Annotated in this window: 54 protein-coding genes and 1 pseudogene (2 of these 55 cut by a window edge); 17 read left to right on the top strand and 38 right to left on the bottom strand. The window is 30.2% G+C overall.

The window, feature by feature from the left end; translation table 11 throughout:
* The 10 genes from uvrB to fakB1 form a co-directional block, all read right to left on the bottom strand.
* Positions 1-674 carry the 5' portion of an excinuclease ABC subunit UvrB gene (gene uvrB, locus HMPREF2578_RS06830; RefSeq protein WP_019834949.1) on the bottom strand. The gene continues 1,312 nt to the left of window position 1, outside the view, so the window shows 674 of its 1,986 coding nt (coding positions 1-674); the start codon lies at positions 672-674; its stop codon lies beyond the left edge, outside the window.
* Between the two features lie 267 nt (positions 675-941).
* The gene (locus HMPREF2578_RS06825) at positions 942-1,169 is read right to left on the bottom strand and encodes a CsbA family protein (RefSeq protein WP_054105326.1); all 228 of its coding nucleotides are present in this window, start codon (positions 1,167-1,169) and stop codon (positions 942-944) included.
* Positions 1,170-1,174: 5 nt separating this feature from the next.
* Complete coding sequence (locus tag HMPREF2578_RS06820; protein WP_017175923.1) at positions 1,175-1,822, bottom strand: YfbR-like 5'-deoxynucleotidase; 648 nt, start codon at positions 1,820-1,822, stop codon at positions 1,175-1,177.
* 208 nt (positions 1,823-2,030) lie between these two features.
* On the bottom strand, positions 2,031-2,915 hold the full coding sequence (locus HMPREF2578_RS06815) for a COG3942 and LysM peptidoglycan-binding domain-containing protein (protein WP_049415410.1): 885 nt from the start codon (positions 2,913-2,915) through the stop codon (positions 2,031-2,033).
* A 220-nt stretch (positions 2,916-3,135) separates the two neighbouring features.
* Positions 3,136-4,249, bottom strand: a protein-coding gene (gene prfB / locus HMPREF2578_RS06810; RefSeq protein WP_100442621.1) for a peptide chain release factor 2 whose coding sequence is annotated in 2 segments (ribosomal slippage) — positions 3,136-4,176 and positions 4,178-4,249 — 1,113 coding nt in all. Because the reading frame shifts where the segments join, the coding sequence is not laid out codon by codon here.
* 114 nt (positions 4,250-4,363) lie between these two features.
* Positions 4,364-6,901, bottom strand: a complete 2,538-nt coding sequence (gene secA, locus HMPREF2578_RS06805) for a preprotein translocase subunit SecA (protein WP_017175926.1) — start codon at positions 6,899-6,901, stop codon at positions 4,364-4,366.
* A 461-nt stretch (positions 6,902-7,362) separates the two neighbouring features.
* Positions 7,363-7,938, bottom strand: coding sequence for a ribosome hibernation-promoting factor, HPF/YfiA family (gene hpf, locus HMPREF2578_RS06800; protein ID WP_017175927.1), 576 nt, complete (start codon positions 7,936-7,938; stop codon positions 7,363-7,365).
* Positions 7,939-7,999: 61 nt separating this feature from the next.
* A complete protein-coding gene (locus tag HMPREF2578_RS06795; RefSeq protein WP_017175928.1) occupies positions 8,000-8,677 on the bottom strand; it encodes a ComF family protein in 678 nt (225 codons plus the stop codon).
* Positions 8,670-9,752 (bottom strand): DEAD/DEAH box helicase family protein, encoded by a 1,083-nt coding sequence (locus HMPREF2578_RS06790; protein ID WP_070508332.1) that lies wholly within the window; start codon positions 9,750-9,752, stop codon positions 8,670-8,672. Before HMPREF2578_RS06790 ends, HMPREF2578_RS06795 begins: the two co-directional genes overlap by 8 nt.
* A 306-nt stretch (positions 9,753-10,058) precedes the next feature.
* Entirely contained in the window at positions 10,059-10,925 is an 867-nt protein-coding gene (gene fakB1 / locus HMPREF2578_RS06785) for a fatty acid kinase binding subunit FakB1 (protein WP_017175930.1), read from the bottom strand.
* A 140-nt stretch (positions 10,926-11,065) separates the two neighbouring features.
* Between fakB1 and HMPREF2578_RS06780 the strand changes: the two genes are divergently transcribed.
* Complete coding sequence (locus HMPREF2578_RS06780; RefSeq protein ID WP_017175931.1) at positions 11,066-11,707, top strand: YigZ family protein; 642 nt, start codon at positions 11,066-11,068, stop codon at positions 11,705-11,707.
* 64 nt (positions 11,708-11,771) lie between these two features.
* Here the strand turns inward: HMPREF2578_RS06780 and HMPREF2578_RS06775 are convergent, their stop codons facing one another.
* Entirely contained in the window at positions 11,772-12,845 is a 1,074-nt protein-coding gene (locus HMPREF2578_RS06775; RefSeq protein WP_049418643.1) for a glycosyltransferase family 4 protein, read from the bottom strand.
* 372 nt (positions 12,846-13,217) lie between these two features.
* Here HMPREF2578_RS06775 and HMPREF2578_RS06770 point away from each other — a divergent pair, with 372 nt between their 5' ends.
* From HMPREF2578_RS06770 to pepT, 4 genes are all read left to right on the top strand, one after another.
* Positions 13,218-14,288 (top strand): GGDEF domain-containing protein GdpS, encoded by a 1,071-nt coding sequence (locus HMPREF2578_RS06770; protein ID WP_017175933.1) that lies wholly within the window; start codon positions 13,218-13,220, stop codon positions 14,286-14,288.
* Positions 14,289-14,495: 207 nt separating this feature from the next.
* Positions 14,496-15,257 (top strand): threonine/serine exporter family protein, encoded by a 762-nt coding sequence (locus tag HMPREF2578_RS06765; RefSeq protein WP_002448186.1) that lies wholly within the window; start codon positions 14,496-14,498, stop codon positions 15,255-15,257.
* 16 nt (positions 15,258-15,273) lie between these two features.
* On the top strand, positions 15,274-15,768 hold the full coding sequence (locus tag HMPREF2578_RS06760) for a threonine/serine exporter family protein (RefSeq protein WP_002448047.1): 495 nt from the start codon (positions 15,274-15,276) through the stop codon (positions 15,766-15,768).
* 14 nt (positions 15,769-15,782) lie between these two features.
* Positions 15,783-17,012, top strand: coding sequence for a peptidase T (gene pepT, locus HMPREF2578_RS06755; RefSeq protein WP_017175934.1), 1,230 nt, complete (start codon positions 15,783-15,785; stop codon positions 17,010-17,012).
* Between the two features lie 45 nt (positions 17,013-17,057).
* On the opposite strand, the gene HMPREF2578_RS06750 is transcribed toward pepT, so the two are convergent.
* The 3 genes from HMPREF2578_RS06750 to HMPREF2578_RS06740 all read right to left on the bottom strand — a co-directional run bounded on the left by HMPREF2578_RS06750 (position 17,058) and on the right by HMPREF2578_RS06740 (position 19,699).
* On the bottom strand, positions 17,058-18,182 hold the full coding sequence (locus tag HMPREF2578_RS06750) for a glycerate kinase (RefSeq protein ID WP_017175935.1): 1,125 nt from the start codon (positions 18,180-18,182) through the stop codon (positions 17,058-17,060).
* Between the two features lie 203 nt (positions 18,183-18,385).
* A complete protein-coding gene (gene ytxJ / locus HMPREF2578_RS06745; protein WP_002449093.1) occupies positions 18,386-18,706 on the bottom strand; it encodes a bacillithiol system redox-active protein YtxJ in 321 nt (106 codons plus the stop codon).
* A gap of 114 nt (positions 18,707-18,820) precedes the next feature.
* Entirely contained in the window at positions 18,821-19,699 is an 879-nt protein-coding gene (locus tag HMPREF2578_RS06740) for an EMYY motif lipoprotein (RefSeq protein ID WP_070508331.1), read from the bottom strand.
* Between the two features lie 107 nt (positions 19,700-19,806).
* Between HMPREF2578_RS06740 and HMPREF2578_RS06735 the strand changes: the two genes are divergently transcribed.
* The 3 genes from HMPREF2578_RS06735 to HMPREF2578_RS06725 all read left to right on the top strand — a co-directional run bounded on the left by HMPREF2578_RS06735 (position 19,807) and on the right by HMPREF2578_RS06725 (position 21,684).
* Positions 19,807-20,322 carry a GrpB family protein gene (locus HMPREF2578_RS06735; protein ID WP_070508330.1) on the top strand — a complete coding sequence of 172 codons (516 nt, stop codon included), beginning with the start codon at positions 19,807-19,809 and terminating at the stop codon, positions 20,320-20,322.
* A 93-nt stretch (positions 20,323-20,415) separates the two neighbouring features.
* Positions 20,416-21,342 carry a UDP-N-acetylmuramate dehydrogenase gene (gene murB / locus HMPREF2578_RS06730; RefSeq protein ID WP_049419783.1) on the top strand — a complete coding sequence of 309 codons (927 nt, stop codon included), beginning with the start codon at positions 20,416-20,418 and terminating at the stop codon, positions 21,340-21,342.
* Between the two features lie 27 nt (positions 21,343-21,369).
* Positions 21,370-21,684 carry a CHY zinc finger protein gene (locus HMPREF2578_RS06725; RefSeq protein ID WP_017175939.1) on the top strand — a complete coding sequence of 105 codons (315 nt, stop codon included), beginning with the start codon at positions 21,370-21,372 and terminating at the stop codon, positions 21,682-21,684.
* A 242-nt stretch (positions 21,685-21,926) separates the two neighbouring features.
* Here the strand turns inward: HMPREF2578_RS06725 and HMPREF2578_RS06720 are convergent, their stop codons facing one another.
* The 7 genes from HMPREF2578_RS06720 to nrdI all read right to left on the bottom strand — a co-directional run bounded on the left by HMPREF2578_RS06720 (position 21,927) and on the right by nrdI (position 29,485).
* Entirely contained in the window at positions 21,927-22,961 is a 1,035-nt protein-coding gene (locus tag HMPREF2578_RS06720; protein ID WP_070508329.1) for a ferrated catecholamine ABC transporter substrate-binding lipoprotein SstD, read from the bottom strand.
* Between the two features lie 106 nt (positions 22,962-23,067).
* The gene (locus HMPREF2578_RS06715; RefSeq protein ID WP_017175941.1) at positions 23,068-23,838 is read right to left on the bottom strand and encodes an iron ABC transporter ATP-binding protein; all 771 of its coding nucleotides are present in this window, start codon (positions 23,836-23,838) and stop codon (positions 23,068-23,070) included.
* Positions 23,835-24,794, bottom strand: coding sequence for an iron chelate uptake ABC transporter family permease subunit (locus HMPREF2578_RS06710; protein WP_002449066.1), 960 nt, complete (start codon positions 24,792-24,794; stop codon positions 23,835-23,837). The genes HMPREF2578_RS06715 and HMPREF2578_RS06710 overlap by 4 nt, the downstream gene beginning before the upstream one ends.
* The gene (locus HMPREF2578_RS06705; protein ID WP_002449086.1) at positions 24,784-25,752 is read right to left on the bottom strand and encodes an ABC transporter permease; all 969 of its coding nucleotides are present in this window, start codon (positions 25,750-25,752) and stop codon (positions 24,784-24,786) included. The genes HMPREF2578_RS06710 and HMPREF2578_RS06705 overlap by 11 nt, the downstream gene beginning before the upstream one ends.
* Before the next feature lie 184 nt (positions 25,753-25,936).
* Positions 25,937-26,905 carry a class 1b ribonucleoside-diphosphate reductase subunit beta gene (nrdF, locus tag HMPREF2578_RS06700; protein ID WP_002455627.1) on the bottom strand — a complete coding sequence of 323 codons (969 nt, stop codon included), beginning with the start codon at positions 26,903-26,905 and terminating at the stop codon, positions 25,937-25,939.
* Between the two features lie 113 nt (positions 26,906-27,018).
* Positions 27,019-29,124, bottom strand: coding sequence for a class 1b ribonucleoside-diphosphate reductase subunit alpha (gene nrdE, locus HMPREF2578_RS06695; protein ID WP_070508328.1), 2,106 nt, complete (start codon positions 29,122-29,124; stop codon positions 27,019-27,021).
* Positions 29,087-29,485, bottom strand: a complete 399-nt coding sequence (nrdI, locus tag HMPREF2578_RS06690; protein WP_002449085.1) for a class Ib ribonucleoside-diphosphate reductase assembly flavoprotein NrdI — start codon at positions 29,483-29,485, stop codon at positions 29,087-29,089. Before nrdI ends, nrdE begins: the two co-directional genes overlap by 38 nt.
* Positions 29,486-30,222: 737 nt before the next feature.
* On the opposite strand from nrdI, the gene HMPREF2578_RS06685 reads away from it, so the two are divergent.
* From HMPREF2578_RS06685 to HMPREF2578_RS06670, 4 genes are all read left to right on the top strand, one after another.
* Entirely contained in the window at positions 30,223-31,089 is an 867-nt protein-coding gene (locus tag HMPREF2578_RS06685; protein ID WP_070508327.1) for a DMT family transporter, read from the top strand.
* A gap of 10 nt (positions 31,090-31,099) precedes the next feature.
* Positions 31,100-31,600: a preQ(1) synthase gene (queF, locus tag HMPREF2578_RS06680; RefSeq protein WP_002449091.1), complete on the top strand. Its 501-nt coding sequence runs from the start codon at positions 31,100-31,102 to the stop codon at positions 31,598-31,600.
* Between the two features lie 300 nt (positions 31,601-31,900).
* Positions 31,901-33,406, top strand: a complete 1,506-nt coding sequence (locus HMPREF2578_RS06675) for an S-Cys-Gly-3M3SH uptake peptide MFS transporter (protein ID WP_017175947.1) — start codon at positions 31,901-31,903, stop codon at positions 33,404-33,406.
* A 129-nt stretch (positions 33,407-33,535) separates the two neighbouring features.
* Positions 33,536-34,459 carry a diacylglycerol/lipid kinase family protein gene (locus HMPREF2578_RS06670; protein ID WP_017175948.1) on the top strand — a complete coding sequence of 308 codons (924 nt, stop codon included), beginning with the start codon at positions 33,536-33,538 and terminating at the stop codon, positions 34,457-34,459.
* A gap of 62 nt (positions 34,460-34,521) precedes the next feature.
* On the opposite strand, the gene HMPREF2578_RS06665 is transcribed toward HMPREF2578_RS06670, so the two are convergent.
* From HMPREF2578_RS06665 to HMPREF2578_RS06640, 6 genes are all read right to left on the bottom strand, one after another.
* The gene (locus HMPREF2578_RS06665; RefSeq protein WP_017175949.1) at positions 34,522-35,058 is read right to left on the bottom strand and encodes a 5' nucleotidase, NT5C type; all 537 of its coding nucleotides are present in this window, start codon (positions 35,056-35,058) and stop codon (positions 34,522-34,524) included.
* 94 nt (positions 35,059-35,152) lie between these two features.
* Positions 35,153-36,208: a histidinol-phosphate transaminase gene (gene hisC / locus HMPREF2578_RS06660; protein WP_019834936.1), complete on the bottom strand. Its 1,056-nt coding sequence runs from the start codon at positions 36,206-36,208 to the stop codon at positions 35,153-35,155.
* Positions 36,209-36,343: 135 nt separating this feature from the next.
* A complete protein-coding gene (locus tag HMPREF2578_RS06655; RefSeq protein WP_070508326.1) occupies positions 36,344-37,858 on the bottom strand; it encodes an ABC transporter permease/substrate-binding protein in 1,515 nt (504 codons plus the stop codon).
* A gap of 3 nt (positions 37,859-37,861) precedes the next feature.
* Entirely contained in the window at positions 37,862-38,818 is a 957-nt protein-coding gene (locus HMPREF2578_RS06650; protein WP_019834934.1) for an ABC transporter ATP-binding protein, read from the bottom strand.
* Between the two features lie 189 nt (positions 38,819-39,007).
* Entirely contained in the window at positions 39,008-40,786 is a 1,779-nt protein-coding gene (recQ, locus tag HMPREF2578_RS06645; protein ID WP_019834933.1) for a DNA helicase RecQ, read from the bottom strand.
* A 13-nt stretch (positions 40,787-40,799) separates the two neighbouring features.
* Complete coding sequence (locus HMPREF2578_RS06640) at positions 40,800-42,680, bottom strand: ABC-F family ATP-binding cassette domain-containing protein (RefSeq protein WP_070508325.1); 1,881 nt, start codon at positions 42,678-42,680, stop codon at positions 40,800-40,802.
* Positions 42,681-42,790: 110 nt separating this feature from the next.
* Between HMPREF2578_RS06640 and HMPREF2578_RS06635 the strand changes: the two genes are divergently transcribed.
* The gene (locus HMPREF2578_RS06635) at positions 42,791-43,609 is read left to right on the top strand and encodes a ZIP family metal transporter (protein ID WP_019834932.1); all 819 of its coding nucleotides are present in this window, start codon (positions 42,791-42,793) and stop codon (positions 43,607-43,609) included.
* A gap of 287 nt (positions 43,610-43,896) precedes the next feature.
* Here HMPREF2578_RS06635 and ltaS read toward each other — a convergent pair whose 3' ends face one another.
* From ltaS to HMPREF2578_RS06605, 7 genes are all read right to left on the bottom strand, one after another.
* A complete protein-coding gene (gene ltaS, locus HMPREF2578_RS06630) occupies positions 43,897-45,834 on the bottom strand; it encodes a polyglycerol-phosphate lipoteichoic acid synthase LtaS (protein ID WP_019834931.1) in 1,938 nt (645 codons plus the stop codon).
* A gap of 406 nt (positions 45,835-46,240) precedes the next feature.
* The gene (locus tag HMPREF2578_RS06625) at positions 46,241-47,245 is read right to left on the bottom strand and encodes a 5-oxoprolinase subunit C family protein (protein ID WP_019834930.1); all 1,005 of its coding nucleotides are present in this window, start codon (positions 47,243-47,245) and stop codon (positions 46,241-46,243) included.
* The gene (locus HMPREF2578_RS06620) at positions 47,245-47,949 is read right to left on the bottom strand and encodes a 5-oxoprolinase subunit B family protein (RefSeq protein ID WP_019834929.1); all 705 of its coding nucleotides are present in this window, start codon (positions 47,947-47,949) and stop codon (positions 47,245-47,247) included. The genes HMPREF2578_RS06625 and HMPREF2578_RS06620 overlap by 1 nt, the downstream gene beginning before the upstream one ends.
* Before the next feature lie 41 nt (positions 47,950-47,990).
* Positions 47,991-48,197: a hypothetical protein gene (locus HMPREF2578_RS10865; protein WP_049379636.1), complete on the bottom strand. Its 207-nt coding sequence runs from the start codon at positions 48,195-48,197 to the stop codon at positions 47,991-47,993.
* Positions 48,198-48,250: 53 nt separating this feature from the next.
* Positions 48,251-48,859 (bottom strand): aminotransferase class IV, encoded by a 609-nt coding sequence (locus tag HMPREF2578_RS06615; protein WP_019834928.1) that lies wholly within the window; start codon positions 48,857-48,859, stop codon positions 48,251-48,253.
* Positions 48,860-50,002: a chorismate-binding protein gene (locus HMPREF2578_RS06610; protein WP_019834927.1), complete on the bottom strand. Its 1,143-nt coding sequence runs from the start codon at positions 50,000-50,002 to the stop codon at positions 48,860-48,862. It abuts the gene before it with no gap.
* Positions 49,986-50,579: an anthranilate synthase component II gene (locus tag HMPREF2578_RS06605; RefSeq protein WP_017175960.1), complete on the bottom strand. Its 594-nt coding sequence runs from the start codon at positions 50,577-50,579 to the stop codon at positions 49,986-49,988. The genes HMPREF2578_RS06610 and HMPREF2578_RS06605 overlap by 17 nt, the downstream gene beginning before the upstream one ends.
* Positions 50,580-50,909: 330 nt before the next feature.
* On the opposite strand from HMPREF2578_RS06605, the gene queC reads away from it, so the two are divergent.
* From queC to HMPREF2578_RS06585, 4 genes are all read left to right on the top strand, one after another.
* Complete coding sequence (gene queC / locus HMPREF2578_RS06600; protein WP_017175961.1) at positions 50,910-51,587, top strand: 7-cyano-7-deazaguanine synthase QueC; 678 nt, start codon at positions 50,910-50,912, stop codon at positions 51,585-51,587.
* Positions 51,584-52,003, top strand: coding sequence for a 6-carboxytetrahydropterin synthase QueD (gene queD, locus HMPREF2578_RS06595; RefSeq protein WP_017175962.1), 420 nt, complete (start codon positions 51,584-51,586; stop codon positions 52,001-52,003). The genes queC and queD overlap by 4 nt, the downstream gene beginning before the upstream one ends.
* Complete coding sequence (gene queE / locus HMPREF2578_RS06590; RefSeq protein ID WP_017175963.1) at positions 52,003-52,719, top strand: 7-carboxy-7-deazaguanine synthase QueE; 717 nt, start codon at positions 52,003-52,005, stop codon at positions 52,717-52,719. The genes queD and queE overlap by 1 nt, the downstream gene beginning before the upstream one ends.
* 108 nt (positions 52,720-52,827) lie before the next feature.
* On the top strand, positions 52,828-53,436 hold the full coding sequence (locus HMPREF2578_RS06585; RefSeq protein ID WP_017175964.1) for a hypothetical protein: 609 nt from the start codon (positions 52,828-52,830) through the stop codon (positions 53,434-53,436).
* A gap of 92 nt (positions 53,437-53,528) precedes the next feature.
* Here HMPREF2578_RS06585 and HMPREF2578_RS06580 read toward each other — a convergent pair.
* The 4 genes and pseudogenes from HMPREF2578_RS06580 to HMPREF2578_RS06565 all read right to left on the bottom strand — a co-directional run.
* Positions 53,529-54,464, bottom strand: a pseudogene (locus HMPREF2578_RS06580) (glycosyltransferase family 2 protein); the annotation flags it as partial.
* A gap of 127 nt (positions 54,465-54,591) precedes the next feature.
* Entirely contained in the window at positions 54,592-55,431 is an 840-nt protein-coding gene (locus HMPREF2578_RS06575; RefSeq protein WP_017175966.1) for an aldo/keto reductase, read from the bottom strand.
* Positions 55,432-55,543: 112 nt separating this feature from the next.
* Positions 55,544-56,914, bottom strand: a complete 1,371-nt coding sequence (locus HMPREF2578_RS06570; RefSeq protein WP_048680802.1) for a hemolysin family protein — start codon at positions 56,912-56,914, stop codon at positions 55,544-55,546.
* 722 nt (positions 56,915-57,636) lie between these two features.
* Positions 57,637-57,671: the final stretch of a PTS fructose transporter subunit IIABC gene (locus HMPREF2578_RS06565; protein ID WP_019834924.1), read on the bottom strand. The gene runs 1,936 nt beyond the window's last position; the window shows 35 of its 1,971 coding nt (coding positions 1,937-1,971); its start codon lies off the right edge, out of view; it ends in the stop codon at positions 57,637-57,639.

Here is a 57,671-nt window from a genome sequence, read left to right as displayed (position 1 = left end):
CTATCAACTTCATCGCCAAAGAATTCTACTCGGATACACATTTCTTCCCTTGAAGCAGGAAAGATTTCTACAACATCTCCTCTTACTCTAAATGTACCACGTTGAAAATCGATGTCGTTTCTTGAATATTGAACATCGACTAATTTTCGAAGAAGCTCACTTCTATCCATTTCCATCCCTACTCGAACGCTAACAACTAAATCTTTGTATTCTTCTGGATTACCTAAACCATAAATACAACTTACACTTGCAATAATAATCACATCATCACGTTCGAATAAAGCACTTGTAGCTGAATGTCGTAACTGATCGATTTCATCGTTAATTGAGGCGTCTTTTTCGATAAATGTATCCGTTGATGGCACATATGCTTCAGGTTGATAATAGTCGTAGTAACTTACGAAATATTCTACCCTATTTTCAGGAAAGAACTCTTTAAATTCACTATACAATTGACCTGCTAACGTTTTATTATGCGCTATAATTAATGTAGGTTTTCCAACTTCTTTAATTACATTACTCATGGTAAATGTTTTACCAGTACCCGTTGCACCAAGTAATGTTTGATGACGTTTACCAGCTTTAACACCTTCAACAATTTTTTTTATGGCTTGAGGCTGGTCCCCTTGTGGTTCAAATTCAGAATTTAATTTAAAAGGATGATGTTCTACCATTCTTTCAAGCGCCTCCTCAGTTTATTTTATTAAATGTTTATTTCAGTAAAAATAATATTATTTATACTTATCTTAACAAAAAAGCGAATAAAAAAACAAACGTTTGTTCGCTTACGTTTGCCATCACTTTTTATACATATATAAAAGATGAGACACAAATATAAATTCACTTCTATATTTATGACTCATCTTAATATGTTGACGTATTTTTATTAGATATGTATTAATAATATAAAACAAATGGTATCGTACTGCAATTTTTTTAGCTTAGTCTTGATGTTTGTGTAATTCTAAATTATCAATAATCACATAACCAGCTAGGATAGATACTACATCTAAAAATATAATCCATTCATTATGAAAAAATCCTTTATACACTGAAGCGGCAATTAATATCAATGTTACAATGACGCCTACCCATTTACTTCTGGTAATTACACTGAATAAAATAACTAAGATACATGGAAAGAAGGCAGCTAAAGTATACCATATCATTATATTCACTCATTTCGTCTTCGTCGTTCTAAGATTGACATTGTTGTTTCACGTAGTTCAGCACGAGGAATAAAGTTTTCCGTAAGCATTTCCGGTATAACGTGATCGATAAAATCTTGTACTGAACTTAAATGATCAAACTGCATTATTGTTTCTAGGCTATGTTCATAGATTTCAAAAAACAGATCTTCCGGATTACGTTTTTGAATTTCACCAAACGTTTCATATAATAAATCAATTTTATCAGCTACTGATAAAATTTGGCCTTCTAAAGAATCATCTTTTCCCTCTTGAAGTCTTTTACGATAAATATCTTGGTATGGCTTCGGAATTTCTTCATTAATGAACGTATCTACCATTTCTTCTTCGACTTGGGAAAATAACATTTTTAATTCTCTGCTTGCATATTTAACTGGTGTCTTAATATCCCCTGTAAATACTTCTGCAAAATCATGGTTAAGGGCTTTTTCATACAAACTTTTCCAATCAATTGAATTACCATGATATTCTTCAACTGTTGCTAAGTATTGAGCTATTTTAGTCACTTTAAATGAATGTGCTGCAACATTATGCTCAAAATATTTGAATTTTCCTGGCAATCTTATTAATTTTTCAAGATCAGATAAACGTTTAAAGTATTGATGAACCCCCATAATACGGTTATACCTCCTTATATTATTAAATAGAAATTATACTTGTATTTATTATATCAATCAATCGTTTAGTAAAAATTTTTAATTGTGATAATTTCGTAACTTTTATTTCTTCTTTTAAATAATACATTGCATTATTAATAACTAAAAAACATCAACAAAACATAAGCTTTGTTGATGTTTTAACATTATAAATCCTTTGAAAAATTTAATGTATAAAATTATAACTAGACGAATTATAAATTGTTCTATTTGTAACATCATTGAAATGACCATTCCAATTCATTTCTGAAACGTAAAACGAACCATCATTATTCACACGTTCTACGATACCTACGTGACCATAGTAACCTGCTGATGTTTGGAAAACCGCTCCTACTTCAGGACGATGATCGACCACTAAACCAGCATTTCTAGCTGAGCTTGCCCAATTATTTGCATTTCCCCAATAGCTCCCTACTGAACGTCCTAATTGTTGTCTACGATCAAATGCATAATATGTACAGTTACCAAAATAATAATGATTACCTTGGTTATTTAAAGCGCTATTATTATAATATACTGGTGCACTGACTGTTTCTGTATTGTCATTACTACTAGTAACATATGATGGAGACGCTACATACGGCGCAGTTTCAGCGCTATTATAACTTAATGGTACAGTTTCACTTGAATAAGGCGTAGCATATACACTACTATCACTTATCAAGTGACTTTCTAATGTTGCTGAACCTTTGTCACTTACTGCGATTAAATCACCAGGATGAATTAACGGTTTTACTCCTGGATTAAATGCATATAATTCATCTAATGTTAAATGATGAGCTTTCGCAATTTTGTTTAATGTATCACCAGATTTAACTTCAACAATATCTTTATCAGGTACAACTATTGAAACATCTTTTTCAACTTCATCATTACCTATATGATTTAATTTTTTTATCTCATCTGCAGTTGTAGAAAATTGTTGTGCCACTGCTTCTACATTTGTTTTTTCTTTAACAATGTGTGTTTGTTGTGCATGTGCTAACGTATTTAAACCTGTAATTGCTGCAATTGAAGCAAATGTTACAGTTATTGATTTTTTTAACATGTTGTCATTCCTTTGCTGTAGTGTATTCTTGTTCATTAATACTTTAGCATAAACAACATTAAAAAAGAGGAATGTTAAAACCTTGTAATATAAAGGTTAAATAACACTCCTAAATTAGTTTAAATTGATTAAATTAGTAATATTACAAGTCACGAATTACATTTTAAAGTTAGATTTATTTAGATTTTAAAATTTTATTTTTTATTAATAAACAACTCAATCAATCATTTTGTGACATCGTTTGTCGTAAATAAGCTTCTATAAATGGCGCAATATCTCCATCCATTACTGCATCTACCTTAGCAGTTTCTTCATTTGTACGATGATCTTTTACCATAGAATATGGATGGAATACATACGAACGAATTTGACTACCCCATCCTATTTCTTTTTGTTCACCACGAATTTCTGCCATTTCACGTTCTTGCTCTTCTAACTTCAATTGATATAATTTAGATTTCAACATTTTCATTGCAGCTTCACGGTTCTTGATTTGAGAACGTTCATTTTGGTTATTCACTACAATTCCAGTTGGATGGTGAGTAATACGGATTGCAGACTCTGTTTTATTGATATGTTGTCCACCTGCACCTGATGCTCTAAATGTATCTACTGTAATGTCATCAGGATTAATTTCTATTTCTATTTCATCATTATCAAATTCTGGTATAACATCACAAGAAGCAAATGACGTATGGCGTCTTCCAGATGAATCAAAAGGTGAAATTCTTACAAGTCGATGTACTCCTTTTTCTGCTTTTAAGTAACCGTAGGCATTATGACCTTTAATCAATAATGTGACGCTTTTTACTCCCGCTTCATCACCTGGTAAATAATCGATGGTTTCTACTTTAAAACCTTGTTGTTCACCATATCTTTGGTACATTCTTAATAACATGCTAGCCCAGTCTTGAGATTCGGTCCCTCCAGCACCAGGATGCAACTCTAAAATAGCATTATTTGCATCATGTGGGCCATCTAATAATAATTGTAATTCAAACTGATCGATTTGTTCTCTGAATGTTACAATATCTTGTTCTAAATCTTCTTTGATTTCATCATCATATTCCTCTTGAAGTAATTCCCATGTTGCATCCATATCTTCTAATTTATGGTTGAGTTCATAGTAACCATTAACTATCGATTTTAATGCATTATTTTTATCAATAACATCTTGAGCTTTATTTTGGTTATCCCAAAAGTCCGGTTCTGTCATCATTTCTTCATATTCTTGAATATTTGTTTCTTTATTTTCTAAGTCAAAGAGACCCCCTAATTTGTTCTAAATCATTATTATATTCATCAATATTACGTTTGATTTCTGATAATTCCACTATATATGTCTCCTTTATTTATAAATTCTTTAAATAAAATACGAGATCGTGACAAAAGCTTTTAAATGATAAGCAATATACGTCTCGATCTCGCCTAATTATAATTACTTGATATTAATCTTCTTTACCATGGCAATTTTTATATTTTTTACCACTACCACAAGGACAAGGATCATTACGTCCAATTTTTTCACCTTTTACAATAGGCTGTTTTTTTGCTTTTTCTTTGCCATCTTCAGCAGATACGTGTTGTGCCTTACCAAAATCTGTTGTTTTTTCACGTTCAACTTGTTCGTCTACTTGAATAACAGATTTTAATATATATTTAGACGTATCTTCTTCAATAGCTTGCATCATTAAGTCAAATAACTCGTGTCCTTCATTTTGGTAATCACGAAGTGGATTTTGTTGTGCATATGAACGTAAGTGTATACCTTGGCGTAACTGATCCATTGTATCAATATGGTCAGTCCAATGAGTATCAATAGAACGTAATAAAATCATACGTTCAAATTCAGGCATTTGATCTCCAATTTTTTCTTTTTGGATTTCATAACCTTTTTCAATTTTAGCCCATACCACTTCAAAAATATCTTCAGAATCTTTACCTTTAATTTCTTCTTCAGTTAATTCTCCTTCTTGAATAAACACATCATTAACATAATCTATAAATGGTCCATAATCAGGATTATCATCTTCATCGTTAATATAGTAGTTAATAGCTCTCTGTAAAGTAGTACGCATCATCGCCATAACAATTTCTGAACTATCTTCTGAATCTATAATGCTATTACGTTCATTATAAATAATTTCACGTTGTTTACGTAATACTTCATCATATTCGAGAATTCGTTTACGTGCATCAAAGTTATTTCCTTCAACACGTTTTTGAGCTGACTCAACTGCACGTGAAACCATTTTAGATTCTATTGGCGTTGAATCATCCATACCTAAACGATTCATCATTTTTTGAAGTCTTTCAGAACCAAAACGAACCATTAATTCATCTTGTAATGATAAGTAGAAACGACTATCCCCTTTATCTCCTTGACGACCTGAACGACCACGTAATTGATCATCAATACGACGAGATTCATGTCGTTCAGTACCTATTACGGCAAGGCCACCTATTTCTTCTACGCCTTCACCTAATTTAATGTCTGTTCCACGTCCAGCCATATTAGTAGCAATAGTAACTGCACCTTTTTGTCCTGCATTTGCTACAATTTCAGCTTCTCTTTCATGATTCTTCGCATTTAATACATCATGACGTATACCGCGTTTTTTCAATAAATTTGAAATGTATTCACTTGTTTCTACTGCAACAGTACCTAATAAAACTGGTTGTCCTTGTTTATGTTTTTCAACTACATCGTCTACAACTGCATCAAATTTTCCTTTTTGACTAATATAAATTAAATCAGACTTATCTTGACGTTGAACAGGTTTGTTCGTTGGAATTTGAGTTACTGTCATATTATAGATATTACGGAACTCTTCTTCTTCAGTTTTAGCAGTACCAGTCATTCCAGCTAATTTATTATACATACGGAAGTAGTTTTGGAAAGTAATTGAAGCCATTGTTTTAGATTCATTTTGAATTTTCACGCCTTCTTTAGCTTCAATAGCTTGATGCAATCCTTCAGAAAAACGACGTCCCGGCATTGTACGACCAGTGAATTGATCTACAATTAATACTTCTCCATCTACGACCATATAATCGACATCGCGTTGTAAAGTAACATGTGCTCTTAAAGCAGTATTAATATGACTAATAATATCTACATTTTGAACATCATATAAATTATCGATTTTAAACATTCGTTCTGCTTTATCTGCACCTTGTTCTGTTAAATGAACAGCTTTTGTTTTTTCATCATATTTATAATCTTCATCTGCTTTTAACATCTTAGCAAAAACATTCGCTTGAGTATAAAGAGACGTTGACTTTTCAGCTTCACCTGAAATAATTAACGGTGTTCTTGCTTCATCTATTAAAATAGAGTCAACCTCATCAATAATCGCAAAATGTAATGGTCTCATTACACGTTCTTCCGCATAATTCACCATATTATCTCTTAAGTAATCGAAGCCTAATTCATTATTTGTACTATAAGTAATGTCTTTTGCGTATGCTTCTCGTTTTTCTTCTGTAGATTTACTATTTAGATTTAAACCAACTGTTAAACCTAAAAACTCATATAATTCAGCCATTTCTTCACTTTGAACACTAGATAAGTATTCATTGACTGTAATAACATGAACACCTCGACCTGCTAAAGCATTTAAATACGTTGGCATTGTCGCAGTTAATGTTTTACCTTCACCAGTTCTCATTTCTGCAATATCACCTTTATGAATAGCAATACCACCCATAACCTGAACTTTATAAGGTGACATGTTAAATACACGTTTTGCACCTTCACGTACTAATGCAAATGCTTGCGGCAAAATTTTATCTAAATAGTCATTTTGTTTTTTTACATCTTCAATTGCTTGTGCTTCTTCTTGAAATTGTTTCGTTTTATTTCTGATTTCTTCGTCAGTTAAAATCGCTATTTTTTCCTCTAAAGCAAGTACTTCATCAGCTTTTTTACTTAAACGTTTCACTTCTTTCTTATTGCCGTCAACAATTTTTGATAAAAATCCCATTATGTTCGCTCCTTTAGCTAAAAAAACTGTTTGGCCTACAACAATTTATAATATCATTTATAAGTTCAAATTTATACTTAAATACTCATATAAATGATATGCTTAATTGTGTACAATAATTACTTTTATATTTATACTTTCTTTCTATTTTAAAAAACTTACTATCCCTTTAATTTTTAATTACCTCATTACATTAGCATAGCATGATTATACCGTCCATGAATAAGTGTAAAAGTAGCTAGTCGATAGTAGCTTCATACTTATTCTTCACATTGTACGATACATATAATATTTATTATTCTCTTCTAAATAATAAAAGTACCTGGGACATCAACTTGTCTCAGGTACCTTTAAACAAGGAAGTAGTCATTGACTGAATTGAACACGTGCTTATGTCATGTATTTTCAATTCTAGTCATAGCTCCTCATACTTAACTTTCGCAAAGAACGTCTACATTCAACTATTCAGTTGTTTCAATCAGACCATATTTACCATCTTTACGTCGATACACAATACTTGTACCATCTGTTTCACGATCTGTAAAAATGTAAAAATCATGCCCTAATAAATCCATTTGTAATACTGCTTCTTCAGAATCCATTGGTTTTAAACTAAACTGTTTAGAACGAATAATTTCTATTTCATTCTCATTTGATGATTCTGAAGTATCTTCCACATCCTCATTCACTACTGTTTGTTGCTCAGCAATAAATGGTTCTTGTTCTCCATTATCTCTATTCTTACGATTCACACGCGTTTTGTATTTACGAACTTGACGTTCTAATTTGCTTGTAACTAAATCAATTCCTGCGTATAAATCGTCGTGTCGTTCTTCAGCTCTCAATGTAACATTTTTCAAAGGAATTGTTACCTCGATTTTAGTAGCTGAATTTTGATACGTTTTAACTTTTACATGTGCAACTGCATTTGGCACATTATTAAAATAACGTTCAAGTTTACCAATTTTTTCCTCAATATAGTTGCGGATAGCATCTGTAATAGTGAGGTTATCTCCATGAATTTCAAATCTAATCATAGTTATCTCTCCTTTAACCTCTAATATTGGTAATTCTTACTATTATAATATCATGTTTAAGTCATCTTGAAAACGCAAACACTTTGAATTTTCTGACTTTTTTATTACATAATACACTTCCAGCATAATGAACTGTCAAACCTGTAGTATAGATATCATCAATCAGTAAAATATTTTTATTTGTAATATCTATATTTTCTTTAAGATAGAACGGATTGTCAGCTTTAAATCGTTCTTTTTTTCCAAGTCTTGATTGCTTAGGTCGTGAACGTGTGCCTAATAATTCTATATAGCTTATACCCATTTTGTCCAAAACAGTGGTTACTGGATTAAACGTTCGATGTTCATCTCTTTTATAAGGAGATGGAATAGGGACAATATAATCGTATGACGTTTTAGGCAATGTTAACTTTGAAGCTAAAACCTCAGCTAAATAATAATCTTTCATAAATTTGTAATGATGAATCGTTTCTTTCATTATTCCATCATATTTATAATCACAATACAGTTGTGACATTAGCGTAAATTGCTGATTGAGACATTTACAGTCTAAACATTCATCACCTGTATTTATTTTATAATTAAGACATCTTGTACATCTTTTTTCATCATTGATATCAAGCTTAATGGCTTGCCATTGTTTTTTGCATGTTTCACAAAATTGTTGTGGTGGTTTATAAAAATTAAATATAGATAACTCTTCGTGAATAGAAGTAGCACACTGAATACATTTATTCATCGATCCACCCTCTTTGAATCCCTAATTTATTCATTCTTGTAATATCTTTTTTAGCCATCAACATTGATATACTCACACCTTCATGAAGAAATAATACCATTCCTGTGGGAGCTTCTTGTTTACGTCCAACTCTTCCAGCAATTTGTACTAATGCAGCCTTTTCAAATGTATCTGCATTAATTACGATAACGTCTAATTGAGCCATAGTAAATCCACGTTCTAAAATTGTTGTTGTAAAAACAATTCGATGTTTTCCTTCACGAAGTGCTTTCACTTTTTCAAAACGTAAAGCATCTTCACTTGAAATACATATCAAATCTGAAAATATTTTTTTATAGTATTCGGATATCTTAATCATCTTTTCTATATTATTAAAAAATACTAACGTAAATCTTTTATGTTCAATCTGATTTAATAACATATACTTTAAAAAACTTTGAGTACGATTCATATTTAATTTAAAATATTTAAATTTTGGAACTGGTAATGGGTGTCTATGAAAGCGAGCAGGTAACTGTATAATGCGATGTTTTGGTATTTGACGCAGTAAATGTCTAGGTGGCGTTGCAGTCATATAAATCAATGTAGATAGCGGTTTAGCCGCTTGTTTAATAGCATTTTGTAGATGATGATCCATAGGCAGCGGAAATGCATCAATTTCATCGACAAAAATAACTTCAAAGTGATTTTTAAATCGATATAGTTGATGGATAGTACAAATTACAAAATGTCCGTTATATTGTTGTTTACTTGATTGATGCAATACGTCAATATTTTCTTTCAAAAAAACTTCTTTAATACGCTGGCTAATCTCTACTACTACATCTACTCTTGGAGAGATGATTGCTACATTAAATCCTCTTTCACGTGATAAGCTAATACCCTCATATATCATCTCTGTTTTTCCTGCACCAGTTACCGCATATAATAGTAAGTCTTCACAGTTTTCTATAGCAGATAAGATTTTTTCAGATGCATAACATTGCTGTTCAGATAATTTAAAAGATAATGTATATAATCCCTCTGATTTAACATTTTTACTTTTAATGATTTTATATTCAGTAATATTATCCATTCTTCCTAAATGTATACATTGTCGACAATATATTACTTCTTTATTAAGAATAGAGGAAAAATATTGATAGAAATGAGCACTATCTTCATTACCACATTGAATACACCGATATCCTTTTGAACTCTTTACGATACCTAACGTTTTCTCACTGATTATTTCATCTTTTAATTCTATTTCTGAAGATACTAATCTTCCATAATATTTAATATTTCATCACTTCCTTATTAAAATAAAAAAAGTCTAATCGAAAAGGAGATGGGTACCTTAACCCTCCATGTTCTCACTTTTAACGATTAGACCTTCATCTTATTCGATTACAATTTTTCTTGGGAAATATCCAACTCCGATTCCACCTGAACCTAAATGAGATGCAATGACTGGTCCATATTCACAATATTGAATATTAATGTTTGAATATTTCTCTTTTAATTTAGCACAAAAATCTTTACCCTCTTTTATTTTATCGCCATTAATCACAAACACTGTTACATCATTAATATTTTTCGCAATATCAAGTGCATGTTGTTCTATAGAATTATAAGCTCGCTTACGTGTACGTACTTTTTCTAAAGGATGAATTTTTCCATCTTCTTCAAACTTAAGCACTGGCTTCATTTGTAAAAGTGTTCCAATCCATGCTTGGGCACCAGTAATACGACCACTTTTTTGTAAATTTTTTAAATCATCAACAAATAAGTATGCACCTGTATCTTTACGAATAGACGTTAATTCCTCAATAATTTCGTTAGGGGTTGCTCCGTCTTCAATCAATTTTAATGTATAAATCACATAGCTGCCTTCAATCATAGAAGCTAATCTTGTATCAAATGTGTGGACTTGAATGCCATCTACCATTTCACCTGCTTGTGTTGCTGATTGATAACTACCACTAATCCCACTTGATAAATTAAAGACGATAACATCTGTATAACCTTTATCTCTTAATTCCTCATAGTTCTTTATCCATTCACCAATAGCTGGTTGACTTGTTGTAGGAATTGTTTTAGATGCGGCCATTTTTTTATAAAAAGATTCTTTTGAAAGATCTGGATGTTCAGTAAATGTTTCTCCATCATCAAATGTTACACTCAGTGGTGCAACTGGTATCTGATATTTTTCAATAATATGTTTTGGCAGATTCGCAGTAGAGTCTGTCATTACTGCAATTTTCATAATCGTCCTCCTCAATTAAACTCAACAGTATTATAAATTATTTTAATAAAAAAGGAAATTCATAATCAATTATTTATCTAAAAGAAAACAAACGTGTATAATAAAATTCATATTAATCATATCGTGGAGGTATTTATCAATTGAGTGATCATGTTATTACTATAAAAAAAGAACATATTATTGAAAATACAATTAATAAATCTCGATTTATTGCTCATATCAAACCTGTTTTCTCAGAAGAAGAGGCTAAGATGTTTATAGAAGAAGTAAAACAAACTCATAAAGAAGCAACACATAATTGTTCTGCGTATACTGTTGGCAATCAAATGAATATACAAAAAGCCAACGATGATGGAGAACCAACAGGAACAGCAGGTATTCCTATGCTTGAAATATTAAAAAAACTGGATATTCACAATGCTTGTGTAGTAGTTACTCGGTATTTTGGTGGCATTAAACTTGGCGGTGGCGGATTAATTCGTGCATATAGTGGTGCAGTACGAGATGTGATTTACGATATCGGCCGTGTAGAATTAAGAAATGCTATTCCCACTACTGTTACCATTAATTATGACTTAACAGGTAAATTTGAGTATGAACTTGCTTCAACCTCTTTTTTTCTAAGAGACAAAGTTTACACTGATAAAGTGAGTTATAAGATTGATGTTGTAGAAACAGAATACGACTCATTTATCGAATTTTTAAACCGTAATACAGCAAGTCAATATGATTTAGAAAAAGATACACCTAAGCAATTACCTTTTGATATTGAAACAAATTAATTAAATTACAAAAGCCAGCAAACGCTTAAGATTGCTGGCTTTTGTAAATAAATGAATAAAAGTATTATTTATGGTTTGTCTTATGGCGAGATGCATCGTCATTTTTTTTAGAAATTAAATTAAGAATAGGACGATAACTATCATCTATTAAACCAGTAAATTCAACGATGAGTTCAATTGTGATGACGATTAAGATAAACATTAGTAATACACCTAATGGTTGAGATAAATACAATATAATACTCGATAAACTAAACATAATCGCAATAGAGTATATCAGTAATACTGTTTGACGATGTGTATATCCTAATGCAAGAAGTTTATGATGTAAATGTGATTTATCTGCTTGCATAATGTGTTGACCATTTCTCACTCTTCTAATCATTGCAAATAAGGTATCAATAAATGGTACCGCTAAAATAACAATTGGGAAGAATAAAGAAATAAATGTGATATTTTTAAAACCTAGTAAGGATAAAAAGCCAATAATAAATCCAATCATTAATGCTCCACTATCGCCTAGAAAGATTGTAGCGGGATGGAAATTAAAGAATAAGAAGCCAAGTAATGCGCCAATCAACAAGCTACAAATCATAATGATAAATACATTTCCTTGTAATATAGCTATGAAACCAATGGTAGTTAAACCAATAACTGACACACCTGATGCCAAACCATCTAAACCATCTATTAAATTTATTGCATTTGTTATTGCTACAATCCATATAATTGTAATCGGTATACTTAAAATACCAAAATGAATGGTTGGACCAATTGGAAAAGAAATAAAATCTATGGTAATCCCGTAAAAAACGACAACTGATGCTGCTATAATTTGTCCAATTAATTTTAAAATTGGCTTCAAATCATAAATATCATCAATGATGCCTACAAAATACATAATAATTAAACCAATTACCAAAGGTTTGACTGCTCTCTCTATGGGATGACCTAACCATAAACCAATAAGAAATGAAAGTAGTATGACAGTACCTCCCATGACTGATACTGGTTTTGTATGTACTTTTCTATAGTTAGGTCGATCTACTAAATTAAATTTAAAAGAAACCTTTATTATAATAGGTGTTATTATTAAACTGATTACCAATGTTACAACAATAAGTAATAAAGTATACATCAGTTCACCTTCAATATATTCCTGTTATTTTTTCATCTATACTATTTAAACAATTATTATTAATTTTTTAAATTAGACTATAGTAGTATATATACTTTTTCAATTTTATATATTATTAGTCTATTTATTTTCTTCGTAATAATCTATTCATTAAATAGACCACTTTTAATCATGTATCATAAACTAATTAAAATTAATTGTAAATTTTTTGTAAAGATACGTATTTTTTATATCATATCATTTTGTTATAAATTTGAACATGAAAGTCTATCTGAAATTCATAATATATATTTTATAACAAACAACTTAATGACAAATAGTAAGTTTTCACTTACAATTACTAATGGTTAATTTAAAGGAGTCGATCCCAATATGATTGAAGCAATTATTTACAATATTGCCGTTATGGTAGCTGGAATTTATTTATTCCATCGATTACAATATTCAGAAAATAAAATCATGATATTTTCTAAAGGTTATGTCACAATTTTAATGACTTTGGTGGCATTACTATTAACAGCTTACCCTATTCCTTTTCATCATCAATATCTTATTCGCCTAACTTTCGTCCCGTTACTATTCCTTGGTCGCTATACAAACGTCGGTTACACTTTTATTGCCTCACTTATCATAAGTCTAGTGGATATATTTTTATTCGGAAATTCATTTTTTTATGGCGTCGTTCTTATTATAATAGGTATTATTGTTAGTTTAATTGGGCCGTTTCTTAAAAAAAATGATATTATTGCTTTAATTATTTTAAATGCTATCAGTATTGTTATTATTTTTGTTTTATCTATCTTCACAACTTTATATGATTTAACTGAATTAATTATGCTTATACCTATTTCATTCGTACTAACGATTACTTCTGCTATTACCTTTGTTGATATCTGGCATTTCTTTTCGCTTGTTACACGGTACGAAAACGAGGATAAGTACGATTATTTAACAGGTTTAGGTAATGTAAAAGAATTTGATAGACATTTAAATAAGATTTCTCAAAAAGCCGAAATAGAACATACTAGTCTCGCACTTTTACTCGTTGACATTGACGGATTTAAAGATGTTAATGATACATATACTCATAAAGCAGGAGACGCTGTACTAAAACAAATGTCTCAATTGCTTAAAAATTATGTACCACATCAATTTAAAATCTTCCGTAATGGCGGTGAAGAATTTTCTATCGTTATCTTCGATTATTCTTTAGATCAAAGTGTGAAACTTGCTGAAAATATTAGGATGGCAGTCGAAAAATCTTCGTTCCATTTACCTAATAAGGAAGTTATAAAATTATCTGTATCTATTGGCGTTGGTTATTTATCTCAAGATGAATATAAATCTCAACGTAAAGTATTTAAAGACGCCGATGATATGGTCCATGTAGCTAAAAAAGAAGGTCGTAATCAAGTAATGTTTAATCCTATAATTAAATTATAGACGTTACGATTTAATTTGAGATGGAACGTGGAATTCGAAATGAATTCTGTTGCATCTCTTTTTTATACTCATTTAACATCTATATTATTTATTTGTTATTCTACTTTTAAAATGACTGATTTAGTAATAAAGTATTAATACAAGCGAAGAATATTATAGATATACACGAAAATCATTATATATTTTAATTATTGTGGAGGTGCTTTTATGAATAATTCAATCACTATTATCGATGAAAATAAGGTGATTGATGTTGTGTTAATAGCTGGTCGTATTCTCTTAGAATCTGGAGCTGAAACTTACCGTGTTGAAGACACTATGAATCGAATTGCTCACAGTTATGGTTTAAATGATACATATAGCTTTGTCACATCGACCGCTATCATTTTCTCACTTAATGATCGAACAAATACAAGGCTTATAAGAATTAGAGATCGTACTACAGATTTAGAAAAAATTGCTCTTACAAATAGTCTTTCTAGAAAGATTGCTAAAAATGAGTTAACTATTGATGAAGCTAAATCAGAACTGATTCATCTAAGTAAAGCTTCATTACAATATTCTTTTTTATTGAATTTTTTTGCTGCGGCAATTGCATGTGGCTTTTTCTTACTCATGTTTGGCGGTGTTGTTTCTGATTGCTGGATTGCTATTTTAGCTGGCGGTGCTGCGTTCTTAACTTTTAGCTTTGTCCAGCGTTTCATTCAAATTAAATTCTTTTCTGAATTTGTAGCATCAGCAGTAGTTATTACAATTGCTGTTACATTTACTAAACTAGGCATTGCTACAAATCAAAATATTATAACAATTTCTAGTGTTATGCCCTTAGTACCTGGAATTTTAATTTGTAACGCTATTAGAGATTTAATGGCTGGCGAGCTACTTGCTGGAATGTCTCGTGGTGTAGAAGCTGCACTAACATCATTCGCTATTGGTGCAGGCGTAGCGATTGTTTTATTAATTCTTTAAGAAAGGCTGTTTATGTATGTTATTTTATTTATTTCATTTTGTTATAAGTTTTATTTCGACAGTACTTTTTTCTATTATATTTAACGCTCCTAAACGACTTTTACTTGCTTGTGGATTTGTCGGCGCCTTAGCTTGGACAATTTATCAATATACCGTAGATATGGATTTAGGAAAAGTTGGCGCTGCGTTTTTAGGTAGTTTAATTCTTGGTTTATTAAGTCATGTGATGAGTCGACGCTATAAAAGACCCGTGATTATCTTCATTGTGCCAGGTATAATCCCTCTTGTTCCTGGTGGTACAGCATATGAAGCAACACGATTTTTAGTATCTAATGACTATACTCATGCTGTGAATACATTTCTAGAGGTCACATTAATTTCTGGTTCAATTGCTTTTGGAATATTAGTAGCAGAAATTCTCTATTATATTTACACACGTATTAAGCAATTTTATGGTAAAATCAAAGGAAAAACGTACAGAAAATCTTACAATATGAACAATAGAGTCTAAGGGGATGTTTCGTCATGAAAGTACAGATTATAGATAGATTATCAAGATATGTGAAAATAGATACACAATCAAATCCCGAATCGAAATCGACGCCTTCTACTGAGAAACAATGGGATTTATTACATTTATTACAAAAAGAACTGCAAAACTTTGGATTAGAAACAGAATTGGATAATAATGGTTATCTTTTTGCTACTTTAGAAAGTAACATAGAAAAAGAAGTTCCTACGGTAGGTTTCTTAGCACATGTAGATACATCACCAGATTTTAATGCGACAAATGTTAATCCTCAGATTATAGAAGATTATGATGGTCAACCTATTAAATTAGGTCAAACAAATCGAGTATTAAGTCAAGATGTATTTCCAGAACTTAAAAAATTAGAAGGTCACACTCTAATGATTACAGATGGTACATCTTTACTAGGTGCCGATGATAAAGCAGGTGTTGTAGAAATTATGGAAGCAGTAAAATACTTGCAGACCCATCCAGAAATTAAACATGGTCGCATACGTATAGCTTTTACACCTGATGAAGAAATAGGTCGTGGTCCTCACAAATTTAATGTGAAACGCTTTAATGCCGATTTCGCCTATACTATGGATGGCAGTGAGTTTGGAGAATTACAATTCGAAAGTTTTAATGCAGCAGAAGCAACAATCACTACACATGGTGTAAACGTTCATCCTGGTTCTGCAAAAAACGTTATGGTTAATGCTATTGGATTAGCACATCAATTCCATAGTCTACTACCTGCTAATGAAGTACCAGAACGTACAGAAGGTTATGAAGGATTCTATCATTTAATGAAAATAGAAGGAACAGTTGAAAAAGCTTCTTTACAATATATTATAAGAGATCATGATAGAAAATCTTTTGAACTTAAAAAGAAAAAACTTTTAGAAATTCGTGATGATATTAATATTCATTATGAAGGTTATCCAGTAAAAGTAGATATCGAAGACCAATACTATAATATGGCTGAACAAATTAAGCCACATCCGTATATTATTGATATTCCTAAAAAAGTATTTGCAGATTTAGAGATAAAACCAAATACTGCGCCTATACGCGGTGGTACTGATGGTTCTCAGCTTTCATTTAAAGGTTTACCTACACCTAATATTTTTACAGGATGTGGAAACTTCCATGGCCCATTTGAATATGCTTCTATCGATGTAATGGAAAAAGCAGTACAAGTGATTATCGGTATTGCTCAAGAAGTAACACAATATGAAAAATAATAAATAAAAAAAGTTTAGTTCATTCTTTGAACTAAACTTTTTTATTTATTTTATTCCATTAGCTGTAGTTTTTAATAATCGCAAAGCTTGAACTGTATAATGTCTAATTTGAAGACCCATTTTAAAATCTGTGTATGTTTTCGGCATTTCAATAAATGTGTTAAACATGGCTGTTACGCGATGATGATTAAATATATCAAACTTATCATTAGTCGCACAAATTGCAATAGATGGTTTGTGATATTTTTCTGTAAGTTCCGCAATAGTCAATGTGGTTGTTTCAAGCATATGATCTTCTTCTTTTAAACCCTCTCCAAAGATAATTAAATCTGCCTGAGATACTAACTCATCTAAATGTGTAATTTGATTTACTAGTTCATGACTCGTTAAAATTTCTGTGTTGTATAATGCTTTCAACACCGCAGCAATACCGCCACCGGCTCCGCCACGTTCAATTGGCCCTAAAGCAATATGTAATTCATTTTTCATAATCTCATTTAAGTACCACATTAAATTATCAATTTCCACTGCTTTTTTGTGTGGAATTTGATGGTTATAGCTTAATTTCATAATTTCACTATTTTTTCCATACAACTTACTAGAAAAATCCGTCATCACTTGTAGTCTGACATTTTCCAATGTACTAGGCAGTCCAGAAATGTCAATATGACGAATGAACTTAATCATTTGTGCGCCTTCTCGTGCGTCAAGTTCTCTATTTTCATCATCATAAAATTTAGCTCCTAAAGCTTGCAGCATCCCTACGCCACCATCAAAACTATCCATACCACCTAAAGATATAATAATATGATCTGTGTTCTTGTTTAATGCATCTAAAATAACTTCTCCTAACCCAAAACTAGTACGTTGTTCAATTGCTTTATGACCTTTTGAAAATAAATTACTTTCAATAATTACAGTACCTTCTTCAGTTTGTCCATATATCGTTTCAATCTCATTCATATCAGCATCATGAACATTCACTTTATATTTTGTACCTGATTGCCAAAGAAATACTGAATTTAATAATTCATGACGTCCGTTAAATAAAGGTACCTGTACAATATCTGCATGATCAATTTGACTTGCTATTGCCTCTTCCACATAACGATTCGCTTGATAACTCGAAATAATACCGTTAAATTCATCCATGGCTACTAAAATTTTCATTCTATTTTCACCTCATGCCACTTTCTATCTTTCTTAAATTCATACGTTATAACTTCACTTTCACATTATACATAGGTTCATCGCATATTTCATTTTTTACATTTTATAAATATAAAAGTCATTTAAAATGATAAAAATGTAGATATAATAAAGAGCTGGTAACAAAAAATGTACCAGACTCTTAAATCGATATATTATCTTTCTTATTCTTCAGCTTGTGCTAATGTAGATACATTAATATCACTATGACTAGCATTCCATACAGCTTTTCCATCTACAAAATAAAAAGCTTGTGGTGATTCATGTTTCACATTTGTCTTTTCAGCAATATAATCAGAAAGTTTTCTTTCTTCTTGAACCACTAGATAATATCCATCTATGTCTCTTTCATATAAAAATTTATTAAATTGATCAAATGCTGCAGCTGAAATTGGACATGTGTCACTATGTTTTAATACAAATACATCGTTATGTTCTTCTAATACTTGTTCAAACTGGTCAATCGAACTCAGCTTTATAGCCATTCTATTCACCTCTAAATTTTTTAACTTTGTCCCTTTTTTTAAATTAAACTTCTCAATGGCTACAATTATACACATTTCATCATATAATGTTAACCAAAAATTTAAATTTAGGTTTTATTCGTTTTGCTGTACTTTTTCTAATTCTGTATTAAAGTTGTAATTTCCCTTACTTAAATCTTTACCCGTTTTAGGTAGTTTCTCAACATTAATTTTTGAAAGTTGATCTTCAATCTTAATAGTTATTTCACGTGTCTCATAATAATCAAGTAAATTATAGTACATTTCTATCGCATTTTTACGAGCATTGTTTACATGTGAATCTGTAATATTAGTCTGATTTAAATCTTTAATCTGTTTTTGTATCAGTGGTTTTATATGCTCATTAATTGCTTTTGAAGTAGGATAATTATCCTTTTCTAAATATTTTTGAGCAGTTTTTCGTAAATTACGATTATTGTTTTCAATTTTAGATTTTAATAGATGTGCATTTTCTTGATTATTTGTTTTACGTATATCTTTTTCTACTAGTGCTCTATTTATTTCAAATGAATGTGTATAATTTAGAATTTTTTCATTTTCCACAACTGATTGATTATATAAATCTACAAATGATTTAATTTCATTTATAGATTGATGTTGATTACTCACATGATTTAAATAATCTTTCTTTAATTGACGAGTTTTATTTGTCTTAGCCGGAAGATGTTTAGCTTCTTTTTCATATTCTTTAAACTCAGGCACTAAACGGTGATTTATATTTTTCTGTAGTCGTTCAAATGACTTTTTATTTTTATCTGTTGTATCGGTTTTACTTATATCATTTAAACGGTTCAGCTCTAATTGATTCATCACTTTTTCCACGCTTTTTTGCTTGGTCTCTACTTTAGATAGGTGTTGTTTGAAGCGATTTAAATCTTCGTTATTATTCTGACCACAACCAGAAAGTATCAAACAGTATAGTGAACATAATGAAAGTATTATTAATTTTTTCATTTTTGCACTCCTAACACCCGTATTATACATAAAGTTATTTATATTGAAAATAAATTATGTTATAGTATTTCAGAATTTGTATAATAATTTAATTGAAGGAGTTACACATGTATGCATCTGTTCAATCATTTATAAATTGTTCCAACGGCAATGATTATCATCAGTTGTACGAAGACACTAGAGCTCTGTTATTTAACTTGTTAGATTCTCCAGTAAAATTTACACAACATATCGGAGGAACAAAACATTTTTCTTATCCCACAGAACCGATTTTAGATGTTTTAGTTGGAGTCAACAATCTCCATGATATTACATCTCTTGATGAAAAGAGATTGAATTATGTAGGCTTTTATCGATTACACCACCCTTATAAAAAGAAAGTGATGATGGCAAAATTTGATAATATGATCAATCTTAAGCAAATAATACGATTACATATTATTCAAATAAATACGCCCTTATTCACTCAATATTTAGCTATAGATCACGTACTGTCTACACAAAAACACGTAGCACAGATGTTTTCTAATCAGAAAAATAAATTTATCAATCTAAACTCAACAATCCGATACTACGAAAACCAAAAACAGAAATTTTTTGATAATTTGTATCATACACTTTAATGATATACAAATTGTTTTAAACTCTTTTAGCAAAACATATGTAAAGTTGCTATAATAAAGTTTAGATTATAGAAGAGAAGAAAGGATGTACTTATGTTAGAACAAGAAGACATCTTAAAAGATTTAAAATCTTTAGTACCTGACAATATTATTAAAGTTAATGAACCGTTAAAACGTTATACATACACGAAAACTGGTGGAAATGCAGATTTTTACCTTTCACCTATCGAAAATGAACAAGTACAAACTATCGTACGTTATGCTCAAGAACATCAATTGCCTGTTACATATTTAGGGAATGGTTCAAATATTATTATTCGCGAAGGCGGTATCAGAGGTATTGTGATTAGTCTATTATCCCTTAATCATATTAATGTCTCAGATGATGCAATTATAGCAGGAAGCGGTGCAGCAATTATAGATGTATCGAGAGCGGCAAGAGATCACGTTCTTACCGGCTTAGAATTTGCTTGTGGCATTCCTGGTTCTGTTGGTGGTGCTGTTTATATGAATGCAGGCGCCTATGGAGGAGAAATTAAAGATTGCATCGATTATGCTTTATGTGTAAATGAACACGGCGATTTGATACAACTTACTAAAGAACAATTACATTTAGACTATAGAAACAGTGTCGTTCAAAAACAACATTTAGTAGTTCTTGAAGCAGCATTTACTTTAGAACCAGGCAACTTGAACGAGATTCAAGCTAAAATGGATGATCTTACAGAACGTCGTGAATCTAAACAGCCACTTGAATACCCGTCATGCGGTAGTGTATTCCAACGTCCTCCAGGTCATTTTGCTGGAAAATTAATTCAAGATTCAAATCTTCAAGGTCATCGTATTGGTGGCGTAGAAGTCTCAACTAAACATGCTGGGTTTATGGTAAATGTCGATAATGGTACAGCAACAGATTATGAGAATTTAATTCATCACGTACAAAAAGTCGTGAAAGAAAAATTTGATGTTGAATTACATCGTGAAGTTCGAATCATTGGCGAATATCCAGAGTCAGAGTAAATTCTCAATGTTAGGAGATGTGAAACAATGCTAAAAGTTTATGGTTCTCTCGTAGACAATGAAACACGTTGTATTCACTATCATACATTTCTTGACATTATAGCGATTAAATTTAAATGTTGTGAAAAGTATTATCCTTGTTATCAATGTCATAACGAACATGAATCTCATAACATTCAGCGTTGGTCAGCAGAGGAATTTCATAAAAAGGCGATACTTTGTGGAGTTTGTCAAAATGAACTCTCTATTCATGAATACATGATGACTGAAACATGTCCAAATTGCCAAGCACATTTTAATTCACGTTGTAAATTTCACTATCATTTATATTTTGAAATTTAATACTTAAATTAAATGATATATAGAATAACATATAAAGACAAAGTATTTTGGCAAGACTCTTGAGGGAACAGGACAAACTAAAGACTACAGACTAAAGTTGTCCCCTAACAAATCGAGCCAACCATACGAAGTATTGTAAATAAAGAAGCCAGTAAATGAATTTATAATAAACTCATTTACTGGCTATTTTTCTAGGATGTATGTCCCACTCTTTTATTTATTCTAAACTTAATATCCTAGATTTATTTTTTAGTTTTATCAATTACTTTTTCTAATTCATCAATCTGTTTTACTGTTGTTGTTGTTGAGCCTGAAGCAAAATACCATAATTTAGGATCTAATTCATAAACATTGTTATTTTTAACTGCTGTTACATCTTTAATAACATCATTTTTTAATACTTGTTTAGCTGTCGATTTTCCACCCACAACTGACCCGCGATCCATTGCTAAAATGATATCTGGATCATGATTACTGATATATTCATTATTAATGTTTTGACCATGTGGACTTATTTTAACGTGTTTATCTGCTGGTTTAAAGCCTAGTGTATTAAATACCAAATCACCAAATCTTCCGCCTGGTCCGAATGTAGAAAGTTCTCCTTCATTAACTAAAAGATACATTACAGATTTATCGAAATTCTTAGTTTGTTTTTTCATATCTGAAATTTTTTGATCTAATTTTGTATTCATATCTTTTGCTTTATCTTCTTTGTTATAAATTTTACCTAGATTTTCTGTGTTCTTTTTCATATCTTTAATATAATGATCTTCACTTGCGCCTACATAGACAACTTTAGCTTTAGGCGCTGCTTTTTTAAACTCATCTAGATTTTTCTGAGTGGCTGCTCTACTTGAAATATAAATAACATCCGGTTTAGCTTCAGCTATTTTATCGAAATTTATTTCTTTTAAATTACCAGTATTAATATATTTATCCTTTTTAAATTCACTTAGAAAACTTGGTAAAGATTCATTATTTTCGCCTTTTGGTAAGCCTTTCACTTTATCAGCTACACCCATTTCTTTCAAAACATCTAATGCTCCATAATCTAGAACAACCGCGTTCTTAGGATTTTTAGACACTTTCACAGTGTTACTAATTTTTTTATCCTCATTACTACTTTCGTCATTTCCACTTGCTGAAAAGCTATTTTTAATTGAAACTGTATCTTTTGAATCATTTTCATTATTTGATTTATTACCAGAATTATTACTACACGCTGATAATACTAAAGCTAAAGTTAAGACTAAAAATAAGACTGTTTTCTTCATATGTATTTCTCCTTTTATAAGTTAAATTTGGCACTCAATTTTTCAACTATTTTCTTTTATATTTTCTAAGCATCACCCCTTTAAATATAAAAATATTTATCTCATTTTAAAAGATAACCTCATCATAGTATAAACAAATACGTTGGCCTCTAATTTCTTCTACATGAACATCCATTTCATACAAATCTCTTAACACATTTGTTTCAATTATACTATCTTTTGGGCCAGATTTAACAATTTCACCTTTCTTTAGTGCAACAATGTAATCTGAATAACAAGATGCAAAATTAATATCGTGGAGTACAATAACAATCGTTTTATTTAAATCGCGACACAATGTTCGAAGTATCTGCATAATTTGAACTGAATGTTTCATATCTAAATTATTTAACGGTTCATCTAACAAAATGTATTCTGTATCTTGAGCAATTGTCATAGCAATATACGCACGTTGTCTTTGTCCTCCAGATAGTGTTTTTATATTTCTATCTTTGATTTCCCTTAGATGTAGTAAATCAATGGCATATGCAACTTTCTCATGATCTTCTTTTTTCATTCGACCTTTTGAATAAGGAAAACGCCCAAAATTTACAAGCTGTTCTACAGTGATATTCATATCAGTATGATTTGTTTGTTTTAAAATACTTAACTTTTTTGCTAATTCATCACTTTTATAATCATCAATTAATTTATTTTCAATATTAATTGTACCGTTCTGATATTCAAATAATCGACTTACTGCTGATAGAAGTGTACTTTTTCCTGCTCCATTTGGACCTATCAAAGAGGTTAACTTACCCTTTTGTATATCAACATTTATATCTTTCAAAATAGATTTACTCTGAATTTTTTTATCTAAATTTCTAATCTGAATCAATCTTCATTCCTCCTTTTAATAAGTAAGTATATGAAGTAAATACCTCCAACTAAATCTATAATAAGACTAAATTCAGTGGTAGCTTTAAACATATTTTCTATAATCCACTGAGCTATAAATAAACTAATCCAACTTATAAGAATCGTTGCGGGTAAAATATATTTATGTTCATATGTTTTCATGAATTCATGCGCTAAATTGACTGTTAATAATCCTAAAAATGTAACAGGACCTACTAAAGCAGTAGATATTGATACTAATAAAGCCACTAAAATTAATAAAAGTTTTGTCATTTTTTCATATGATACACCTAAGTTAATAGACTGATCTTTCCCTAGTAATAACACATCTAAATAAGGTCTTAATATAAAAGCAATTACAATTAAAATAATTAAAAGTATACTTGAAATAAGAACAAGTTTAGAATTAGAAGCGTCAAAACTTGCAAACATCGCACTTTGAACGGTTAAAAAGTCATCTGGATTCATAATAAGTTGAATAAATCCAGTGATACTACGGAAAAATGTTCCTAATACTACCCCAACAAGTAAAATAAAATAAACCGAAAAATGTCCTAATTTAAACATGCCTTGAAATAATACTAAAGAAAAAAGAACCATCACTACGAGAGTTAGAAGAAAATTCAAATAAGTATTTGTCACTACACTGGCTTGTGTACCTAATAAGAACACAGGCAAGACTTTAATAAATAAATAAACTGAGTCTAATCCCATAATTGAAGGAGTAAGTAATCTATTCGCAGTGATAGATTGGAAAATAACAACTGCCGTACTAATAGATCCACCAACAAGTAAAATTAAAACTAATTTTCTTATTCGACTTTCAAACTGATATTGAAAAATTTCAAAATCCAAACCTACTAGTAAGTAGAAAGCAGCCATGCAAATCGTAAAAAGAAAGAGAATTAATATTTTTTTATTAGCACTAATTTGCATAATTATTTCTACCTTTCATCAATAAAACTAAGAAAATAATCGTTCCAAATACTCCTATTGTTAAACCAATATTTATTTCATAAGGGTAAACAATTAATCTACCAATAATATCGGAAAACAATACAAATATAGAACCTAGCATTAATGTATGAGGTAATGCATTTTTCAAGTGGTCGCCTCTATACATTGAAATAATATTAGGAACAATTAAACCTAAAAATGGTAATGTTCCAACTGTCACGACAACTAATGCTGTCAATGTTGCAGTGATTAAAAGCGCAATATTTATAATTTGTTCATATTTAACACCTAAATTATGACTAAAATCTTTGCCCATTCCAGCAATCGTAAAGTGATTGGCAAATATATAAGCGATAATTAATAAAGGAATAGCTAAATATAAAATTTCATAACGGCCGCTTGTAATAACAGCAAAATTCCCATTCAACCAATTATTAATACTTTGTAGTGCATTCGTTCTTAATGCTATAAAAGTGGTAAAACTTGAAACAATGCCACCAATCATAATACCTAAGAGCGGGACAAAAATAACTTCTTTCACTTTTATAAAATTGATTAGTTTAACGAATAAAAATGTTCCTCCTAGGCTTAATGCAACTGCAAAAGTCAATTTGATCAATATATGACCTTTTGGGAAAAATATGAGTGAAAGTAATATTCCTAATTTTGCCCATTCCATTGTTCCAGCTGTAGTAGGACTTACAAATTTATTTTGCATCATCTGTTGCATAACTAGTCCTGCTAAAGCAAGAGAACTTCCAGATAAAAGAATACTTATAGTTCTAGGAATACGACTAGAAAATAAAATATTTTTCTGATTATCTGACAAATGAAAAAGATCAGTTATTGATAATTGACTTACGCCAATAAATAAAGAAAGTATACTTAATATCACTAAAATGATTAATAATGTATAACCTTTGAATAGAAACTTCATTCGTAATGCTCCTTAGTATATATACCATTTCCATTGAAAATGATTATCATTTAACTATATATTAAATTGTCATAATAAATTTTTCAATAGTAATACTAATATTCTTTTATTTTTTATAGAGAAATTAAAAAAACTAATTGCAGTGATGATTCTACAATTAGTTTTTCTAAAATTAGTTATTATTCTAATCTTCAAAAATAAAATCTTCGTCTTGTAAAGCTTCCACGTTAAGTGCTAATGTATAGCCGTCTCCTTTTACTGAGAAAAAGTCATGATTTTTTGTTGATGTATCTAATGCATTTTCAATAATAGGATTAAACTCTTTTTCTTCAAAATAAGGTTCAAATCCTAAGTTTGATAAAGCTTTATTCCCATTATATTGTACATAATTTAAAACATCTTCAGTTAAACCGATATCATCATATAACATATGTGTATACGATACCTCATTTTTATATAGTTCTTCTAACAACTTATACATTTCTTTATCAGCTTTTTGTTTTTCATTTTCTGATAGCTCATTACGTAAACTTTGAGCATCTAAACCGGTAAAAACTCCATGAATTGATTCATCAAGTAAAATTTTTCTAATAATTTCACCAGAGGTTGTCATTTTTCCTTGACCCGCAAGATAAAGTGGATAATAGAAACCAGAATAGAACAAGAACGTTTCTAAGAAAACACTTGAAACTCTTGCCATATATTGATCAAAAATAGAGGCTTCTTTTCCCCAAAGTTTATGATAATTAGAGATAATTTTATCAGATTTATATTTTAAATGAGGCTCTTCAATTACCCAAGTATCTAATAGATAATTTGTTTCACTAGATGGAAGTAACGTTGTAAAAATATGTGAATAACTTTTAGCATGAATTTGTTCCATCATTTGCATAAATGAATAAACTGCTTTTTTACGTAAATCCGTTGTATGTAGCATAATTAATGGCATACCATCATCCGCTTGATGTGTATCTAATCCAGTTAAACCTGCTAAAGCACGTTTAAACGTATTTTTTTCATCCTCTGTTAGTGTCTTCCAACTTGCTATATCCTTTGAAACTTTAAATTCTGTTTCTACCCACATTTGTGAAATGTTTTGACGCCAAAACATATTTGTCATATCTTCTTGAGTATTCCAATTGACGGCCTTCATTAATAAAATCCTCCTCTATTTATTAACCATTACATTATTTAAGAGGATAAGATTAAAATGCTTCTCTATGAAAATAATTTAATCTTTCCTCTAAATATTTATTTCACTATTAATTAAATTGAACAACTTGTACATTCTTCAACACTTAATAATTTATTACGTGTATAGTATAAAGATTTCAATCCTTTGTGATGTGCGTATACGTATAATCGTGACAATTCACGTGTTGAAATTTCAGAATTAACATATAAAATTGTTGAAATCCCTTGGTCCACATGTGTTTGAATTGTTGAAATTAAATCTATAAGTTTCATTTGATCAGTATTAAATGCTGATTTATAGTACCACATTGTTTCAGGTGATAAGAAAGGCATTGGATAAAATGTTTCAGCATTTCCATACGTACGTCGTTCAATTTGATCTACGATTGGCATGACCGAACTAGTTGCATTCTGAACATATGAAATACTTTGAGTTGGTGCAATAGCTAATCGATAAGCATGATATAAACCATATTCTTGTACTTGTTGTTGTAATGATTTCCAGTCTTCTGATGTAGGAATTTGCATATTAGCAAATAATTCTTTTACTTTTTCAAATTGTGGCACGAACTCTTGTGATGTATAAAAATCAAAATATTTGCCACTTGCATAATCTGATTTATCAAAATCTTGATATGCTTCTCCACGTTCTTTAGCAATTTCCATAGAACGTTCAATTGAATAATAGTTCATCATCATAAAGAAAATATTAGCAAAATCTTTGGCTTCTTCAGATTCATAGCCAATTTTATTTTTCGCTAAATAGCCATGTAAGTTCATTACACCTAAACCTACAGAATGTAACTCATTATTTGCTTTTTTCACACCTGGTGCATTTTGAATATTTGCTTCGTCACTTACTACTGTTAATGCATCCATTCCAGTATGTACTGAATCTCTGAATTTACCCGTTTCCATTACATTCACTATGTTCAATGAACCTAAATTACATGAAATATCACGTTTAATTTCATCTTCAATTCCATAGTCATTAATAATTGATGTTTCCTGTAATTGGAAAATTTCAGTACATAAATTACTCATTTTAATTTGACCAATATTTGAATTCGCATGTACTTTATTCGCATTATCTTTAAACATTAAATATGGATAGCCTGATTGTAGTTGTGTTTGAGCAATCATATTCAACATTTCTCGTGCATCTTTTTTCTTTTTAAGAACATTAGGATTAGCTACAAGTTCATCATAATATTTTTCAATATCAATATCGTCTAATGTCACTCCATATTCTTGTTTTACAGTATAAGGTGCAAACATATAAAAGTCTTTACCTTCTTTAGCTAAATCAAAGAATTTAGATGGAACAATAAGACCAGTGGAAATTGTTGATAGACGTAAGTCTTCATCGGCATTTACTTTTTTAGTATCTAAGAATTCTTCAACATCATAATGGAAAATGTTTAAATATACTGCTCCAGCTCCAGGACGTTGACCTAATTGATCAGCATAACTAAATCCACCCTCTAATGCTTTTGCTACAGGTAATACACCTTTAGCTACGCCTTTAATACCTTTAATTGCTTCACCACGTGCACGTAATTTAGATAAATTGATAGCCACGCCACCACCAATTTTACTTAATTGTTTAGCAGTAGAATCTATGAAATTAATTGAGTTTAGACTATCATCAACTTCTAGTAAAAAACATGAAACAAGCTCTCCACGACGTGCGCGTCCTGCATTTAAAAATGTAGGTGTAGCAGGTTGATAACGTTGTTCAATCATCGCTAAAATAAATTGTTTAGCTTGTTCTTTATTACCATCTGCTAAATATAGAGCAACTATGGCAACATGTTGATTATAGTCTTCTAAGTACTTAGATTTATCATTTGTTTTTAAAGCATAATCTTTATAAAATTTGCTTGCAGACATATAACTAGCAAATTCAAAATTAATAGATTTTGCGAATTCGATAATTTCTATTAAATCTTCTTCGCTATACTTCTTAAATACATTAAAATAAAAATGATTATCTACTAAGTAATGTAAACGTTCAATTTCGCTATCAAAATAAATTGTTTTATCGCTAATTTCTTCTAAGTAAACGTTTAAAGCTTCTTGATCTTTCTCAAGATTAAAAAAGCCATTGTCTTTACGTTTAGTTACTTCATTGTTTAATTCAATATGATTGTACTTTTTCTCGTCCATAATCTTCATTGAAATGCCCCACCTTATCTCTAAATTCGATAACATCTTTATTTGTACCTTGAACCTCAAATTTCATTAATAAAGGCACATGGTATGTTTCAGAAATTGTTCGACCTGCTTTCGCAAAGTTTTGTCCCCAGTTACGATTACCACTAGCAGCAACAGCACGTATATAAGCATGATTAACTTCTAGAAAAGACTGTACTTCCTTAGGAACTTCACCAAAACCAATTGTACCTGTAACTAAAATATAAGGTTCTTCTATACTATCCTTACAATTGTCTTTATTGATTTCTAATACATTTTTAATTTCACTACGTTTTATAAATCTTCGTACATTTCCTGAAAAAGAGAAATAAACTACTTTCATAGGAACGCCCTCTTTCGACAATCTTATTAATTAAAAAGAAGTTCTCTTAGTCTTATAAGAAAACTTACTTTTAGAACGAATATCATTTCGTTAACTTAATCAAGTTAATACTACATATTGTGTTTCTAATTATTAATCTTTAAAAATCATTATTTATAAATCGTTCATGTAAATAGTGTAGATTCCGAAAAAACCAATCCAAATAAGTGTGAAATTGCTACTAAAATGAATTATTCATACAATCTTTCTATTTTCCTCAAACACAACATATTGTGTCTCAATTCAAAACCCAACACTATATTCTGTGTTTCATTATACATAAATGGTACCCTAATTAAAAGTTAATATTTGATGTCAAATGTTCGTGAAATCGGTTAAAGGTGCATCATAGCTATATTAAAAACTAAGAAAATTTTATTTTAGTTTTTTTAAGGTATTTCACTTGATTTTTTGCCTACCATTACTAAACCTTATTTATTCGGGATTTCCAATACATAAGAATGTAAATCATAATATATTGTTAGCCATTTATTAAAAAAATAACTCATTTTTTTTATTAAAAGCCGAATAAATTTCTATTTTACGAATTAAAAATTTAGAGTATATTTAACCATATTAAGAACATATGTTCGTTATCATTATAGTTTTTCTTTTTTATCTTTGCAAGTACTTATGCATCCACAAATAAATTATGCTAATATATAGACGTTAAATTTTTATAAATGAGGAGATATACTTTGAATCCTAAGGTAAAAGGTATCATTGCTATTTTAATTTCTGCTATTGGTTTTAGTTTTATGTCTGTTTTTTTTAGACTAGCCGGAGACTTACCTGTATTTCAAAAATCTTTAGCAAGAAATTTGGTAGCCATGTTTATTCCATTATTTTTCATAATAAAATATAGGCAACCTATATTGGGTAAAATGAGTAGTCAACCCCTTTTAATGACTAGATCGACGTTAGGTCTTATAGGGGTATTACTAAATATTTACGCTATTGATCACATGGTGTTAAGTGATGCTGATACTTTAATGAAGCTTAACCCTTTTTGGACTATTTTATTAAGTTTAATATTTTTAAAAGAGAATATTAAAAGGTATCAAATTATAGCTATGTTAATTGCTATTTTTGGTATGTTATTCATTGTTAAACCAGAATTTTCTTCAACTATGTTCTCTTCTTTAGCCGGTTTATTCTCAGGTATCTTCGCTGCATCTGCATATACTTGTGTACGAGCATTAAGTAAACGTGAAGCACCTTATACTATTGTATTTTATTTTTCATTATTTTCAGTCATCGTTCTTATTCCATTTTCTATTGCAACATATGAACCGATGACAAAGTTACAAATTATATATTTATTAGGAGCTGGATTATCAGCGGCAGTAGGACAAATTGGTATTACATTAGCATATAGTTTTGCTCCAGCAAAAGACATTTCTATTTTTACGTATGCTTCTATATTATTTACTGCATTATTTGGCTTTATATTATTCGGAGAAATACCAGATTTCTATGCATTTATAGGTTATATCATCATTATTGGCGCTAGTTACTTTATGTTTGAAAAAGCACGTAGACAATCTAATACATCTAACAATTAGGAGGAAAATTATGACACAAGGTCGCAATAAAGAAGAATTACAAGATATTACATTATTAGGCAATCAAAATAATAAATATGAATTTGACTATACACCTCAAGTACTCGAAACTTTTGATAATAAACATCAAGGAAGAGATTATTTTGTAAAGTTTAATTGTCCAGAATTCACTTCTCTTTGCCCTATCACTGGACAACCCGATTTTGCTACAATTTATATTTCATATATACCAAATATAAAAATGGTAGAATCAAAATCACTAAAATTATATTTATTTAGTTTTAGAAATCATGGTGATTTTCACGAAGATTGTATGAATATTATCATGAATGACTTAATTGACTTAATGGATCCTCATTATATAGAAGTATGGGGTAAGTTCACGCCACGTGGAGGCATTTCAATAGATCCATATACAAATTATGGTCGTCCAAACTCTAAATATGAAAAGATGGCCGAACATCGTTTAATGAATCACGATATGTATCCTGAAAAAATAGACAATCGATAACATGTTTTTTAACTCCTTTTATTTTTACTAATGTAATATAAAAGGAGTCATTTTTATTCTAGATTTTTTTAATAAACTATTGCGATTTATTAAATTAAAGCGTATTTTAATATTATCGCTAAAATTTATAAAGATATAAGTTCATGAGCAATAAAAACTTTTATTTTTATAAGTTATTATATTTTATTTGACTGAAAATTCTAAAAATTTATATTTTTAAGAAATTCTTGTGAGATGTAATTGTACAATCTTATTTACATAGTAATCAGTCATATTAGGAAAGAAAGGAGTGGGATGTTAATGGCAACAAATAACTCCCATGAACAAACAATTCAATCAATACCACAGAAAGGATTTTTCGGTCATCCTAGAGGACTAGGTGTGCTCTTTTTCGTAGAGTTTTGGGAAAGATTCAGTTACTACGGTATGCGTGCGATGCTCATATTTTATATGTATTTCGCAATACACCAAAATGGATTAGGTATTGATCAAACTACAGCAATGTCGATTATGTCAGTATATGGAGCACTTATTTACATGTCTTCTATTCCTGGCGCATGGATTGCTGATAGAATTACAGGCACACGTGGTGCTACTTTATTAGGTGCTGTACTTATTATTATTGGACATATCTGTTTAAGTTTACCATTTGCTTTATTTGGTTTATTCTCATCAATGTTCTTTATTATTATCGGATCAGGTTTAATGAAACCTAATATTTCAAATATTGTAGGTCGTTTATATCCTGAAAATGATACACGTATTGATGCAGGTTTCGTTATTTTCTATATGTCTGTTAACTTAGGTGCATTAATTTCACCTATTATACTGCAACATTTTGTAGATATACGTAATTTCCATGGTGGCTTCCTTCTAGCAGCTATTGGTATGGCATTAGGTCTTGTTTGGTATTTGTTATTTAATAGAAAGAATTTAGGTAGTGTTGGAATGAAACCTACTAACCCACTATCTAAAGAAGAAAAGCGTAAATATGGAATGATTATCGGTATCATAGTAGCAATTGTGATTATCGTATTATTAGTTACATATTATACCCATACCCTTTCATTCGATTTAATTAGTAATACTGTATTAGTTCTTGGAGTAGCTTTACCAATCATTTACTTTACAACTATGCTTCGTAGTAAAGACGTTACCGATGTAGAACGTTCTCGAGTTAAAGCATTTATACCTTTATTTATTTTAGGTATGTTATTCTGGTCAATTCAAGAACAAGGTTCTAACGTTTTAAATATTTATGGTTTAGAACGTTCTGACATGCAACTCAACTTATTTGGTTGGACAACTCGATTTGGGGAAGCTTTGTTCCAATCTATCAATCCATTATTTATTTTATTATTTGCACCCGTTATTTCTATGATTTGGTTAAAAATGGGTAAAAAGCAACCTTCTTTAGCTATTAAATTTGGTATTGGTACATTACTAGCAGGTTTATCATACATTCTAATTGGATTAGTTGGTTTAGGTTATGGACATACACAATTCTCAGTTAACTGGGTTATTTTATCATATGTAATCTGTGTTATTGGGGAACTTTGTTTATCACCTACAGGTAATAGTGCTGCTGTTAAACTTGCACCTAAAGCATTTAATGCTCAAATGATGAGTGTATGGCTATTAACAAATGCTTCAGCACAAGCGATTAATGGTACATTAGTAAAATTAATTAAACCACTTGGTCAAACGAATTATTTTATTTTCTTAGGTACCGTTGCTATTGTTATTACTCTTATCATTTTAGTTTTCTCACCTAAGATTACAAAAGCTATGAAGGGTATTCACTAATTAAATACAAAATAGTAAAAAGTACTTCTAGTTATGACATCTAGAAGTATTTTTTTACTTATATATTTAAAATTATAAAATTCAGGGTAAATATTTATAATATAATTTTAAATGAAAGTAGGTTTAACTATGGAGCAACAGTATAATCATGGGGTATTATTTTACCATGAACATAGCGGGCTTAAAGATATATATGATGGATTGGGAGAAGTCGCTAAATCACTAACTCAGTTATGTAAGCATCTTTCAATACAATTAAGTGAAAATGAGGGTGACATTGAAAGATATTGTAAAGAAATAAAAGATCATACTTATAGTAATGATATTGATATCGTTTTTATATTGGGAGGAGACGGTACAGTTAACGAATTGATTAATGGTGTGATGAAATATGATCTAGATCTTCCTATAGGTATTATTCCAGGAGGAACATTTAATGATTTTACTAAAACATTAAACTTAAATCCTGACTTCAAAAAAGCTAGTGAGCAATTGTTGTCTTCACATATTGAGTCATATGATGTTATGAAAGTAAATGATAATTATGTACTTAACTTTGTCGGACTAGGACTTATTGTGCAAAATGCTGAAAATGTTCAAGAAGGACGTAAAGATATCTTTGGAAAATTAAGTTATGTTGGTTCTACTGTAAAAACACTCATGAATCCCGAACATTTTGACTATACATTGACAGTAGACGACAAAGAATATAAAGGAAATACGTCTATGCTAGTGATAGCAAATGGACCTAATATTGGTGGCAGTCGCATTCCACTTACAGATCTTTCTCCACAAGATGGAAAGTTAAATAGTTTTATATTTGAACAACAAAGTTTTAGTATTTTAAACGATATTTTCAAAAAAAGAGATAGCATGAATTGGAATGAAATTACCGAAGGAATTAATCATATTCCAGGTTCTCACATAACATTACGCACTGAACCAAATATGAAAGTAGATATTGATGGAGAAATTAATTTAGAAACACCTATCACCATTGATGTGTTACCTAAAGCAATCAATATCCTTACTTTTTCGAATGATGAGAAATAACAACTATATCATAATCAAAAGGTATGTATGAATGCTTCAAGCTTCATACATACCTTTTTACTTTAATTATTATTTAAAAACATTGCTTCTACATCTTTCCAGCCATTCACTCGTTTAAAACGTGTTTCATTTATATTATGTGCAGCCGTAAAGATAATAGGTTCTCCTTCAAAAATTTGAAGCTGACGAGGATTATCATCTATTAAATAATCTGTTTTAACAATATTTTTTCTTCCACAAAAAATAAAATGCTGTGGATCTAAAAATGGAAAATATTCTAGTAACCATTCATATTTATCATGAAATGAGGTGGGTACATCCATTGCTGCTGTAGCAATATATACATCATAATGCTCATTAAGTTTTTCTACCACCTCTTGAGCATGTGGTATCACTTTAAGATGTCTAAAAAACTCTGGCGCTCTTAAAATATCTCTTACTAACCCATCATGTTCAGGAATCACATGGTTTAATTTCTGACCATGTAACGATTCCATTGTAATTCCTAATTTAGTTTCAATATTAACTGCTTCAATAATTGCACCTAAAGTATCTGCTAATACTTCATCCATATCTATTGCTATAGATTTACGTGCCATGCTATCACTTCCTTAGTTATCTTTTGCACATTTTCAAAGTATAGCAAAAAACCTTTAATTCGTCATGAATCGCAATTAAAGGTTTTTCCTTAGTTTAATAATTAAATTGTTTTAATACTTCAATCATTTTATTATTTTGTTCTTCAAATCCAATTGTAATACGTACTCCATTAGGAAAAGGTCTAGTGATACAGCCAACGTTTAATAATTCATTATACAATGCTTGTGGCTTATCTGTTACTACAAATACAAAGTTCGTTTGACTAGGTAAAAAGTGTTTACTTTGTTCAATGTTATAGAACTTTTCACGTTCTTTTGCATTTTTTCTAGTAATCTCTTTTAAATAATCTTGATCTTCTAATGCTGCAATCGCTGCATATTCTGAAATTCGTGTCACATTAAATGGTGGACGAATGATATTCCATTTTTCAATGGCTTCATTTGTTGCCACAACATATCCTACACGTAAACCTGCTAATCCATATGCTTTAGAAAATGTTCTTAATAAAAATGCATTATCAAAGCGTTCTTGTAGTTTTAATGTATCAGGATAATCTTCAGCAGTGACGAATTCGAAATATGCTTCATCAATTAAGACTGGCACATGACTTGGAACACGTTCCAAAAATGACTCTAATTCATCATGACTAAAATATGTACCTGTAGGATTATTAGGATTACATAACCATACTAATGAGGTATCAGAATTAACCTCTTTTAAAATTCCTTCCAAATCAAATCCGCCATTTTTTAACGGTACTTTTACAACTTTAGCTGATTCAACAATCGCATTATGATAATATTGTCCAAAAGTAGCTTCACTTGTCACAATTTTATCTCCCGGTGTTAAAACTGCTCTAGAAATCATGAGTATTACTTCATCTAAACCTGCGCCAAATAAAATTCGAGATTCATCAACATTTAAATGCTTACTAATTGCTTTTCGTAATGATGGAGAGCCTGTTTCCGGATAGTAAAATAATTCATCTAAGTGAGCCTCAATTGCTTCTTTTACACGAGGTGATGGTCCATATAAATTTTCATTCGATGCTAGTTTATATAACTCACCTTCTATACCAAATTTTTCTTTAAGTGCTTGCGGTGATAACCCAGGTTGATATGCCGATAATTGTTGTAATTGTTTTTTCATTTATGATCACTCCTATATAAATTAAGTTACTTTCCTTTTTCACTTATTAATTAAAATAGTACCATAAATTATCGATTTATACTTTATGTGTTAAAAAGCTCATAGATAAAATGTATCTATGAGCTTTTTACAAATTTAATGTGCCAATCCTTCTTTTTCTAAATATTGTTTAGCAACTTTATATGGATCTTCATTTTTCACTGTCACTTTATAATTCATTTCTTGCATTTGTTCATCCGTAATTTTATTTGATAATTGATTTAAAGCTTTTTTAATTTCCGGATGTTCTTTTAGAAACTTTTCTTTAAACATTGGAGCACCTTGATAAGGTGGGAAAACATGTTTATCATCTTTAAGTACTACCATATCATATTGTTTTAATTCAGCATCTGTAGAATACGCATCAATAAGATTAATGTCACCTTTCTCTACTGCCGTATAACGTAGTTTAGGTTCCATTTGTTTAATATTAGAAAGATTCAAGTTATATTTTTTAGCTACTGCTTTATAACCATCATCTCTATCTTTAAATTCCATAGTAAATCCTGGTTTAAGTTGACCTTGTACTTTACGTAAATCACCAATTGATTGTAAATTATATTGTTTAGCAAAATCTCTTTTAACAGCTAACGCATAGGTATTATTATATTTCATTGGTTTAAGCATCGTCATATCATATTTTTTCTCTAAACTTGCTTTAGCTTGGTGATATACATCAGCTTCTTTTTTAGATTTTAGATCCTCTTTAGTAAGTTCTCCTAGTACTGTACCTGTAAATTCTAAGTACCCATCTATATCGTCTGATTTTAACGCATTAAATAAGAATGAGGTTTTACCCATACCACTTTTAACATTAACTGTATCATGTGTTTCCTCTTCAATTAATATTTTATACATATTCGTAATAATTGAAGGTTCAGAACCTAATTTTCCTGCCATAGTAATCGTTGCACCTTTTTTACCAAAGAGTGGAACAACAATAACAAGTAAGATAATTAATAGAATAATACCTAGTGTAATAAGAAGTTTTTTATAAGATAATTTCGCCATATAACGCAATATAAAATCAAATAAAATAGCTAATAATGCAGCTGGAATAGCGCCAATCAATATAAGTGCTGTATTGTTACGATCAATGCCTAATAAGATCAAATCCCCTAATCCACCTGCTCCAATTAATGCAGCTAATGTAGCTGTACCAATAATAAGCCCCATAGCTGTACGTATACCTGCCATAATGACTGGCATTGCAATAGGTAACTCGACTTTAGTTAAACGTCGCATTGGTTTCATACCGATACCTTTGGCTGCTTCTGTTAGAGAAGGCTCTACTTCTTTAATACCTGTATATGTATTTCTTAAAATAGGTAATAGCGCATATACTACTAATGCAATAATTGCTGGAACTTTTCCTATACCAAAAATTGGAATCATTAATCCAAGTAAAGCAAGGGATGGAATAGTTTGTAATACCGCTGCAATATTCATTACAACTTCAGATAAACGCTTTATTTTAGTTAAAGCAATACCAAGTGGTACTGCAATTAAAATTGCGATAAATAAAGCAATAAAAGAAATTTGTATGTGCTCAAAAATTGTTCTTAGTAATTCTCCTCTACGATCATTGAGCGTTGTTAAAAATTCGTTCATGCTTTAACCCTCCTTATCATTTTTAGATAGATAGTCAAAAACATCTTCTCTTCTTAATAATGACTGTGTTAAAGCATGATTATTTTCTACAATGACTGCTTCATGTTTAGCAAGTATCTCGTAAGTATCTTGAAGTTTCATACTATCTTTTATAATTGGGTATCCTTGTTTTTCGTCATATTCAGTAAGTGTTCTTGTAAGATTTAGATCGGAGATTTTTGAATTATTGATATCTTTATGTAAGTGATCGCCCATAAACTCTCGAACAAATTGATTTTTAGGATGCTCTTGGAATCCTTCAGGTGTGTCAATTTGTTCAACACGACCATCATTTAATAAACAAATACGATCTCCTAATTTCATTGCTTCTTGTATATCGTGTGTTACAAAAATAATTGTCTTTTTAATTTTCGTTTGTAATTCTAATAAATCATCTTGTAATTTTTCTCTACTAATGGGGTCTAACGCACTAAAAGGTTCGTCCATTAATATTACTGGAGGATCAGCTGCTAATGCTCTTACCACGCCTACACGTTGACGTTGTCCTCCCGATAATTCATCTGGTTTACGATCTCGGTATGTATTTGGATCTAATCTAACCATATCTAATAATTCATCTACACGTCGATGAATATCTTTGTCTTTCCACTTTTTCATTTGAGGAACTTGTGCGATATTTTCTTTAATCGTCATATGTGGAAATAATGCGATTTGTTGTAGTACATATCCAATATCCCAACGCATCTCATAAACTGGATAATCACTCACTGGCTTATCTTTAAAATAAATGTATCCTTCACTTAACGGTATTAATCGATTAATCATTTTTAAAGTAGTTGTTTTTCCACAACCTGAAGGTCCGATTAAAATAAAAAATTCTCCTTCATTAATCTTAAAACTCACATCATCAACTGCAACATTCGTTCCATAACGTTTTGTTACATTTTTAAACTCTATCATCTTGTCACCTTCATTTCCTTCACATCACTATAAAATTTATATTGCTTATTTTCTATTAAATCATGTTTATTGATAAATTCATACTTAATAGATTTAAATACTAATTATTTTTTAACAATAAAAAATAAAACAACTTAAAACATTTTTCTAGCTTCTAAGTTGTTTTATTAAGTCATATTTAATTTTTTGTTAGATATTCGTTTTATATGATTGGATTGTTTCAAGAAATTTAGGACAATAATGTTTTAACTTATAGCTTCCTACACCATCTATCGCAATCATTTCTTGTTTAGATTCTGGTTTACGTTTAGCAAACTCTTCCAATGTATAGTCAGAAAAAATACTCACAGGCGCAATATTCAACTTTTCACTTAATTGACGGCGAACTTCTACTAATTCACTATATAAAGCACGATCAACGCCTTCTATTGTATTAATGAAAACTTTTTCCTTACTTTTATGTTTAAATGGCGTCGTATACACTGTGACATCATTATTCAATAATTCTTTCACACTTTCATCACACGTTAGAATTTCATTATATTCATTTAAAAAGCCTTTAAACCGTAACTCATCAATTAAATGACTTAACTCTGAAGTAGTATAGTCTTTCATCAATCCATGTGTTGTAAGTTGATGATAATGATTGTATTTAATATAATCACTTAATTCTCCACGTAACACTTGAATAATAACATGATAGTTTTCTTGTTGACGCATGCGTGCGATACAACTAATAATCATTTTTGCTTCATTGGTCATGTCATAAGTTTTATTTTGTTGAATGCAATTACTACATTGACCGCATTCCTCTAGACGCGCATTCGGTTCAAAATAATGTACAATTGTCGCTTCTAAGCACTTTTTCGTTTTAGTATACTGAATCATTTTAGTTAGTTTCTCGCCCATTTTATCTTTATAATCATCATCTGCTTGCGAAACAGTAATAAAATATTCATGTAATCCTTTATCTCTTTCACTAAATAATAAAATACATTCACTTTTTAAGCCATCTCGTCCTGCACGACCCGCTTCTTGATAGTATGATTCAAGATCTCCAGGCATGTTGTAATGAATAACATAACGAACATTAGATTTATCAATACCCATTCCAAATGCATTTGTTGCGATAACAACTTTAATACGATCGTATACAAAGTCATTTTGAGCTTCTTCTCTTTCTTTATTTGTTAAACCTGCATGATAAATAGCAGAAGCAATATTTATAGATTCTAGAGATTCTTGTAATTCTTCTACTTGTTTACGTGTAGAACAATAAATAATACCTGCTTGATCTTTATGAGCTTTAGCATATTCAATAACAAATTTTTGTCTTTGATATGTTGAATTTACTTTAAAAATGAGATTACGTCTTTTGGTACTTGTTTTAATTCCATCTTCTTTTTGGATATTTAATTTTTCCATAATATCCTGTTGAACTTCGGCCGTGGCTGTAGCTGTAAGAGCTACAATCGTAAAATCTTGAGGTAGTGTAAACACTTTATTTATGACGCTTTGATAACTCGGTCTAAAATCATGTCCCCATTTTGAAATACAGTGAGCTTCATCAAATGCAATTAAGTGAATGTCAATTTGACTAAGCAAGTTTAAAAAATAGTTACTTTCAAAACGTTCAGGTGCCACATATAAAAATTGAATGTCACCAGTTATTAACTTATTTTCAATCTCAGATTGTTGCTTTTTATTTAGACTACTATTTAGATAGGCTGCTTCGATACCCATTGCTTTTAACTGATCCACTTGGTCTTTCATTAAAGAAATCAATGGGCTTATTACTATCGTTGTACCACCTAACATTAAACCAGGTACTTGATAACATATTGATTTACCACCACCTGTAGGCAAGACACCTAATACATTATGATGATTTAATATTTTAGAAATTATCTCTTTTTGACCTGGTCTAAACGTATCATAACCAAAATAATGTGACAAAGTTGCTTCCATACTTACATTCCCCTTATTGCTCTTTTATTTCTTCTAATTCACTCCATCTCGTGATGTCTACATCATATGATTGCTCTAGATGTTCTTTTTCTTCATTTAATTCTTTTATTTTAGCGTAATCAGTGCTCGCTTCTACCATTTCAGCATCAATCTGCTCTAGTTTATGTTCTGTCGTTTCAATACGTTCCATTAGAGCTTCATATTCACGTTTTTCTTTATAAGACAGTCCCGTTTTTTTACGAGCGTTTGATTTAGTTTTAGGTTGTTGAGCTTGTTTTTCAAGTGTATCCTGTCGATCTTTTTCTTTTTTATAGGCCTCATAATCTTCGAATGTTCCAATAATACGTTCTAATTGGCCACCGTGAATATACCAATATTCTTGTGCTACTTTATTTAAAAAATAACGATCATGACTTACAGTAACTACTGATCCTCCGAAGGTACTAATGTAGTCTTCTAAAATTGTTAATGTTTCAGTATCAAGATCATTGGTTGGCTCATCAAGTAACAGGACATTAGGTTGATGAACAAGCAATCTCAATAAATATAATCGTTTTTGCTCTCCACCTGATAATTTATAAATCTTTTTACCATGAGTAGCACTCGGAAATAGAAATCGCTCTAACAATTGAGTAACTGAAACTGAAGTGCCATCTTTTTCTTTTGCCACTTCACTTTCTTCTCTCAAATAGTCAATCATACGTATATCTCTATCCAAAGTTTCTTCTGTTTGTTTAAAATAGGCTATTTTTACAGTTTGCCCAACTTTTAATTCTCCAGAATAATCAGTATCATCTTGATTTAAAATATTTAACATTGTCGTCTTCCCTGCACCATTTGGTCCAACGATACCAATTCTTTGACCACTTTGAATAATTTCTGTTACATCTTTGAATAATATTTTATTTTGAATCTTTTTCGTTAAATGGTCTAACTCAAATACTTGTTTGCCTAATCTAGAATAAGCAAGATTGAGTTGACCTTTATCTTTTTGATGATGAGATTGAACTTCTGACTCCAAATCATTAAATCGATTAATTCGAGCTTGTTGTTTTGTCGTTCTTGCTTTTGCGCCTGTACGCATCCATGCAAGTTCTTGTTTATAAAGTGCCTTTTGTTTTTCTTGTTGTTTTTGTTCAATCACTTCATTTTCAGCTCTCATTGCAATGTAATCTTCATAGTTTCCTGGATAAGATTTAAGTTTTCCTCTATCTAATTCCACAATACGTGTAGCAATCTCATTTAAAAAATAGCGATCGTGTGTAACAAATAAAACTGTATGTGGATATTGCTTAACATAGTTAATTAACCAGTTAATTGATTCAAAGTCTAGATGGTTTGTAGGCTCATCTAGCAATAACAAATCAGGTTGTTCTATAAGTGTCTTAGCTAAGACAACACGTTTTTGTTGTCCACCTGATAATTCTTTAATTTTTTTAGTCGTATGATTAATACCTAATTTTGATAAAATAGTTTTAATTTCAGCATTGTAATCCCATGCATGGTGTTGATCCATAAGTTCTTGAGCTTCCATCATTTTTTTAAAATTCGCATCGTTTTGATGTTCTGTATATATAGTCACAGCTTCTTCATATGTTTTAATAATACGTAACGTATCTGTATCGGAACTTAGAACAGCTTGAAATACTGTCATATCACCATCTAAATTTTGCTTCTGTGAAGAATAACGAATGCGATACTGATTAGGATGAGTTATATCGGCTGAAAAATCTTCATCTAAACCACCAATGACTTTTAATAAAGTACTTTTACCAGTACCATTTATACCTACAAGTCCAATTTTTTCATGTTCAGAAATAGAGAGATTTAAGTCATCAAAAATAACTTTATCCGCATATGATTTATTTAGTTGTTCTATTTTATACGCTTCCATATTTTTACTTCCTTTTTAATATCGAAATTTCAATATATTTCTGATAAGCTTAATTCAGTTCTATATATTATACACCTTTTTAATGCTAAATGATATAAGGAGAAATAGATATGATAGACTTTTTCGAAAATTTACCGCCTTATCTTCAAGCGCTTATTGCCGGTATTATCACTTGGTTATTAACCGCTTTAGGTGCTGCATCAGTCTTTATTTTCAAGACTGTAAACAAAAAAATCCTAACTTCTATGCAAGGTTTTGCCGCTGGAATTATGATTGCTGCAAGTTTTTGGTCTTTATTACAACCTTCCATTGATTATGGTACAAATGGTCATTTACCTGCTTGGTTACCTGCTGCGATTGGTTTTATTCTAGGTGGTGTGTTTATTAGAGGACTTGATGCAGTCATTCCACATATACACCAAAAAATCGGTGATAAAAGTCAATATCGAGAGGGCGTTAAAACTTCTTTAAGTAAAAATGCTTTACTAGTATTAGCTATCACTTTACACAATATTCCTGAAGGTTTATCAATCGGCGTAGCATTTGGTGGAATTGCAACTGGAAATGGACAAGCTACCTTTTTTGGAGCCCTTGGTTTAGCAATTGGTATTGGTATTCAGAATATTCCAGAAGGAGCTGCTTTATCCATGCCGATTAGAGCCGCTGGTGCAACACGTTTTAAAGCATTTAATTATGGTCAAGCATCAGCCATAGTAGAACCTATTTTTGCAACTATAGGTGCCATTGCAATTATTTTTATCACTCCAGTACTACCCTATGCATTAGCTTTTGCAGCAGGAGCAATGATTTTTGTAGTTGTAGAAGAGCTTATCCCTGATTCTCAATCGAGTAATAATACAGATTTAGCTACATTAAGCTTAATGCTTGGTTTTATGATAATGATGATATTAGACGTATCATTAGGATAATTAAATTAACGAATAAGCCTGAGACATATTAAATGGTCTTAGGCTTTTTTAATATATTGACAGTCAATTCTAGTCCCGGGACCCCAACAAAAAACTTTCAATAAGAAAGTCTACGTCCAACGTAATTTAGGAATGTGTTGTCGCAGTATAACGACGAATTCAAAATGAATTCTGTCCCACTCTCATTTTTTGTTGATTTTTAATGCAACGATAAAAAACCCGTAGATAAAACTTATCTACGGGCGTTTAATATAGAATGTTTATTTTATACACTCTCTAATATTGAATTATTTTTGATTTCCATGAGGACCTATTTTGTAGTCATATTTTGATGGATTAATTTTTTTAAAATCTGGATTATTGTAGAATCTGAATAGGTCGCCGTTTAATACCTCGTCACTCATTTCTAAATCTTTTTCCACCTGTTTTTTATTTTTTTCTAAATCTTTAGGTGGCGTTGTTATTAATTCATTATTTTTATTTGAATATACTTTACCATTCACAAATTTATAATCTTTTGTGATGAAATCACCATTACGGAATGGAATTACATCATTATGATCTTTAGATAACATATCTGTACCAAACATTAAATAATTCTTCGAATCAATACCAACTAAATGTAAGATAGTAGGCATCACATCCATTTGCCCAGCATATGTTTCATCTACAGTACCATTTTTACCAGGAATTTTTAACCAAAAGCCAGTACGATTTAAATCTGTGAATTTAGCTGGTGTAATTTGCTCACCCAGTAATTTCTCCATTGCATTGTTATGGTTTTCAGAAATACCATAATGGTCACCGTAAATCATAATGACTGAATCATCATATAATCCTTTTGCTTTCAAATCATTAATATACTGTTCTAAAGCTTGATCTAAGTAATGAGCCGTTTGAATATATCCATCTACAGTAGAATCGCCTGTATTCGGCTTATCAATACTTGCATCTTCTGAATTTAAAGTAAATGGATAATGATTAGTTAGTGTAATTAAATGAGAATAAAATGGTTGTTTCATTTTAGATTGATATTCTGCTGATGCTTTAAAGAAAGGTTTATCTTTTAAGCCTAAGTTCACGACATTTTCATCCGACATATCATAATATGTTGCATCGTAAAATTTATCTATACCAAAATGTTTATAAATTTGATCACGGTTCCAAAATGTTTTGTAGTCCCCGTGCATCACATCAGAAGTGTAACCTTCTTTTTGATCTAAAATTGCTGGTAAAGATTGATATGTGTTATCTCCTTTTAATGAATACGCAGATCCTTGTGGTAAACCATATAAACTATTATCCATTGTAAATTCTGAGTCAGAAGTTTTACCTTGTCCTGTTTGATGGAAGAAGTTTGGATAATATCTAAAGTCATCGTTACCAGTCGATAATTTGTTTAAGAAAGGTGTAACTTCCTTACCATTTACTTTTTTATTAATTAAAAATGTTTGAAAACTTTCCAAATGTATTTTTATGATATTTTTCTTCTTAGCAATACCATAATATTCAGAGTTTGGTTCTGTATTTTTTTGTTTCGTATAATTTAAAACACGAGTTAAATCATCTTCAGAAGCCAATGCTTTTTGTTGATTGTTTTGAATCGTTTTAACACCATCATATACAGTAAAATTATATGGACCTAAATATTTAACTAAATATTTGTGATCAAATGTACGAGTCAATAATTCAGGGCGATCAGTTTCAGCAAAAGCTAAGTTTAAAAAGAACAATGCAATTGATGCTGCCATCACTACTGGTACAAACTTTTTACTAAATACACGTTTGTCTAACCAACTTCGTTTAAAAATTAAAATAAACAGATAAACAATAGTATCTATAAAATACACAAAGTCATACCATTTAAAAGAGGCACTTACTGCGCCCCCCATCGATTCAACGTTACTCGCTTGATTTAATGTACTAAACGTTAAAAAGTCTGAGAAGAATCTAAAATAAACAACATTAGCATAGAGTAAAAATGTTAATAAGAATCCTCCAATAAAAATAAACCAATATGCTTTCTTACCTTTAAAGAACAGAAAGATACTTAAAATAAGCGCGATTAAACTATATGGATTCATCAATAGTATTAAATTTTGAACTAACCCTTTAACACCTAAAGAAAAATCTACATAGTATGAGAAATACGTTTTCAATGTTACTGTAAATACAGTCATTAAGAAAAACGCAAAAAGACTTATTTTTCTTTTGTGTAAACTCATGAATGTTTCCTCCGTTTATAGTTATTCAAATACGGCCATTTACGAATGCTATTTTTAAAATTTAATATGTTTTTAAAACAATAAAATTTTTAATTATTATTTAATAAAAGAACCTTTTTTATCACTACATTTAATTGTTAACTATTTATTAAAAAAATGCGAATTTTGTAATATTTTTGTAATAATACTTCATAGTTCAATATATAAATATAAAGTATTTTTACTTATTTATCAAGAAAAAGCTCAAGTTTAGCCTTTCCATTTATATACCTAATCATTTCTAAACTATTAAACTGATTGATATATTATAACGTCTAATCTATTCAATTTAATCAGACTATAGTCCTATACCTTTACATTAAAAAATATCATTAAATATTAATATTCAATATTTTGATGATATTTTTTATTTTAACATTTCTAATTGCATTCGAAATTCGATACCGTGAAATAATTGATTCATCCAATTACTAAACTTCACAGTATTTTTTTCAGCCGTTTCAATATCTATAAATTGAAATTTCAAACGAGATCCTCGTGGTTTTTGAGCAAGTTTAGTTAAATGATAGCTTGCTATAGTACCTATTTGTGGATAACTTCCAATAGTGTAATGATCATTTAATAAAATAATAGGTGTACCATCACGTTTTACTTGAATAGTGCCCTTTTTTACTGGTTGATACTCAGGCATATCTTCATAATATGCTTTAATACTAGGACCCTCTAATAACATCCCTACACGATTAGACTTATTCGTTACCTTGTACTCTCCATGTATAAATGTTTGTTGTGTTTCAGTATCAAAATCATTTGTTCCTTTATTAGCAATGACATGAAATACATCAGAAACATAATTAAACGATAAAGCATAACCATCAATTCCCCAACTTGTTGTTCGCTGATGTGCTAAATTTTCAAAAAGTTTACGGTGTCGTGATGTATAATCACGTTTCATTTCAATTTCATCGCCTTCTTGAAGTGTTCTTCCATGAAACCCTCCAACACCAACATTTAAATCTGTTGACGTTGAATTTAACCAAGAATCTAATTTAAATCCTCCTCCAATAGCTAAATAAACACGAGATGTTGTACTCGTTTCTTTGAAAGACAATACTTCTCCTTTTTCTACTAAATACAATTTATAAGGTTTAATTTTCATATTTTCTGTACACGCTTCAAAGTGATGACCTGTTAAGGCAATTAAAGTAGGCTCTGTGAATCTAATTTTCGCCATAATATGTGTCATTTCTAAAGTTGCTTCGTTTTTATCATTTGCTACAAGACGATTCGCAATTTCATGTCCTAATGTATCTAATGCACCGCCAGGGATGACTCCCTCATATTCATACCCTTGGCGTCCAAAGTCTTGGAACGTGCTAAAAAGTCCAGGTTTTTCTATTATGATTGACATTATTTAAAATCTCCTAATTCAGTATCATTTGGATTTTTAGGATGAAATAAGACATTATCTCCTAATTTTAATAAATTAAAGTTATCGCGCTCTGGTGAAAATAATTTAATTGGGGTATAGCCAATGACTAACCAATCGTTATAAGTATCTGTCGTTACAATGCCACATTTTTTCCCTTCAATAATGACAGAACCTGCAGGTACTCTTTTTTTCTTGTGACTGGTATGATTAACATATAATTTTTCATTCATTCCTGTTAAATAAGGAAAGCCTGGGGAATATCCCATCATAGAGACAAAGTAATGTGATTTTGAATGAAGTTGAATAAATTCCTCTTTGGATAGACGATAGTATTTTAATAGAGCCTCTAAATCAGGTCCAAATTGATCACCATAAACCACAGGAATATTATGAAAATGACACGCTGTTTGTTTATTTTCGATATGTTCTAATTCAGTCTGAATTGAATTTACAAGTGCCTTCATATATTGAAATGGCGATGAAATATTATAATGTTTAATCATATCTCGAGCATCATAACAAATCATCATACTAGACTCTGTAGGTACAATATCAGTGATGAAAGGTAAGTCTTTATTTAATAAATGTGTACGTACAGCAATTAAATTTTTTGTTACATCTTCAGCGACTTCTTGTTCAATATCTATAATAATCGCTTGGTCTCCTTGACTATAAATTTTCATTATTGCACCTCTTATTACATTCTAAATTATTTGAATCTATTTTATTGATGATAAAATAAATTTAATAAATGCGTAGCATATGGCATGATGGACTGAATTAAAAGATATACTAGTACAAATTGAAACAACACAGTCATTGTGCCTACAATACGCGGTAGCATGATTAGATTATCCTTCAAATATCGATTGATTATATATTTACTTAAACTATTGAGTAGTACGATAAGTATTAACCATAATAATGCCATAATCTTCTCCATTATTAACTAAATTAAATTTCACAATATTTATCAAATGTATTTTATATATAAATAGATACCCGAGCAACTTCACGTAGACTATTCAGCAAATAAACTTCTACTTCTTCATTTTCCAGTTTTATCATTAATTCATCTTTAGTATAATCTTTCAGCTTAAGTTTATGATTTTCTAATAAACTTTCTCTCATACATCCTCGTAAAAAATCTTTATTATATCGTGGCGTATAATAGTTTCCATTTTCTTTAATCATAATATTTCCAATATCAAATTCTAAAATTTTACCACTATCATCATACAGTAGTATCAAATCTGTTTCATGATTATGCGTTAAATATGTTCTTTCTGTTGTTTTATTTATAATAAATTTTTGTGGATAATCATTATTAGACTTTTTAAAACGTGCAGTAAAAATGTCTTTAGAAGATAATGGCTGAATAACGTGGGTAAATTGTCCGTCTTTATCAATTTCTATTTTCAAACGATATAAGTGATCATTATAATTTTGTTTTAAATTTTCAATATAACTATACCAAGCAATCTCTGAAAACTGAAAACCTAATTGCGAACAAGATTGACGTAGACGACGCGTATGATAGTTTAACCTTGGTATATGACCATGATTAAGTCGCATTGTTTCAAATAATTTCAATCATAACTCCTCCAATATTTTGGTTTTGTCTCGAAATTCTTGAATTTCATTTAATGGAACAGAATCAATAGTAATTCCCGCACCTACCCCGTAAAGAGCCAGATTATTTAGATATTCTACTGTTCTAATTGGAATGTTAAAAATCATTTTATCATCTGGTAACATTAAACCTATTGTGCCGCAATAAATATGTCTTGGACTGGTTTCTAAATGTTTGATATAAGTCATTGTACTTTGTTTAGGCGCACCAGTGATAGATCCACATGGAAACATTGCTGTTAAAATTGAATGAAGCGATATAGCATCTTCTAGTTGCCCTGTTACCATACTTGTCATTTGGTATACGGTTTGATACGTTTCAATAAAAAACAATTTATAAACCTCGATGGTTCCAGTTTTTGAAATTCTTGACATATCATTACGTAATAAATCAACGATCATTACATTTTCTGCTCTATCTTTATGAGAATACATTAATGCTTCATAATTCAACTGATCTTCTACACTATTTTTCCCACGTGGCATTGTTCCTTTCATCGGCTTACTAACAATAATGTTTGCTTTATTGTTAAACGTACCTTTTTGAAAAAATAACTCTGGAGAAATTGACGCAACTTTTACTTCTTCGGTATCTAATAAAGCTGTATAGCCACCGTTATTGTTGTGAGTTAAATAGGTATATAACGTTGAAATAGGATAATGTACTTTACTGGATAAACGAGTAGTATAATTAACTTGATAAGTATCTCCTTCTGTAATAGCTTCTTGTATTTTAATAATTTTTCTTCTCATTTGTTCTTCACTTTCTTGAAATTGAAAATGATGTACTGAATGATATTGTATATTATCCTTATTATTATCAGAGTTTAAGGGTTGATTAAAAGCGTATGCAGCAGCGTATACTTCTTTTTCTATTAAGTGATACGTTTCTAATTGATTATTAAAAAATGGCGCTGATTCATAAGTTAAATATAACGCTACATAATGCCCCTTTTTCTGTTGTTCTTCAGCAAATTGAATAACTTCACCTACTTCTTCTAAAGAATAGGCAATTGATTTTGAAATATATTGATCAAATCGCAATTGATAATTGATGTAGTCATCTTCATTAGTATAATAACGGTAATTAAACGTAATATTCATGTGTTTTTCCTACTCTCTCTATAAAGTATTGAATCTGCTGATGACCATATTCACTTAATATAGATTCAGGATGATACTGTACTGCAAAAATAGGTAGTGTATCATGTTCAAATGCCATCATAATACCTTCATTATTTGTAGCTGTAATATTTAATTGAGAAGGTAATTGTTGCCTATTAGCAATTAAAGAATGATAACGCATGACATTAAAATTTTGAGGTAACTGTTTGAAAAGTCCTTTACCTGTATGCATTATAGGTGTTGTATGACCATGAACGGGCTTTGGCCCATGCATAATTTCCCCTCCATAATATTCATAGATGAGTTGAAACCCTAAACAGATACCTAATATAGGCACCGATGAGGCGTATCTATCTAAAACGCTTTTCAAAATTGGATAGTCACTTGGTTTTCCCGGACCTGGAGATATGACAATAGCTTCAATTGTTAATTCTTCAAGTAATGCTACAGTCACTTCTGTTACCTTTATTACCTTTACACAATGAGAAGTTTTTGTTTTTATGTAATCAATCAAGTTATATGTAAATGAATCATTATTATCTATGACTATAATCATAATTATTTCCAACCTTCAAAATAATATATTAAAATACAATTTTATATAAGCGCTTTTTTTAATATTCTATAAACTAGCACTTGATTTTAAGATATGAATATATTAAGCTATCTATCGTATAATTCGAATATAAAGAGGTTCCTAGCTGAAACCCTCTATAAAAAACTAGACCTTTGTAGAAATATTTATATAAGCTTTTTAATGTACATATGTTCTACATCTTTTAAGTCTATCTTTTTATAGAGATAGGCTTTTTTTATATTTTATATCCAATGTTTTCATTCTATTTCATCATAAATTAAAAATATTAACTTTTAAAGGAGAAACGTTATGCCAAACAGTGTTTTGAATTCTGAAAAAGCAATTGTTGTGTTTAGTGGTGGTCAAGATAGTACAACCTGTCTTTTCTACGCCAAAAGACATTTTAAAGAGGTTGAACTTGTCACATTCAATTATGGGCAAAGACATAATACAGAAATCGAAGTAGCTTCTAAAATAGCAAAAGATCAAGGGTTGAAACACCATATTTTAGACATGTCTTTACTATCTCAACTTACTCCAAATGCATTAACAAAACATGACATGAAAATTGAGACAGGAGAAGATGGTATACCAAATACTTTTGTACCTGCTCGTAATTTATTATTCTTGTCATTTGCTGGAGCTCTTGCTTATCAAGTGAATGCGAAACACATCATTACGGGTGTATGTGAAACAGACTTCTCTGGTTACCCAGATTGCCGAGATAGTTTTATTAAATCTATGAATGTCACACTTAGTTTATCTATGGATAGAGACTTTGTTATTCATACACCCTTAATGTGGTTAGATAAAACGCAAACTTGGGAACTCAGTGATGAATTAGGTGTCCTCGATTATGTGCGCCACAATACGCTTACATGCTACAACGGTATTATTGGAGATGGATGCGGAGAATGTCCAGCTTGTAAATTAAGACAACGTGGACTTCATCAATATTTAGAACAAAAAGGAGATGCGTCATTATGATACAACAAGTTTATCCTACAGTGAATCACCCTTATACATTTGAATTAAATAAAGATTTCAATTTTTCTGCGGCACATTTTATTCCTAGTGAAGATGCTGGAAAATGCATGAGAACACATGGACATACTTATTTTGTTAACTTAACTATTGTTGGAGATACACTCGACCATAATGGATTTTTAATTAATTTTAGTGAATTAAAACGATTGGTCCATGACCAATTTGATCACTATTTATTAAATGATTTACCTCAATTTAAAGATAAAAGTCCTTCTACTGAAATTGTGGCACAGACAATTTTTGAAATCGTACAAGCTCATCTTAACGAGTATGACAATAAACCTAAATGTGTACAAGTGTATTTACGTGAAACACCATCAAGTTATGTTGTCTATCGTCCAAAGGAGAATAAATAATGCCTTCAAAAATACCAGTTTTAGAAATTTTTGGTCCTACTATTCAAGGAGAAGGACGAGTTATAGGACGAAAAACAATGTTTGTCCGCACAGCAGGATGCGATTATCGTTGTAGTTGGTGCGATTCCGCCTTTACGTGGGATGGTAGCGCTAAAGATGATATAGAGTTATTAACTGCTCAAGACATTTATGATCGTTTAAAAGAAATTGGCGGTAATCAATTTGATCATGTCACTATTTCTGGAGGTAACCCTGCATTAATCAAAGGAATTCAAGATTTAGTAGATTTATTTGAAGAAAAAAATATTTTTACGGCATTAGAAACCCAAGGCAGTAAATTTCAACCTTGGATGCGACAAATTAACGATTTAACAATTAGTCCTAAACCGCCTAGCTCTAATATGGTGCCTAATTTAGAAATATTAGATGATGTCATAGAACAATGTATACCATCAACATTGAACTTGAAAGTAGTTGTTTTTGATAAAGAAGATTATCAATTTGCTAGAATGATTCATCATCGTTATCCTAATATTCCATTTTATTTGCAAGTAGGAAACCCTTATTTAGATGATGATGTTGAACATCATACCGAAAAATTACTTGGTCGCTATGAAACCCTTGTAGACACAGTAATGAATAGCAGTGATATGAATCACGTGTATGTTTTACCTCAGTTACATACATTGTTATGGAGTAATAAGAAAGGTGTATAATTAGTAAATTATAATAGAATATTATTTATTAAGTGTTTTGAAATGATTAAGTTTATTTTAATTGCTATAATATTTTAATGAACTACACACACGTGATAGGAGTACACCATGATTATATATGTATTTATTAATATAGCCATTACAATATGTGTTCTGGGTTTTGATTTATATCGGCATCATTTCAAACAACTAACGTTTAACTCCGTTCTATTATCCATTGTTATCAATGCTATTATTAATAGTATTGTGATTGAAAAGTTCAATTTTATAACATTTGCTTCAATTATATTTTTCTTAAGTTGGACAATCTTACAATATTATTTAAATCGTAAACATATATACTTAATGATTTCAGAGTATAAATCTCTTGCATTCATTTTTGCAATTATGATTAGTTGCTCATTATTTATCACTTTTGAATCTAGCGATCAATCAGTCTATATGTCTATCCCTTATTTAGCTCCAGCTATATTTATCGTAGGCTTAAGCATTGATTTCATAAGTACTTTTTCAAAAAATGAAATGAATCATCTTAAATTTTTGAGTAAGCTACAACATCCTATTATGATTGGTCATACAATTATTATTATTTCAATTATACTTTTGACCTTATTAACGTCATTTTGGTATATCTTCATAATTATTTATGCTTTATTTGATATATATTTATTGTGGCAACTCAAACATAATCATATTGAAAATGACTTAAAAAAATAAACATGTAAGAAGCTATGATGTAAGAGCTTTTACATGTTTATTTTTTATTGATAAATTTTTTCTTTTTCTGCAACTACTTTTTCAATAGGTGCTTTTAAATTGGAAGCTTCTACAATATATTTTGGTCTTTGTTTTACTTCGTAATAAATTCGCCCAATATATTCGCCAACTACACCAATAGACATTAACTGAATGCCACCTAATAACAATACAGCTGCTATTGTTGTAAAGTAACCCGGATGATTAATTCCATTCATTAAAATGCCTATTAACAAATAAATAATATAAATGATGCTTAATCCAAAGATAAACATTCCAAGATATATCATTGCTCTCAGTGGTTTATTATTAAATGATATTAATCCATCAATCCCATAATTTAATAACTTGGTAAAAGTCCATTTAGATTCTCCAGCTTCTCGTTCTACATTTTTATAAGTAAAAATCTTTGTATTATATCCTATCCATTCAAATAACCCTTTAGAAAATCGATTATATTCATTTAATGAAACAATCGATTTAACTGCACGTTGACTTAATAATCGAAAATCTCCTACACCATCACTAAATTTAATATCTTCGACAAAGCTATTAATGAGCTTATAGTACAACTTTGACATTGTTTTACGTGCAACATTTTCACCACTACGATCTCGTTTAGCGACAACTTGATCAAACCCTTGTTGATACATTTCAACCATTTTAGGTATAAATTCCGGAGGATGTTGTAAATCTCCATCAATCATTACGACTGCATCAAAATTCACACTGTGTTGAAAACCAGCAATCATTGCTGCTTCTTTACCAAAATTTCGACTGAAAGAAATATATTTAACATGTTCATCGTATTCCGCTAAATGTTGTATATGCTCAATCGTATTATCTTTACTACCGTCATCAATAAATAACAAGTCATAATAATAACGACGAGTTTTACTATTCTCCGTCAAAATTTCAGTCAATCTATCGTAAGTTTTTTTTACGACTTTACCTTCATTGAAGCAAGGTATAATGACTCTGATTTTCATCTAATTACATCCTTTTCTACATTCTTTCCAATATTGTATCAATAAAATCAATAAACATTCTACTAATAACCATGTAATTAACAAATAATTAACATTAATTCCAGCTTTTGTAATAATTTAAACTATATTATTTTAAATCACCTATTGCTACATCATCTGGATCTTTACCTTGACGTGCATTTCTATTTAAACTATCAATTTCCGCAATCTCAGTAAGTTCTAAATTAAAGTCAAAAATATCATAATTTTCACGAATACGAGATGGCGTTTTTGATTTAGGAATAATAATTCTGTCATGGGCTAGATGCCAACGTAATACAATTTGTGCTGGTGTTTTGTCATATTGTTCTGCTAATTTTGTAATTACTGGATCATCTAATAATCCTCGATTTCTCATAAGTGGCATCCAAGCTGTAACAGTAATATCATGTTTATCACAATAATCTTGTACATCTTGTTGATTAAAATAAGGATGAACTTCTATTTGATTAATTTGAGGTACAATAGTTGTCTCTTTCATCAAAGTTTCTAAGTGATGGGGTTTAAAGTTACATACACCAATCGCTTTAATTTTACCTTCATTATATAATTTTTCTAATGCTTTATAAGATTCAATATATAAGCCATCTTTTTCACATGGCCAATGAATTAAATATAAATCTAAGTAATCCAATCCTAAGTTTTCTAAAGATTTATTAAAATATTCTAATGTATTATCATATCCTTGATAATCATTCCATAATTTAGAAGTAATAAATACGTCTTCTCTTGCAATATCACTGTTGTTTAAAGCTTTACCTAGTGCTTGTTCATTACCGTAAAAATAAGCAGTATCAAATGCACGATATCCCGCTTCTAATGCTGTTTGTACTGCGGTTTCCATCTCATCATCTTCCATTTTATAAACACCTAGTCCTACTTTAGGCATTGGGTAACCATTATTTAACACTTGTGTATCATTTATCATTTGTGCCACATCCTATTCAATATAATTTCTCAACTAAAAATTAGCATAACTTAATTTCTTTTACGCATACAAATAAAGACACTTAGGTTTACATACCCAAGTGCCTTTATTTTTATTCATCCGATTCATGTTTGTGATCGTGATTTTCTTCTTCCTCTTCATCACTAATCACAGGTCTTGTTTCATTAAATTGGTATTTAAGTACAACCCATACCAATTGATGATTATCCATTTCAGAAACAATCCATCGATCGTATTTTGTATCTATATAATCTTCAACTTGAAGATTAGTATTGTGTGCTTGTAACCATCCACCAATTGTATCGATATCTTCAGAATCTTCAAAAGTGATATCAAATTTTTCATGTAAATCATCAAGTAAGACACGTCCGTTAATTTGATACATATCTTCCTCTAATTTAACAATATCATTTATTTCATCATCATCAAATTCATCTCTGATTTCACCGACAATCTCTTCAAGAATATCTTCCATTGTTAGAATACCAGCAGTACCACCATATTCGTCAATAATAAGACTAATATGAACATGTTCACGTTGCATTGAAACTAATGCATCGCTAATACGAGTTGTTTCTGAAATCATAGGTAATTCATGAATATAATTAGAGATTTTAATTGTTTTACCTGAAGCATATTCTGTTAAAAATTCTTTTACATTAATAAAACCTTTTATATGGTCTTTATCCCCATCTTCAGTAATTGGATAACGTGTAAATTGATGTTCTTTAATCGTTTCAAGTAATTCGTCAACATTAAATGGTTCGTTTAACGTTACCATTTGTGTACGTGGAACCATGATATCTTTCGCATGTCTTTCGTCAAATGAAAAGATATTTTGCATGTAATTCAGTTCTGTTTGATTAATTTCTCCACCATTATAACTATTATTAATAATAATTTTAATTTCTTCCTCAGACATTGCATCTGCTTGCGCATCAGGATTAACACCAAGCATTCTAATAATTACTCGTGCCGAACCATTCATTAACCATATTAATGGTTTCATGACATTACCAAAATAATATAATGGTCTAGCATAAGTTAATGCTAATTTTTCAGTATGTTGTATTGCTATTGATTTAGGTGCTAACTCACCTAACACTACATGTAAATAAGTTACAACAATAAACGAAATCACAAATGAAATGGTTGTAGTTACTGCACTTGGCAAATGTAATATATTAAAAAGTGGATGTAATAGTTTTTCGAATGTCGGTTCACCTAACCAACCTAAACCTAAAGATGTAACTGTAATACCAAGTTGACAAGCTGATAAATAATAATCAAGATTAGCAATCATCTTTTTAACAATTTTTGCGCTTCCATTACCTTCATCAGCAAGTTGTTCAATTCGTGTTGAACGTACTTTTACTAATGCAAATTCAGATCCAACGAATACAGTTGTTAAAGCGATTAATAGAAAAAATATTACTAAATTAATTATGGTCACTGTTTCCAATTAGTTCCCTATTTCTAGGGATTCACCTCCAAATATTATGTGTCTCTAATGAGTAACACGAATTTAATACGTCATACTTATCACCGTTATAAAAGCATGTTAAGACCTTCCCATCAAGACACCCCCCAAAAAAATGTATTACTTTAATTTTACCATATTTCTATACTAAATGGTTAAATAAAAATAAGAAAGCTTTTAACATTTAAAATCATTTAAAAAGCATTATATACTGATTTTCTTCCTACTATTTCATATATACTTCAATGATCCTTGTAATAAATTTTTAAGAAAATCAGAAAAACGATATATGGGGGATTTTTTAATTAAGCACTATAAAAGTGCAATAATAGTCCAAGATGGTTATTTGTTTCTTAAACTCAAATTCCCATTTAAAACTAATCTATAGTAATAGTCAAGTATATATATCGCCATATCTTTTTAATTACATATTAACTATATAATAAAAGATTGGACAGAATTCGTTAATCCCCTCGATAATGTAACCCCAGCTTTCGTTGAACGTTGGGTTTCTCAGGAAACCCTTTTTGCTGAAGCCCCAACCCAAATTTCTTTGAATATTGCCTTTTTTACAAAGATCTCGATGCTAGTATTCCTTAAAATAGCTTTGAGGCAACACGTTTTCGATTCAATTAACAAATATTAATATATAAAAAATGCCTGAGACAACTCATTATGTCTCAGGCTCATTAAACCAATGTTGATTATTCATCCATAGATTCTGAAGCTTTAATTTCTT

The sequence above is a fragment of the Staphylococcus sp. HMSC072H03 genome (assembly GCF_001809305.1).
In the GTDB taxonomy this organism is placed as follows: domain Bacteria; phylum Bacillota; class Bacilli; order Staphylococcales; family Staphylococcaceae; genus Staphylococcus; species Staphylococcus hominis.
Note: the sequence above shows the minus strand (reverse complement) of the source record. Positions and strands in the feature narration are given on the sequence as shown.

What these genes read in the sequence shown, in the direction of transcription:
- HMPREF2578_RS06675 (WP_017175947.1), top strand. Translation starts at nt 31,901, where the DNA reads ATGGCAACAAATAACTCCCATGAACAAACAATTCAATCAATACCACAG.
- HMPREF2578_RS06790 (WP_070508332.1), bottom strand. Translation starts at nt 9,752, where the DNA reads ATGGATAATATTACTGAATATAAAATCATTAAAAGTAAAAATGTTAAA.
- HMPREF2578_RS06815 (WP_049415410.1), bottom strand. Translation starts at nt 2,915, where the DNA reads ATGTTAAAAAAATCAATAACTGTAACATTTGCTTCAATTGCAGCAATT.
- HMPREF2578_RS06635 (WP_019834932.1), top strand. Translation starts at nt 42,791, where the DNA reads ATGATAGACTTTTTCGAAAATTTACCGCCTTATCTTCAAGCGCTTATT.
- queD (WP_017175962.1), top strand. Translation starts at nt 51,584, where the DNA reads ATGATACAACAAGTTTATCCTACAGTGAATCACCCTTATACATTTGAA.
- HMPREF2578_RS06740 (WP_070508331.1), bottom strand. Translation starts at nt 19,699, where the DNA reads ATGAAAAAATTAATAATACTTTCATTATGTTCACTATACTGTTTGATA.
- HMPREF2578_RS06770 (WP_017175933.1), top strand. Translation starts at nt 13,218, where the DNA reads ATGATTGAAGCAATTATTTACAATATTGCCGTTATGGTAGCTGGAATT.
- recQ (WP_019834933.1), bottom strand. Translation starts at nt 40,786, where the DNA reads ATGGAAGCAACTTTGTCACATTATTTTGGTTATGATACGTTTAGACCA.
- ltaS (WP_019834931.1), bottom strand. Translation starts at nt 45,834, where the DNA reads ATGAGTTTACACAAAAGAAAAATAAGTCTTTTTGCGTTTTTCTTAATG.
- HMPREF2578_RS06820 (WP_017175923.1), bottom strand. Translation starts at nt 1,822, where the DNA reads ATGGGGGTTCATCAATACTTTAAACGTTTATCTGATCTTGAAAAATTA.
- pepT (WP_017175934.1), top strand. Translation starts at nt 15,783, where the DNA reads ATGAAAGTACAGATTATAGATAGATTATCAAGATATGTGAAAATAGAT.
- HMPREF2578_RS10865 (WP_049379636.1), bottom strand. Translation starts at nt 48,197, where the DNA reads ATGGCATTATTATGGTTAATACTTATCGTACTACTCAATAGTTTAAGT.
- HMPREF2578_RS06640 (WP_070508325.1), bottom strand. Translation starts at nt 42,680, where the DNA reads ATGGAAGCGTATAAAATAGAACAACTAAATAAATCATATGCGGATAAA.
- HMPREF2578_RS06620 (WP_019834929.1), bottom strand. Translation starts at nt 47,949, where the DNA reads ATGAAAATTTATAGTCAAGGAGACCAAGCGATTATTATAGATATTGAA.
- nrdE (WP_070508328.1), bottom strand. Translation starts at nt 29,124, where the DNA reads ATGAAGATTATGGACGAGAAAAAGTACAATCATATTGAATTAAACAAT.
- HMPREF2578_RS06735 (WP_070508330.1), top strand. Translation starts at nt 19,807, where the DNA reads ATGTATGCATCTGTTCAATCATTTATAAATTGTTCCAACGGCAATGAT.
- HMPREF2578_RS06665 (WP_017175949.1), bottom strand. Translation starts at nt 35,058, where the DNA reads ATGGCACGTAAATCTATAGCAATAGATATGGATGAAGTATTAGCAGAT.
- hpf (WP_017175927.1), bottom strand. Translation starts at nt 7,938, where the DNA reads ATGATTAGATTTGAAATTCATGGAGATAACCTCACTATTACAGATGCT.
- secA (WP_017175926.1), bottom strand. Translation starts at nt 6,901, where the DNA reads ATGGGATTTTTATCAAAAATTGTTGACGGCAATAAGAAAGAAGTGAAA.
- HMPREF2578_RS06705 (WP_002449086.1), bottom strand. Translation starts at nt 25,752, where the DNA reads ATGAAGTTTCTATTCAAAGGTTATACATTATTAATCATTTTAGTGATA.
- HMPREF2578_RS06760 (WP_002448047.1), top strand. Translation starts at nt 15,274, where the DNA reads ATGTTATTTTATTTATTTCATTTTGTTATAAGTTTTATTTCGACAGTA.
- fakB1 (WP_017175930.1), bottom strand. Translation starts at nt 10,925, where the DNA reads ATGAAAATTGCAGTAATGACAGACTCTACTGCGAATCTGCCAAAACAT.
- HMPREF2578_RS06765 (WP_002448186.1), top strand. Translation starts at nt 14,496, where the DNA reads ATGAATAATTCAATCACTATTATCGATGAAAATAAGGTGATTGATGTT.
- queE (WP_017175963.1), top strand. Translation starts at nt 52,003, where the DNA reads ATGCCTTCAAAAATACCAGTTTTAGAAATTTTTGGTCCTACTATTCAA.
- HMPREF2578_RS06795 (WP_017175928.1), bottom strand. Translation starts at nt 8,677, where the DNA reads ATGAATAAATGTATTCAGTGTGCTACTTCTATTCACGAAGAGTTATCT.
- queF (WP_002449091.1), top strand. Translation starts at nt 31,100, where the DNA reads ATGACACAAGGTCGCAATAAAGAAGAATTACAAGATATTACATTATTA.
- HMPREF2578_RS06750 (WP_017175935.1), bottom strand. Translation starts at nt 18,182, where the DNA reads ATGAAAATTTTAGTAGCCATGGATGAATTTAACGGTATTATTTCGAGT.
- HMPREF2578_RS06585 (WP_017175964.1), top strand. Translation starts at nt 52,828, where the DNA reads ATGATTATATATGTATTTATTAATATAGCCATTACAATATGTGTTCTG.
- murB (WP_049419783.1), top strand. Translation starts at nt 20,416, where the DNA reads ATGTTAGAACAAGAAGACATCTTAAAAGATTTAAAATCTTTAGTACCT.
- nrdI (WP_002449085.1), bottom strand. Translation starts at nt 29,485, where the DNA reads ATGAAAGTAGTTTATTTCTCTTTTTCAGGAAATGTACGAAGATTTATA.
- HMPREF2578_RS06625 (WP_019834930.1), bottom strand. Translation starts at nt 47,245, where the DNA reads ATGTCAATCATAATAGAAAAACCTGGACTTTTTAGCACGTTCCAAGAC.
- HMPREF2578_RS06575 (WP_017175966.1), bottom strand. Translation starts at nt 55,431, where the DNA reads ATGATAAATGATACACAAGTGTTAAATAATGGTTACCCAATGCCTAAA.
- queC (WP_017175961.1), top strand. Translation starts at nt 50,910, where the DNA reads ATGCCAAACAGTGTTTTGAATTCTGAAAAAGCAATTGTTGTGTTTAGT.
- ytxJ (WP_002449093.1), bottom strand. Translation starts at nt 18,706, where the DNA reads ATGGCTATAAAGCTGAGTTCGATTGACCAGTTTGAACAAGTATTAGAA.
- HMPREF2578_RS06655 (WP_070508326.1), bottom strand. Translation starts at nt 37,858, where the DNA reads ATGAACGAATTTTTAACAACGCTCAATGATCGTAGAGGAGAATTACTA.
- HMPREF2578_RS06725 (WP_017175939.1), top strand. Translation starts at nt 21,370, where the DNA reads ATGCTAAAAGTTTATGGTTCTCTCGTAGACAATGAAACACGTTGTATT.
- HMPREF2578_RS06605 (WP_017175960.1), bottom strand. Translation starts at nt 50,579, where the DNA reads ATGATTATAGTCATAGATAATAATGATTCATTTACATATAACTTGATT.
- HMPREF2578_RS06650 (WP_019834934.1), bottom strand. Translation starts at nt 38,818, where the DNA reads ATGATAGAGTTTAAAAATGTAACAAAACGTTATGGAACGAATGTTGCA.
- HMPREF2578_RS06610 (WP_019834927.1), bottom strand. Translation starts at nt 50,002, where the DNA reads ATGAATATTACGTTTAATTACCGTTATTATACTAATGAAGATGACTAC.
- HMPREF2578_RS06775 (WP_049418643.1), bottom strand. Translation starts at nt 12,845, where the DNA reads ATGTATACTTTATTACTTATTGTTGTAACATTGGTAATCAGTTTAATA.
- HMPREF2578_RS06670 (WP_017175948.1), top strand. Translation starts at nt 33,536, where the DNA reads ATGGAGCAACAGTATAATCATGGGGTATTATTTTACCATGAACATAGC.
- HMPREF2578_RS06825 (WP_054105326.1), bottom strand. Translation starts at nt 1,169, where the DNA reads ATGATATGGTATACTTTAGCTGCCTTCTTTCCATGTATCTTAGTTATT.
- nrdF (WP_002455627.1), bottom strand. Translation starts at nt 26,905, where the DNA reads ATGAAGGCCGTCAATTGGAATACTCAAGAAGATATGACAAATATGTTT.
- HMPREF2578_RS06710 (WP_002449066.1), bottom strand. Translation starts at nt 24,794, where the DNA reads ATGCAAATTAGTGCTAATAAAAAAATATTAATTCTCTTTCTTTTTACG.
- HMPREF2578_RS06720 (WP_070508329.1), bottom strand. Translation starts at nt 22,961, where the DNA reads ATGAAGAAAACAGTCTTATTTTTAGTCTTAACTTTAGCTTTAGTATTA.
- hisC (WP_019834936.1), bottom strand. Translation starts at nt 36,208, where the DNA reads ATGAAAAAACAATTACAACAATTATCGGCATATCAACCTGGGTTATCA.